This window comes from Salinicola acroporae (assembly GCF_003206615.1).
Lineage (GTDB): Bacteria > Pseudomonadota > Gammaproteobacteria > Pseudomonadales > Halomonadaceae > Salinicola > Salinicola acroporae.
Genome location: NZ_PZJW01000017.1, coordinates 1 through 57,671, shown reverse-complemented (window position 1 = coordinate 57,671; position 57,671 = coordinate 1). Strand labels below are relative to the sequence as shown.

Here is a 57,671-nt window from a genome sequence, read left to right as displayed (position 1 = left end):
CGCTCTCGACACTTAGAATGGCATCGAAATAACCGCTCAGTCCGGCGTTGTCGAGCTGCCGATGCGCTGCCTTCAGCGCGCTATTGGTCAGCGCCGTCAGCGTATGCCCCTGCTCGCGCAACTGCGCCAGCGCCGCCGCCGAATCGGCGTGGGCCGGCATCGATAGAATCGCCTCGACCAGTGCCTGCTCGTCGCCTACAGCGATCGCGACACCATGTTTGGCACCGAGTTGGCGCAGCGCACTTCTGGCGAGATCTGCAAAGGGCTCGAACTCCCCCACCAGATTGGCCGTCATCCAGGTCTCCTGAAGCGTCAGGAACCATTCAGAGCGTGCAGCGTCGGTGCCGAACCAGCGCTTGAACAGCGGATCGAGCGCCCCCGTGTCGAGCAGTGTTTCATTGACGTCGAATACCAGATGCATCGTGGACTCCATGCCATCATTGGGGCTGATGATTCAGATCGGATGGGAAAAGCGTAGCGAGGGATAACGTCTAACGCTCGCAAGGTTCTCGATTCGGCGTCATCGATTGGCGGCCCCGCACCATCGCCTCAGTGCCACAGCGCCACACCCTGCATTACCAGCTGCCGCAGCACCGAGAAGGACGGTAGCCAGCTCAACAGGTGCGCCGATATCAACGCCAGCATCAGCGCACTGCCCGGTGACTGCCAGCTAAAGAATTTAAGGGCGGTACCGAACGAACGCTTGAAGCGCGCCCCGGTGAGATCGACGCTGTACAGCTCGTCCAGCATCAGGTGGATGACGAAGCCCAGTGTCATCGCCACCCCGTGTATCCAGGCCAGCCGTTCAGGCTGGTCCAGCAGGGAGAAACTGATCGCTGCCGTCGACAGCCCGCTGATCGACGCGGCCAGCAGCGAATGCCACAACCCGCGATGAACCGTGAAGCGTGCGAAAATCGCACCGGCCAGGTAGCGCACGCCGAGATAGATACCGCCGCAGGCGGCAAACAGATAGGCTGGTGTGACCCGATGCTGCAGAACCAGTACTGCCAGCACCACCGCGACGACGGCCAGGATATTGAAGATCAGGCGAATGGCCTGGGACTGATCGGCATCGATATCCGGGAGAATACCGCCGAACGCCACCAGCATCGCGACCACCAGCGACTGCCAGCCGCTCCACTGCCCTGCTTGCCATCCGGCCTGAGCGACCGCGACTCCCCCGACGGTCGCCACGCCGAGATGCGTTCGAAAATTGGCCATTGGCCGGGCGCCCCACAACTGGATAAATGAACAGATTATGGCGCGCCAGCCAATCAGAAAACAATAGCTTAAGAAAAGCCGCTCCAGGACGAACCGGCTTCGCAGCGACAAGAAAAGGCTCCACCTGTGGTGGAGCCGTCAATCTGCGTGCCGTTCAATGCGCGCTAGCTGCCGTCGATGACACCGCAGGCCACTCGGCTCCCGCCGCCACCCAACTTGGGCTCGTCGCTGTAGTTGTCGCCACCTTGGTGAATCATCAGCGAGTGACCGTCGAGATCGGCTTCGGCGAGTCGAGGTGCCAGCACCGGCGTCGTCGCTGTGCCGTCGTCCCCGACCGTAAGTGCCGGCAGATCCCCGAGATGACCCTCGTCGCTGTAAGGCCCCTGGTGTGTGCCGGTCTCGTCGGGATCGAAATGGCCACCGGCAGCGCCACCCGGGGTGACTTCGCCATCGGTCTCGCTGGTCTCGCAACTGGCGTTGGTGTGCAGATGGAAACCGTGAAGCCCGGCCTTCAGGCCCGACAGGTCGGGCATCAGCAGCAGACCATATTCGGTGTCCTTGGCGACCACCGTACCGACGCTATCGCCGATCCCGTCGGCGGATACCGCATGCATCTCCACCGTGGTGTCCGCCTGCGCCCACCCCGACAGGGCTAGCGCAACCCCCGCGGTCAGACCGATCCATCCGTTGCGTTGCATGGCGTTCTCCTCTGCATGAGTGACGGGTCTCGATCAGCGACTCGCTCGATCGGGACTGGTTTCAACGTAGCCAACCAGCGACCCGAACGCGAACGGCAGGGCTTCGACGAGGCGAACTCGGAGGCCAGGTTCAACTCAGGTTGTCGAGCACCCGAAGCACCGGCGCGGATTGATTCAGCGTGTAGAAATGCAGGCCAGGGGCCCCGCCATCCAGTAACCGCCGGCACAGCCTCGAGATCACCTCGGTACCGAAGGCCTGGATGCTGTCGCTGTCGTCGCCGTAGGCCTCGAGCTGCTTGCGGATCCAGCGCGGAATGTCGGCGCCGCAGGTATCGGAGAAACGAGCCAGCTTGGTGTAATTGGTGATCGGCATGATGCCGGGAATGATCGGCGTCTCCACCCCCATGGCGCGAACCCGGTCCACGAAGTGAAAATAAGCGTCGGCGGTGAAGAAATACTGGGTGATCGCGAGATCGGCGCCCGCCTTGGCCTTACGGGCGAAGTTTTCCAGGTCGCGTTCGAAGCTGGCTGCCTGGGGATGGGCTTCCGGGTAGGCGGCAACCGCGATCTCGAAATGATCGCCGGTCTCGTCGCGGATGAATTCGACCAGCTCGTTGGCGTAACGCAATTCGCCGGCGCCCCCCATGCCCGATGGTAAGTCACCACGCAACGCCACCAGGCTATCCACACCATCTTCACGGTAGGCGTGCAGCAGATTACGCAGCGCCGACTTGTCGCTACCGACACAGGAGAGATGCGGCGCCGTGGTGACGCCGCTGCGGCGGACCGCCTTGACGGTGTCGAACGTACGCGCCTGGGTGGAGCCACCGGCCCCATAGGTCACCGAGAAAAACCGCGGCTTGCGGGCGGCCAGTGCATCGCGGACCCCGCCGAGCTTTTCGCGCCCCGCGTCGGTATTGGGAGGGAAGAATTCGAAACTGAATCCCAGGGGAGGCTGCGTGCTCATGACAGTGTTCTCTTCGATGCGGCCCCGCGTGATCGCAGGCGGGGCGAGGTCTCGCTCTCGAGCGCTGATGTCCCGGTAGCGACGACCGACGATGGATTGACGACCATATGATGGCGATTCTGCCTTCCCGGGGCGATCACGGCCAATGAAACCTTCCCGCCATTTTCATGAACAAGGCTCATCACGAAGCGACATCCCGCGCGACAGGGTCAGGGATGCACGATCATGCCGTGGTTGCACTCGCCACCGGTGAGGCAGTCTCGCGTCTCGACCTGCAACGTGGCGTGCTGGATCCCGAAGCGGGACTGCAGCGTGGCATAGGCACGCTCGATGACACCGTCGTGAAAGGCGGGAGACTCGATCACCAGGTGCGCGCTGAGCAGCGGATCCTGTGGCGTCAGGCCCCATACATGAATGTCGTGCAGGCTCTTGACGCCCTCGACGTCGAGTAGCGCCTGCCGGATCTGACCGACATCGACACCTTCGGGCGTGCCCTCGAGCAGGGTATGCGCCGAGCGGCCCAGAATCTTCCAGGCGGCGCGCAGAATCAACGCCGCGGCCAGCATCGACAGCAGGGGATCGATCGGAGTCCAGCCAGTGAGCAGGATCACCACGGACGCCACGATAGCCGCCACCGACCCCAGCAAATCGCCGATCACATGCAACAAGGCACCGCGCAGGTTGAGGTTTTCCTGGTCGCCCCCGTGCAGGATCCTGAAGACCACGATGTTCACCAGCAGGCCCAACACGGCCACCACCATCATCGGGCCTGCCAGGACCTCGACCGGCTGGGTGAATCGCTGGATCGCAGCGATCACGATCCATACCGCGATCGCCAGCAGCGTCAGCCCGTTGACGAAGGCGGCCAGTACCTGGAAGCGCTGATAACCGAAAGTGCGAAACCTGTCCGGTGCCTTGTCGCCCATATAGAAGGCGAACAGCGCAAGCCCGAGCGAGAAGCTGTCGCTGAACATATGCCCGGCGTCGGCCAGCAGCGCGAGCGAGCCGGAAATCCAGCCGCCCACCACCTCCGCCAGCATGAAGCCGGCGGTCAGGACCATCGCCAGCCTGACGCGCCTGACACTGTCTGCCGTCACGGTTGGCGCATGATCGTGGGAGTGACCATGGTCGTGGCCGTGAGAATGCCCTTGCCCGGCGTGATCATGAGAGTCGTGATGCGAGTGGTCGTGCGAAGCCATGTCGTGGATCCTGACGGATGTGTCCCTGGATCTTAGCTCACGACCCCGACGCTATTGTATTACACGCTGTTGGCATGGCGAGCGCACTCGGCTCCCACGATATCCCTAGGACAACGGGGTTCGATCGACTACGTTGAGATCACGACCGGGGCGTGCCGGAGCCTGGCCGCCACCCATCGCGCCATCACCATCGAGGAGGAAGTCATGAGCGAGCAGACCTTTTTGACCGACATCAAGACGATTCGCGAGCGAGCCCGCCAGCATATCGAGAATGGCGCCGTCACCGAGGGGTATGGCGCCGACCGCGAGATGGTCATCAAGATCCTCAACGAGGCACTGGCAACCGAGATCGTCTGCGTACTGCGTTACAAGCGGCATTACTACATGGCCGACGGTCTCAGCGCGAGCATTGCCAAGGATGAGTTTCTGGAGCATGCCCAGGAGGAGCAACAGCACGCCGACCAACTTGCCGAACGCATCACCCAACTGGGCGGCGCCCCCAATTTCTCGCCGGAGGGGTTGCTGAGCCGCTCGCACTCGGAGTACGCCGAGGGAGAGACGCTCGAGGAGATGATCAAGGAGGACCTCATTGCCGAGCGGATCGCGATCGACAGCTACCGCGAGATCATCACCTATCTTGGCGACAAGGATCCGACCTCCCGCCGAGTGATGGAGGACATCCTGGCCCAGGAGGAGGAGCATGCCGACGACATGGCGGCGCTACTCGAGGGGGTCAAGACCCGCAACTGATATCGCCATCGGGCCATTTCGACCCGCCGAACTGGCCCGAGCCCCCAACGCCTCAGTCGTCATGTCGCGAGCGTTGGCGCCACAGATCCCAGGCGATCCCCGAGGCGATGCCCGCGCCAATTCCCCACCCCCATTCGGCGGAAATCATCCAGACCACCAGCCCTACCACGATACCGATCAGCGAACCCTGCATGGAGTCTCCATCGATGGCGACGTTGTCGTCGAGGCATCATTGTAGTCACGACTTGCACGGCAGCGGGAATTCACGATTACGCAGGAGGTTGCGCGACGGGCCAGGCCGGCGGCGAAATACAGACTTCAGCGTGACTGGGCGTCGAAATCATGGCAATACGAAGTGAGCGGCAGGATATCAACGACACCGAACCGAGGTAACGGTGTTCGGAATCGGTGGTGGCCGATAGACAGACTGGAAGAGAGAACCCACTCCCACGTTCCTTCGCGGTGAGAGCCACTTGGCTAAGTGGGCAATGTCAGAGTGGACCTTCATCGTCGCCACGCCAACGTTTTTCTCGTGATATCTTGATCGGTTTTGCTAATAACAAAACTTAAGTGTTCTTAATCATGCGTTTATAAGCCACTGACTATCCAGTAAAACACGTAATTTTTTGCAACAGCCGGAAATTGGCCGTTTTCGTGTCACCGATGCGAGGCAGAGCACCGGAATCAAGCGGCTGCCGACACCGGACAGCCTCCTCGTCCGCAGGCAAGATGATGGCGGAAGAGAGTGGGAGTCGAACCCACCAGAGACTGCTGGCAGCCCCTACAGGAGTTGAAGTCCTGGCGCCCCACCGGGGAACGATTCTCTTCCTGAGAAAGGATTCGCAAAATGCCCTTGCCGGCCGACCTTGCAATCCCCTTCGGGTGCTCGACCGCCGAGGATCGGGCCCAATCACTCGAACAGCATATCTTTCCGGATCACCTTATGACCATCCCCGACCCGCCGGGTGAAGCCGATCCGATCGAAAAACTCGAGAATCGCCACCGCCAGTTTCCGGCCACAGCCGATCCGATCGCGAAATGCCGCCGCCGTCGCCCCGGCTGGCGACTCGCCATCGAGTTGCTGAATCAACGCTGCCAGTTCGGACACTCGGCTCGCCAGGAAGAAGTGATCATGACGCAGCTGATAGACATCGCCCAGTAGCGCGCAGTCATGCAGTAGCTGGCGCACGTCGGTCTCGGCCCAGCCAAGCTGCCCGGCGATGTCGCGCACCCGAGGCGGATCGCAGGGCTGCGCCACGAGCAGCGGGCGTACCGTATCCCAGCGCTTTTCGTCCTGCGCCGACAGCGATGCCGTATGCGATGCCAGCGCCACGAACGGGCCGTGCTGGGCGAGATCACCCCGCGCTTTCCAGTGCTCGAGCAGCGGCCGGAACAGGTCGGCGGGTAGTCGAGGCGCCACCATGCGACGCAGACGATCGATGTCGACGCCTCGCATTGCCGGCTCCAGCTCGTGGATCGACGCCAGACGTTCGGTCGCATCGTCATACAGCGATCGCTCATAGGTCGGCGCCAGGGCGTGATGCTCCGCCTGGTTCGACAGCACGAGCCAACGCGCCGCTGACGCGCTTCGCTGCAAATCGTCGACCGGCACGTCGAGATTCACCGCCAGCGCCGCGAGATCCACGCTGGTCATCTCGGGGGGCGAGCCCTCTTCGCGGCGGGAAAACAGCAGTTGCCAATCCGGCGGCCCGGCCCCCTCCGACAGCACCTCGCGCAGTCGACCCAACCAACTCAGTCGATCCGGTTTCCGGCCGCCGCGACGGGGCGGGGCGACGTCCAGCACCCTGGCGCCCCCCAGGGTCCGGCTGGCGCCATGATCGCGGATCACGATGCGGTCGCCATGGACGGCCTGCAGCGGCGAGTCCAGCACCAGTTGCGCCAGCGCCGAGCCGCCGGCGTCCAGCGTGTCCGCCTCCAGCAGTGCAACCCGCCCCGTCACATGGGCACTGCCGTGGTGCAGATGGACCGGCGTCCAGTGCCTGAGCGCTGGGGCTTCCGGCAGCCAGTCCAGGGCGACGTCGAGGCGTGTTCGGTCGGCTGCCAGGGAGGCGGACGTCACGACCCAATTCCCTCGGGCGAGCCGGCTCCGCTCGATGCCCGACCCGCTCAGATTGATGGCACAGCGCTCACCCGGCCGCGCCAGGTCGACCTCACGATCTTGCGCGCGCAGCCCGCGCACCCGTGCGTCCATTCCGCCAGGCAACAGGCGTACCGTGTCGCCGAGGGCGACGCGGCCGCTGCGCACAGTACCAGTCACCACGACGCCAGCACCTGGCTTGACGAAGACACGATCGACGGCGAGCCGGAAGCGCCCCGCCTCATGAATGGGCAAGGGTCGCGCCGCCTGCGCCCACAGCGTGCTCTCGAGCGGTTTCAGACCGACACCGGTGACGCTGGAAAGCGGAAAGATCGGCGCGCCGGTGAAAGCTGTCGTGTCCAGCCAGGCGGCGATCTCGCGGCGCACCTCGTCGATGCGCACCGGCGCCACTCGATCGATCTTGGTCAGCGCGACCCAGGCCTGGGTCACGCCCAAAAGTTCGAGGATGCGTGCGTGTTCGAGCGTCTGCGGCATGATGCCGTCATCCGCCGCGATCACCAGCAACATCGCCTGCATACCCACGGCACCGGAGAGCATATTGGCAACGAAGCGCTCGTGCCCCGGCACATCGATGAACCCCAGCACGGCCCCGGCCTGTCCCGGTGGCGGCTCGGGATAGGCATAGCCAGCCTCGATGGTGAGTCCCCGTGCCAGCTCCTCCTTCAGGCGATCCGTCGCCACACCGGTCAGCGCATGGATCAAGGACGTCTTGCCGTGGTCGACGTGGCCGGCGGTACCAACGATCATCGGGTGGCACGCCACAGCTGCCGAATGCCCGGGAGCTGCGCCAAGAACATCCGCTCGTCCGCCTCACGGCACAGGCAACGAAGATCGAGCCACAGTGCGCCTTCGTGCAAACGGCCGATCACCGGTCGCGGCAGTGCGCGCAGGGTGCGCTCGAGCCGGGCGAGCGCCGGGCCCTCGGCGCACCCCACGACCAGCGCATGGCTGTCGAGCCGATCGACCGGCAGCGAGCCGCTGCCGAGCTGACTTCGGCAAGCCCGAGTGACGACCTCGGCGATGCCATCCAGTGCCGTCTGCATCTGCGGCAACAGTCGCGCCGCTTGCGCTTCGATCTCTTCGACGCCACGCGAGAGCATCGCCAGCGTCGGCAGATGCCGGGCCGGCTCGGCACTATCGCGATAACACCGGAGCGTGGCTTCCAAGGCTGCGAGCGTGAGCTTGTCGCAGCGCAGCGCCCGCTTGAGCGGATGCTGCTTGAGTCGCTCGATCAGCTCGCGCTTGCCGACGACGATACCGGCCTGGGGGCCGCCGAGCAGTTTGTCGCCGCTGAAGGTGACCAGATCCGCCCCGGCGGCAATCGCCTCTCCCGGTCGCGCCTCGTGAGGCAGGCCAAGCTCGCGGAAATCGGTCAGCGCACCACTGCCGAGATCGATCATCAACGGGATGCCGTGGTCGTGGGCGATTGTGGCCAGCTCGGCCTCCGGCACGCTGCTGGTGAAGCCGGTGACAGCGTAGTTGGAGGTGTGCGCCTTGACGATCAGGCCACTGTCGTCACCGAGAGCCTGACGAAAGTCACGCGCGTGGGTGCGGTTGGTGGCACCGACCTCGACCAACCGACAGCCAGCCGCGGTCATCACGTCCGGCATCCGGAAGGCACCGCCGATCTCGATCATCTCGCCGCGGGATATCACTGCCTCGCGGCCGGCGCCGAGCGCCGTCAGGGCCAGCAGTACGGCAGCGGCATTGTTGTTGACCACCGTCGCCGCCTCGGCGCCGGTGAGCTCGATCAGCAGTCCCTCGACCAGGCGATCACGATCCCCACGCCGCCCCTTGTCGAGATCGTATTCCAGCGCTACCGGATGGCGCGCTGCCTGAACCACGGCATCGATGGCCGCTTCGGAAAGCGGTGAGCGGCCCAGATTCGTGTGGATGACGGTCCCGGTGAGATTGAAGACGGCGCGGACGTTGAGGCGCGCCTCGGCGGCCAGCGCGCGCTCCACGGCCGCGAGCAGCGCCGCTTCATCGATCATCGGGAGCGGCGATCTCGCCGGATCGCCCAGACGGCGTCGCCATTCGGCCAGGGTCGCACGGACGGCCCGAATCACGAGACTATCGCCATGCTCGCGGCGCGAGGCTTCGAAGCGGGGGTGATTCAACAGCTGATCGACCGCCGGCAACTGACGACGCGGGTCATTCGGATTGGCAGCACTATCGGACATGAACGGCTCGCGGTAACCGGCGGGAGGAGTCTCGATTTAATCGTTGCCGGCGATTGGGAACAAGCATGACGACAGCCAATGACACCCGGCGAGCCACGGGGAGGGTACGCCGTGGCTCGCCATCATCAGCGCGATCCCAACAATTGCGTGGATTCAGGCCGGCTCCCCCAGCACCAGTAGTGGATTGAAAGCGCGGCGCGCCAGATCGCGGTCGGCGATCATCATGTCGAGTGCCAGGCTGGCGAGGTCGTCGGCCAAGGGATCGGCTGCGGCCTCCCACTCCCGGTTGACCCATTTCAGATAGCTGTGGCAGTGATCGCAGGTCTCGGCCTGAACGGGCAACACCCGTTCGCCCTGCTCATCCTCCAAGCCACAGTAATCCAGGTCTTTACTGTCGCCACACTGCGCGCATCTGGCACGCTCGGCGTACCACTCGCTGGCGCACAGCCCGCACTGCAGATAGCGCACCCGGGAGCGGGCCATCCCGATCTGCACCAGACTCCCCACCGCCGGGGCACCACAGCAAGGGCACAAGGCGCTGACGGCACCCGCCGGGCGCGGCGGCGGCACGGGGAGCGAGCGCGCCTGGCGAGTCCAGGCCACCTGCAGTGCCGCGCCCATGAGCGGCGCCATCCCGCGTTGCTCCAACGCCAGCGGCTGACCGGCCAGTACGGCCCGGGCCAGTTCGACACGCTCGGCGACGGGGAGATCGCGGAGCGCGTCGAACCAAGCCCGCTGGGGCGCCACGACGTGGCCGTCCAGCTCCACCAGCAGTGCGTCGAGGTCTTCCGCCCAGGACATGTCCCGCCACAACCCATCCAGGGAGAGGGGCGGAATGCCATGGGTCATCGCCAGCTGTGCCCCGCCTACCAACGAGGGCCGGGGCAGTTGGACGACGCGATGCTGGGCCTCGACGATCATCGCCATGAAGCGCAGGTAGGCAGTCATCGTCGGCAGCCGTTCGGCCAACTGCCGCAGCCGCTGGGCACGCTCGGCGAAGACCTTGCGCGAAGGCAGCGTCACCATCGGCGGCGCCCCCGGGGAAGGGGGCGCCTGACCGAAGGCGTGGTCGCCGTTCGCGCCTGGCGTTGCTTCGGACGTCGGATCGTCAGGGTTGGCGTTCACGGCGCTGCGTCTCCTCTTGTTCACGAGCCCACAGGCCATGGTGATGACGAGCCCAGGCGCGGGTCACCCAGCCTCGCGTCATCGAACGGACCGAGCCCTTGACCCAGATCGCGGCATAGACGTGAACCACGATGGTGACGATGGCGACGAAGGCTGACACCGCATGGAGCAGGCTGGCGAACCGAATCAGCGGAATCGGGAAGTAGCCGGCGAACCATGGCCGCCACATGATCACGCCGCTGACCAGCAACAGCGCGATCGACACCACCAGCGACCAGTAGACCAGCTTCTGACCGGGGTTGTACTTGCCGATGGGCGGCAATTTTTCGTCACGATTGTCGAGCACGTCACCGATCTGGCGCATCCACTGCACGTCGTTCTCGCCGAGCAGATTGCGGCGCACGTGCCGTACTGCCATGGCGTAGAACAGCAGTACCAGCGCCACGCCGAGGAACGGGTGGAGAATCCGCGCCCATACCGGCCCGCCCAGCGTATGGCTCAGGAAGAAAAATGCCGGGTGGAAGAACGCCAGCCCGGAGAGCGCCAGCAGCACGAAGACCATGGCCATGGTCCAGTGGTTGGCGCGATCCAGCGGCGAGTAGCGAATCAGGCGATCCCGAGGCATCTTCATCGATTTTCTCCCTGCGGACGATCGTCCGCACTCCGCCCGGCTCCGGGGCGCCGCCGGGTAGCGTCATAGCCCAGCGAGGCAGGCGGGACGCCGTCGTCGCGCGCCGCTCGATGCTCCTCCTCGGGCGAGTCTTCCGGCTCTTCCTTGGGCCCCTTGGTCATGTAGTGGATCACACCGGCAAAGGCGGTGATGCCGATGATCGCGGACATGATCGGCTTGGTTGCCCCCTTCCACGCCCCGACCAGCGGCGAAATGCGTGGATCCTTGGGCAGCCCGCTGTAGCGATTGGGGTCATTGGCATGATGCAGCACGTACATGACGTGGGTACCGCCAACCCCGGCCGGATCGTAGATACCGGCATCGCGGAAGCCCAGCGCCTTGAGATCGCCGACCCGCTTCTCCGCTCGCGCCAGCATGTCCGTCTTGGTGCCGAACTCGATGCAGTTGGTCGGACAGGTCTTGACACAGGCCGGCTCCATTCCCGCATTCACCCGATCCGAACAGAGCGTGCACTTGTAGGACTTCTGGTCCTTGGGCGAAATGCGCGGAATGTCGAACGGGCAGCCGGTGATGCAGTAGCCGCAGCCGATGCAGTGGTTGGAGTCGAAGTCGACGATGCCGTTGGCGTACTGCACGATCGCGCCAGGGGCCGGGCATGCCTTGAGGCAGCCCGGCTCGGCACAGTGCATGCAGCCATCCTTGCGAATCAGCCACTCGAGATTGCCGTCGGCGCTTTCATGCTCGCTGAAACGCATCACCGTCCAGGACTCGGCGGTGAGGTCGGTGGGGTTGTCGTAGGTGCCGTGGCACTCGCCGACATCGTCACGCAGGTCGTTCCACTCCATGCACGCCACCTGGCACGCCTTGCAGCCGATGCACTTGGAGACATCGATCAGCTTGGCCACCTCCTCCACATGGCTGCGCGCCTGAGGAGGCTCGGTGGTCGTGGCGGAGCGGGCGATGATGTTTTGCGAATTGATCATGGCGAGCTCCCTATGCCTTCTCGACGCGGACGGTGAACGACTTGTATTCCGGCGTCTGCGTGTTGGCGTCACCGACGAACGGGGTCAGGGCGTTGACCAGGTAGCCTTTCTTGGCCACGCCGGTAAAGCCCCAGTGCAGCGGAATACCCACGTGGTGAACCTGCTTGTCGCCGATCATCATCGGCCGCAGCCGTTTGGTCACCACCGCCACCGCCTTGATGAATCCACGATTGGAAGACACCTTGACCCAATCCCCGGCGACGATGCCGATCTCACTAGCCAGCGCTTCGCCGATTTCGACGAACTGCTGCGGCTGCACGATGGCGTTGAGCTCGGCGTGCTTGGTCCAGAAGTGGAAATGCTCGGTCAGACGATAGGTCGTCGCCGCGTGCGGGAACTCCTCCGGCTTGCCCAGCGCTTCGCGGTCCTCGTCGAAGATCCGGGCGGCCGGATTGTTGCGCGCCTTCTCCTTGCCCGGGTGCAACAGATTCTGCGGCACCGGCGACTCGAACGGTTCGTAGTGCTCGGGGAACGGCCCGTCGACCATGCTCTGCCCGGCGAACAGATGGCCAACCCCCTCCGGCTGCATGATGAACGGCATCTGCCCCTGGGATGGCGGCGAGTGGGTCGGGAAGTCCGGCACGTCCGCACCGACCCAGGCTCCCTGCCGGCCATCCCACCAGATGAACGCCTTGTTGGCGCCCCACGGACGGCCCTGCAGATCGGCGCTGGCCCGGTTGTAGAGGATGCGGCGATTCATCGGCCAGGCCCAGGCCCAGCCCAGGGTGTTGCCGGTGCCGTAGGGGTCCGAATTGTCGCGATTCGCCATCTGGTTGCCGTCTTCGGTCCAGCAGCCGGTGAATATCCAGCAGCCGGCCGCCGTGCGACCGTCGTTGGTCAGTTCCGCGAATCCGGCAAGCTGCTCGCCGGCACGCCGGGTCACGTTGCCCTGTTCGTCGGTGAGATCCTCCAGCGCGCGACCGTTATACTCCCGCGCAAGCTCCTCCGCCTTGGGGTCCGCGGGGATCTTGTAATCCCAGGTCAGGTTGAGGATCGGATCGGGAAAGACACCGCCCTCATCGAGATAGAGCTGTTTCAGCTTGAGAAACAACTCGCCCATGATCCGGGTATCCGGCCGAGCGTCACCGGGCGGCGGCGCGGCCGCCCAGTGCCACTGCAGCCAGCGCGCGCTGTTGACGATCGATCCATCGTCCTCGGCGAAGCAGCAGGTCGGCAGACGAAAGACCTCGGTGTCGATCTGGCTCGGGTCGACATCGTTGTATTCGCCGTAGTTCTTCCAGAACTCGCTGGTCTCGGTATTGAGCGGGTCCATCACCACCAGATACTTCAGTGACGCCAGCGCTCGGGTCACCTTGGCCCGGTCGGGGAAGGAGGCCAGCGGGTTGAAGCCCTGGCAGAAGTAGCCATTGAGCTCCCCCTTCGACATGCGCTCGAAGGTATCGAGAATGTCATAGAGCGGCCGTTCGAGCTTGGGCAGCCAGTCGAAGCACCAGTTGTTGCCCTCGTTGGCGGCCCTGCCGAACCATGACTTCATCAGGCTGACGTGGAATTTCTCGTAGTTCTTCCAGTAGGAGACCTGCCCCTCCACCGTCGGCTGCTTGGCACGTTTGTCGATATAGGCGCGGTACTCCTGCTCCTTGGCGTTGGCCAGTGTCATGTAGCCCGGCAGCAGTTGGGAGAGCAATCCCAGATCCGTCAGCCCCTGGATGTTGGAGTGCCCGCGCAGGGCGTTGACGCCGCCGCCAGGCATGCCCATGTTGCCCAGCAGCAACTGGACCATGGCCGCGGTGCGAATGATCTGCGAGCCGATCGAGTGCTGCGTCCAACCCAGCGCGTAGAGGATGGTCATGGTCTTGTCGGGCACCGCCATCGCCGCGATCTTCTTCCAGATTCGCTGGATGGTCTCGACCGGAATCCCGGTGATGCTGGAGACCATGTCCGGCGTGTAACGCGAGTAGTGCCCGCGCAACAGCTGGTAGACGCAGCGGGGATCGCTCAGCGACTCGTCGCGGCGCACGAAGCCATCGTCGCCCATCTCGTACATCCACGACTGCTTGTCGTAGCTGCGGGTCGATTCGTCGTAGCCTGAAAACAGGCCGTCCTCGAAACCGTAATCCGGGCGCACGATCAACGCCGCGTCGGTGTAGTTCAACACGTATTCGCGCTGGATCTGGTCGGTCTCGATCAGGTAGCTGATCAGCCCGCCGAGAAAGGCGATATCGGTGCCGGTACGGATGAACGCCTTGTCCTGCGCCACGGCGCCGGTGCGGGTGAAGCGAGGATCGATGGTGATCAGCTCGGCGTGGTTGTGCTCGATGGCCTCGGTGACCCAACGGAAGCCCACGGGGTGCGCCTCGGCCGAGTTGCCGCCCATCGATAGAATCAGATTGGCATTGCGGATGTCGACCCAGTGATTGGTCATGGCACCGCGACCGAATGAAGGGGCAAGACCTGCCACCGTCGGTCCGTGTCAGACGCGTGCCTGATTGTCGAACGCCACCATGCCGAGATTGCGCACCACCTTGTGGGTGATGTAACCGGCTTCGTTGGAGGAACCGGACGCCGCCAGGAAACCCGTCGTCGTCCAGTGATTGACCGTCTGCCCCTGGGCGTTGCGCTGGACGAAGTTGGCGTCGCGATCGTCCTTCATGTGCCGGGCGATTCGGTTCAGCGCCTCATCCCAGGTGATTCGCGTCCATTCACTGGAACCCGCTTCGCGAACTTGCGGATATTCGAGCCGCCCCTGGCTATGAACGAAGTCGAGCAGGCCTGCGCCCTTGGGGCAGAGCGAACCACGAGACACAGGATGGTCGGGATCGCCTTCGATATGGAAGACATTCTGTTCGACGTTCTTGGAGCCGTCGCCCCGGCTGTAGATCAAAATGCCGCAGCCGACGGAGCAGTAGGTGCAGGTGTTACGAGTCTCTTTGGCGTGGGTCAGCTTGAATTGCCGAATCGAGGCCTCGGCGGGCTCCGGGGCGAACCCCATCATCGCCAGGCTCGAACTCGCCAACCCCGCCCCGCCCAGTTTGAAAAACTGGCGCCGAGTGACGTTGATAGCCATCAGTTATCCTCATCGGTCTTTGACTGACACCTCTGCTGCCGGACGGGTGCCTTGGATTCCTTATAGCAAACCTCTGCCGGGAATGCCCGCCGACGTCACTCGATGGATCGTTACCGCCGCCGACAACGTGCCCGGTCCGTTCGACCGTCCCGAGATCGAAAACGCCCGCCCTCCCTGGCGGGAGCGCGGGCGTTGCCGTAGAACTCTGCATCGTCGTGCAGAGGCAGACCGCTGTCGGGCAGCCGTCAGCCGCCGACGGGCGCCTGCTGGGGCGGCTTGGCCTTGGCCAGCAGGAACAGCACCACGGTGATCACCGCACCGACGACATCGCTGGCCAACCCCGGGAAAATCAGCGCCAGCGCGCCGACCGCCGCCAGTATTCGCCAGAAGGGGTTGAGCGGCCGGCGCAGGTAACCCTCCACCGCGACCGCCAATAGCAACACGCCGATCACACCGGTCACGATGACCCACAGCGTATTCCAAAGCGTCGCATCGATCATCAGCATGCTGTGGGCGAACACGAACATGTACGGCACCACGAACCCGGCGATCGCCAGCTTCATCGCCTGGAAGCCGGTGGCGTTGGGTGACCCGCCGCTGATACCGGCGCCCGCATAGGCGGCCAGCGCCACGGGGGGCGTCAGGTTGGCGAACAGCCCGAAGTAGAAGACGAACATGTGGGCGACGAAGATCGCCGTCTCATTGCTGCCGGCCAACTCACGGAACATCGGCAGGTTGAGCAGGATCGGCGCCGCCATGGTGCTGGTGATGATGTAGGTCGGGATACTGGGTAGCCCCATGCCCAGCACGATCGAGGCGATCATGGTCAGCACCAGCGTGACCAGCAGTTGGATCATCGGAATCGGAATCTGCTGGCCCAGCGTCACCACGGCATCCGCCGCCTCCAGCGCAATGCCGGTGAGCGTGGCGATGCCCACGATGATTCCCACCGCTCCGCAGGCCACCGCCACGGGAATCGCATTGCGCACGCCATCGTGCATGGCGTCACGGCAATCCCCGACATCCATTTTTTCGGCCACCATCCCGAGCCTGGCCCGAAGCGCATTGATCGCCACCGGAACCGCGATGATCACGAACAGCATCCAGCGACTGGCCGGGAAGTTGGGCAGGGCATGCCCGCCGACCAGCGCCCGCAGCTGTGGCTCGAAGATCAGCAGGATCAGGATCAGGCTCAGGCCGAGGGTCACGCGACGCGTGCCGCAGATCAGCACCGTCGCGGCGATCGACCAGAAAGCGGCGAAGAACGGCGCCCGGCCCTCGAACAGCAACCACAGCAACACCGCCATCGGTATCAATAGATGGCCGCGCTTGAGCATCACCTCCTTGAGCGGGGTCAACTGAGAACGGGGAATCCCTTCCAGCCCATTGCGCATGGCTCGCAGATGCACCTGGAACAGCACCCCGAGATAGAACAGCAGCGCCGGGATGATCCCGGCCAGGATCACCTGGGTGTAAGGCACCGAGAGCACCTCGGCCATGATGAACGCCGCCGCGCCCATGATCGGCGGTAGGATCTGCCCGCCGACGCTGGCCGCGGCCTCCACCGCGCCGGCGAAATTGGGCTTGTAGCCGGTCTTTTTCATCAGCGGAATGGTGAAGGCGCCGGTCGTCACGACGTTGGCGATGGCGGAGCCGTTGATCGACCCGAGGAAGCCGCTGGCGATGACCGCTACCTTGGCCGGGCCGCCTCGGGTATGCCCGGCGATGGCCAGCGCCAGATCGTTGAACAGCTGCCCCAGGCCGGACTTGCCGAGGAAGGCGCCGAACAGGATGAACAGGATGATGTAGCTCGCCGAGACCCCGATCGCAGTGCCCAGCAAGCCCTCGGTGATATACACCAGGTGCGAGACGATCTGCTTGCACGTCGCGAGAACGATCGCCTCGTTCACCTGTGGATAGAACGAAAGCTTGGCGTAGAAGCCGTAGACCAGGAACAGCGCGGCCAGGATCGTCAGCCCCCAGCCGGTCACCCGACGCGTGGCGTCCAGCACCAGCAGAATCGCCACGAAGCCGACCACCATGTCGACATTGTTGATGCGCCCCGCGGAAGCGATGACCCGATCCGACACCGTCAGCATGTAGACACCGATGCCGAAGGCGACCAGCGCGAGGATGGCGTCACCCCACGGCACGTGGTCCCGCGCGCCCTTGCGGGTCAACGGATAGAGAATGAATGCCAGCCCCAGCAGCGTATAGAGGTGAATGCTGCGCTGGGCAACGTCCACCAGTGGCCCGGAAAACGAGGTGTAGAGATGGAACAGCGCCAACATTACCGACACCGCGGTAACGAACTGGATCACCCTGTGCGGCAGTCGATCCCGGACCAGGCTCTCACGATCGAATTTCTCCAGCGCCTCCTTGACCGACGGATCCTCGGGACCCTCGGCGGAAACCGTGACTTTTTGTTCGGACATACTTCTTTCCTCGCCAGGCGGGGATCTACGATAACCAGGGACGCAACAGCGCCGGCAGTGCTTGCCACAACGGCACCCTGATGATGGAAAAGGTGAGAATCGGCGGCGGATCGTCCTGAGACAACGCGATGGTGTGACCGGCGAAGATCAGCCTGTAGTGCTCCTCTGTCGCGGCCTGGACAGCCAGCGGATCGACCTCGCGATCGATCCCGGTCATCACCACCCAACCGTCCTCGAGAAGCGTTTCGGTGCCGGCATCCGACGGGACACCGGCGCCGAAGGTCTTGAAGCGCGTCCCGGTAATCTCGATGGCGTCGTCGTCGGTCACCCTGAACCACTCTTCCCAGTCCTCTTTTTCGACCGAATGCATCCAGCGAATGGTAAAGGTCGTCCCCTGCCAGCCGGGAAACGCGAACCGCCACTGTAGCCCTTCGCGGATGACCAACCACGGCAGCGGAACCGAAGCGGTGGCGATCAGGAGGATCGCCACCGCTGCATGACTCAACCAGGCTTTACGCATCGAGATCGCACGTCATCGCGGTACCTGCCGGTGACGCCCGCCAGCGCTCAGGACTGTGGTTCTTTGTCCTGGGCATTCTCGCTGCCGTTGGTGTCGCTACCTTCGGTCGTCTCGATATTGTCTTCTGGCGTCTCGGCGCTGGTCTGCTTGGCCGGTTTGGATTCGGCGCCATCGGTTTCGGTCGTGGCCGCCTGCTCGTTGGCCGGCATGGAGGCGGTCTCTTCCGACAGATCGCTGTTGTCGCCAGCGGTCGTAGCGTCGTCGCCGGACGTCGCATCCGCGGAGCCAGCCAGCGTCTCGTAATACGCCTCGGCCCCCGGGTGCAACGGCACGACCAGGTTCTGGTCCATGGTCGCAGGATCGAACTGCTTGAGTGCGCCGACGGAAACGTTGCCGGATTCCAGGTAGTCGTGGAAGCGCTTGGCCAGGTCCTCGGCGACATCATCGCGCATCGAGGACGGCACGATCAGGATGTTGCGGATCGCCACCGTATCCACGGCGTCGCCCAGGTTGTAGCGCTCGGGGGCACCGGCCGGGATTTCGTAGTTCTCGTAGTACGGATATTTCTCCAGCAGCGTGGAGGCGACGTCACCGCTGACCGGTACGAAGGTGATGTCGGTGCTCTGCATCAGACCGGTGATGCTGGAGTTGGGAACGCCGGAGGTGAAGAACGCGGCATCGAGATTGCCGTTGCTCATCTCGGTGACGCTGTCGGCGTAACCGGTATGGCTGACCTGGGCAAGATCGTCGTAGCTCAGACCGGCAGACTCCAGCACCTTGGCGGCGCTCTGCTCGACCCCGGAGCCGACCTTGCCGACGCCGACGCGCTTGCCTTTCAGATCGGCAATGCTGTGGATATCGCTGTCGGCGGTGGCGACGACCTGCACCACGTTCGGATACATCCCGGCGATGGTCTCGATATCGGCGGGCTGGCCGTCGAACTGGTTCTGACCCTTGACCGCGTCATAGGCCACGTCGCTCATCACGATGGCGACCTGGTTGAGGCCGTCGGTGATGTTGTTGATGTTCTGCACCGAGGCGCCGGTCGAGACCACCTGCACGCCATTGACCAGATCGCTCTGCTCGAAGACGCTCTTCAGCGCGCCGCCGATCGGATAGTAGGAGCCGCCGGTACCGCCGGTGCCGAAGATCAGGTTCACCGGCTCGCCACTCGCGCCTGAGCCATTGTCCTCGCCGAGCGCGGCAGTCTGCTGATCGTCTGCAGCATTTCCGCTGCCCGTACTATCAGACCCGGCCGTATTCGCCGAGGTGCCACTTTGCTGCTGAGAAGATTGCGAATCGCTGGTCTGCTCGTCGCCATCGTCACCGCAGCCCACCAGAAGAGCGCCGGAAAGTCCGAGCGCCGCGATCAGCAGCCCTGTGCGTCGTGTCATGATTCACCCCGATCTTGATTCCCGAGAAAACGTATTTTCTGTCAATTAATCAGCGATAAGAGTAAGTAACCGCAGGCAGGCTTGCCATGGGTAGCAGCGCAACTACAACCAAAGTCTAACCCCCTTCCCCCCTGTCGAGAGCACCCTCCGGACCAGCGCGCCAATGGTCAGTCCCTGAGAGACTATAGAGAACAGCACGATCAGATAGGTCACGTTGAGCAGCACGTCGCGGGCCTCGCCCGCTGGCAGCGACAGCGCCAGCGCCACCGAAATCCCGCCGCGCAGGCCGCCCCAGGTCAGCACCGCGATAGAGCCGTGCCGGAAATGACGATGTGCCAGAGAGACGGGGATGGCCACCACGAGCAAGCGCACCGCGATCAGCAGCACGATCAGCGGCATGGCGACCAGCAGGTAGTTCCAATGAAAAGGCAGCGCCAGCAGCTCCAACCCGATGATGACGAATAACAGCGCGTTGAGAATCTCGTCGATCAGCTCCCAGAAGTCGTTGAGATGCTGCCGCGTCTGCGTCGACATCGCGTGAGTCCAGGCGTGGTTGCCTACCACCAGCCCCGCCACCACCATGGCAATCGGCCCGGAAACGTGCAGATGCGTCGCCAGGGTATAGCCGCCCAGCACCATGGCCAGGGACAGCAACACCTCGACCTGATACTGATCGACGCGCTTCATCAGTGCATGCACGCCGTAACCGAGCAGCAGGCCGAATAGCACCCCGCCGCCAGCCTCCTCGACGAACAGCATCAGTGCATACCCGCCCGCCAGAGACTCACCACTCTGCGCTGCTGAGAGCAGCAGCGTGAAGAGAACGACGGCAACGCCATCGTTGAACAGCGACTCACCGACAATACGCACCTCCATATCGTCCGGGGCGCCAGCGCCGCGCATGATGCCGAGCACCGCCACCGGGTCGGTCGGCGAAATCAGCGCACCGAACACCAGACACCACGGCAGTGCGACCGGCACGCCTAGGATGCCGAGCAGCCAGTGCGAGGCAAATCCGATCAAGAGAGTGCTGACGATGGTGCCGAGGATGGCCAGCACGCCGATCGAAGCCCAGTAATCGCGCAGCTTCTTGATATCGACGTGCAAGGCGCCAGCAAACAGCAGAAACGACAGCATGCCGTTCATCAACAGCGAATCGAAATCGAGCGCCTCCACCCAGCTACGCGTCAACGCCGCCGGGGCATGGATGCCGACACTGGAGAGCCCTTGAATCACGAGCGACAGGAACAGTGCAATCACCATCACACCGATGGTTGCCGGCAAATGGACATAGCGCTCGTTGAACCAGGCCAGCACGGCGGTCACGGTCAGCACGATGGCGGCGAGCTCAAGCACCTCATACTCCTTGGAAAAGATGTTTCGAACGCAGGTCCCAACGCAACGAACCCGCCGCGGCGGGTTCGTCGTCAACAGCGCTTGGCTACCTCATCAGAGCCCCGCCGCCGACTTCAACGCATCGGCCTTGTCCGTCTTTTCCCACGGGAAGGCGGTGAAGGTCTCGGTCTGCGTTTCACCGTTGACGTCGGTCCAGGTATAGCTGGACTCGAACGGTTCGCGGCCGAAGTGCCCATAGGACGCGGTGAGTTGATACATCGGGTGGAGCAGATCGAGCATGCGGGTGATCGCGTGCGGGCGCAGGTCGAAGTGCTCGCGCACCAGCTCGATGATCTTGGCTTCACTGACCCGGGCAGTACCGAAGGTATTGATCGACACCGAGGTCGGCTCGGCGACGCCGATGGCGTAGGAGACCTGAATCTCGCACTTGTCGGCCAACCCCGCGGCGACGATGTTCTTGGCCACGTAACGTCCGGCGTAGGCGGCGCTGCGATCGACCTTGGACGGATCCTTTCCGGAGAACGCGCCGCCGCCGTGACGCGCCATGCCGCCGTAGGTGTCGACGATGATCTTGCGCCCGGTCAGGCCGCAATCGCCCACCGGGCCGCCGATCACGAACTTGCCGGTCGGATTGATATGGAACCGGGTGTTGTCGTGAATCCACTTCGCCGGCAGCACGTCGCGGATAATCAGATCCTCCACCGCCTTGCGCAGATCATCCTGGGAGATGTCCGGATCGTGCTGGGTCGAGAGCACCACGGCATCGACCCCGTTGGGCTGGCCCTGGTCGTCGTAGCTGAAGGTGATCTGGCTCTTGGCATCCGGGCGCAACCACGAGAGCGTGCCGTTCTTGCGCAGTTCCGCCTGGCGTTCGACGAGACGATGCGAGTAGTGGATCGGCGCCGGCATGAACGACTCGGTCTCGTTGGTCGCATAGCCGAACATCAGGCCCTGATCCCCTGCGCCCTGATCCTCGGGCTTGCTGCGGTCGACGCCCTGGGCGATATCGACGCTCTGCTTGCCGATCAGATTGATCACGCCACAGGTTTCACCATCGAAGCCGACCTCCGACGAGGTATACCCGATATCCATGATCACCTTGCGCACCAGCTCTTCCAGATCGACCCAGGCGGTAGTGGATATCTCGCCGGCGACGATGGCCACGCCCGTCTTGACCAGCGTCTCGCAGGCGACGCGGGCCTGCTTGTCACGGGCGATGATGGCGTCCAGCACGGCATCGGAAATCTGGTCGGCGATCTTGTCCGGGTGCCCCTCGGACACGGACTCGGAGGTAAACAGAGAGTATTCACTCATGGCGTACGGAGATCCCTTCGTTCACTGGTTGCGGCCCGCGCTTGCGGCCCGCCTGACAAAACGCAGCGCCGCCGGTCGGAAGGACGGATGAAACGACGCACGGCATCGCTGCCCCGAGTCGGTCGGGACAGGGTACAAAAGTCTACACACAGAATAGCTAGCTGCCTATGTTTTGCCACCGCCGCCATCGCTTTCGCCGTGCGCTGCGTCGCCTCCGTCGGCGTCACGCCCATGCACGATGGCGACCAGCCGCTCGATGCCCCCGGTCACGCCCTCGCGCTGCCAGGCATTGCGGCCGAAGATCACGCCGCTGGCGCCATTGTCCAGCGCTCCCCGGGTAAATCGCGTCAGCGCCTCGTCATCGTTCATCGCGGCTCCTCCCAGGACGAGCACCGGCACCGGACAACTTTCCGTCAAAGCCCGCATATCGTCGGGCTCGCCGGTGTACTGCGCCTTGATCAGGTCGGCCCCCAGCTCGGCGGCGATCCTCGCGATTCGCGCGATTCGCTCGCCATCGAGCAGCCCTTCCTCCCTGGCCCCCCACACCACCGCCTCGACGATCAGCGGCAGCCCGATCGCCTCGCACTGACGCGCGGTCTCCGCCACCGCCTCGAGATTGTCGGCCTCGCGCCGGGGGTCGTCGTAGCCGGAGATCAGGCACATCACCACGGCATCCGCGCCCATCGCCTGCGCCTGGGCGGGCGTGGCAATCATGCGGTGATGCTCCTCCCCCGCCAGGGTGAAGTCGCCCACCATCGGATAATCGATTCGCAGCACGACCCTGGGGGCCCGGCTGTCGGCGAACAGCGACCCGCAGGACTTGAGCACGCCCGGCGACAGCAGTACCGCATCCGGACGCGAGTTGACGATGGCTTCGCAGGTGCGGCGCGCATCGATCGCATGCGCCACCGGGCCCGACAGCAGCGTGCGATCGAATGCCACCATGCAGGTCAGGCCGGTCTCGCGACGAAACAGCCGCCCCGTTCTCAATCCGCTGGCGGAAAGCCTGTGGGTCATGATGCTGACTCCTGAGTGGAAGAAGGCCCCTTGCGCGGGACGCTTCCCGATGGAGAAAGGGGCAGCTCGGTGGCACCGGCCGTGGTGTCGTCAACAACCGGGGCGAGCGAGACACCGTGCGTGCGCATCGCGATCTCCCGTACCCTGTCGATCTCATCCCGGCAATGGTCTTCCGACCACGCCAGGGCCCCGCTGCACAGTGTCGCGACCTCCTCGATCACCGCACTGTCGAGCAGGCCGGCCAACGCGATCGGCAGACGCCGGAACAGCACGTCCGCCAGATGCTCGACGCGCTCGAAGCGGCAGGCGAAATCGATCTCTCCGACCCGATAACCGGCCAGCGAATCCAGCGGCCGCTGGCGGCAGGCGCCGCCAGCGTTCATCCCCGCGCAGTGCCGTGCCACCGCTTCGCCCCGCGTACCATAGCGATCCAGCAGGGTGATGGCCCGATACCGGTCGCCCTCGCAGAGGGCCGTCACCCGGGCGAGCCACGCCTCCCGCGAAGTCGCATCGCGGGGAAAGTCCCGCCCACCGCCGATGGCCAACAGCCGGGTATCGATCTCGCGCCGACGTCCCAGTCTCGCCAGCAGGTCGTCGGCTGCCTCTTCGGCGAACCCGCGAAATGTGGTCCATTTACCCCCCACCAGGGACAACACCGGCCAGGCGTGGATGCGATCCTCGACGATGGCGTGATCGCGGCTGATCTGGCCCGGATCGGCGGCGTCGCTGCGCGGTAATGGCCGCACGCCGCTATAACGGTAGCGAACCTGATCCGGACCGATCGTCACCTCGGGAAACAGGTAATGCACCGCTTCGAGCAGGTAGTCGCGCTCGTCGTCGTCGCAGACGGCCTGGTCCGGGTCGGTACAGCGGATGTCGGTGGCACCGACCAGCACGTGGTTCATGAACGGATAGATCAGGCAGATGCGGCCATCGGGCGTGCCGAAATAGATCATGCGGCCGTCGAGCTGATCGCGGATCTGTGGCACGTCGACGATCAGGTGCCCGCCCTTGGTACCGCCGATATGCCGCGTTTCCTGCCCCAACTGACGGTTGATCTCGTCGATCCAGGCGCCGCCGGCATTGACGATGATCCGCGGTCGCACCTGGAAGGCGCTGCCGTCTTCATCGGCGAAGATTATCGCCTCATCATCGCTACCGGTCAGGCTGACATGATTGAGCGCCATCGCGCCGCGATGGGCCCTGCAGCCGTCGTCGATCAGCTCGAACCCGAGCCGCTCGGCCTGGCTGATCGCGGCATCGTAGTATGTGTGCAGCGCCTTGATGTCTTGGCGCACGTCCGGCAGCGACTCGCGTACCCGGCGCCCCAGCGTCACCGAGTGACGTGGCATGCTGCGGAAATGGCGCCCGAGGAAATCGTATAGCGTCAGCCCAACTTCGCTGATCAGGATGCCGCGATCGTCGATCTTTGCCGGACGGCGAAGGAACCGCTGGATCGACGGCCAGATCCCGCCCCACCAGCTGTGCGTCGGCATTGCCGTGCGCAGCGGGTGCACCACGTGCGGCGCGTTGCGCAGCAGCAGGTTGCGCTCGCGGGTCGACTGCGCCACCAGCCGAAACTCGCCGGTCTCGAGATATTTGAGTCCGCCGTGGATCAGTCGCGACGGTGCGGCGCTGGCGCCGGCACAGAAGTCCTGCTTGTCGACGATCAAGGTATCGACGCCCTGCAGCGCCAGGTCGCGGAACAGCCCGGCGCCGTTGATTCCGGCCCCGATGATCAGTACTGACACCGCGGGATCCGCGCGCAGGCGATCCAGGGTCTGCCGACGCGTCAGCGGCGCGGCATTGGCGGGTTCCGTCATTGTCCTGCTCCCATCGTCGGCGTGGATTCGGTCGGGGTGTCGGGCGAATCCGGGGGCGACGCCTCCACGTCCAGCGTCGCCCATAGCGCTCTCATGCCTTCGATCAGACGCTGGTAACGCTCGAAGCCCTGCTGACACACTGCCTGACGCTCCGAATCGGGGCTGTAGCGGTGGTCGACCTCGCAAAGCGACGTGGCCGACTCGATGGAGGGAAATACTTCGGCTGCCACCCCGGCGCAGATCGCGGCGCCCCAGGCCGCAGCCTCCTGAATTCGCGACGTTTCCAGCGGTCGCCCCAGCGAGTCGGCGAACAGTTGGGCCAGCCGAGGCGAGTGACTGCCGCCCCCGGTGATCCGGATACGGTCGATGGGGAACGTCGACGCCAGCGCATCGACATGCACCCGGTGATTGAACACCACCCCTTCCAGGATCGCGCGCAGGACATGGCCCCGGTCGTGCCAGCCCTGGAGACCGAACAGCCCGGCACTGGCCGGCTCGTCGTAGGGCGAACCATAAAGGAAAGGGTGGTAGACCAGTCGCGACGGGCTGCGGAAGGCGGCGTCGAGTGCCGCCTCCATGTCGGCGAGGAAAGCCCCGGTGCCGCCGTCTCCCGGCTGCCCCCACTGCCGATGAAACCACTCGAGATTGCTCGACGAAGCCGGTGAAATCGCCATGTTGAGCCACTGGCCAGGGCGCAGCCCATTGCGTGTTGCCCAGCGCGAGTCGGGCTTGGGCGCATCGGAAAAGACTTCGTTGATGCTGAACGTCCCGGCCGCGATGGTCAGCGTATCCGATGCGATATTGCCCAGCCCCACCGCGCTGGCGGTGACGTCATGCAACCCCGTGGCAACCGGTGTACCGACTTTGAGGCCGGTGACGCGCGCGGCGGACTCGCAGACCTGGCCGGCGACCTCCTCGGGCAGTCGAACGTCGGGCAGGGCCTCGAAGACCGAGGCGATGCCCAGCATCGACAGCGCGTCGCGGCTGTAGCGCTGGGTGTTGACGTCGGTATAGCCGGTGCTGGCCTCGGTGAAGTCGGTGGCGATCTCGCCGGTCAGCTTGAATCGCAGCCAGTCCTTGCAGGTCAGGACGTGGCCGAGAGCGGCGTAGCGCTCGGGTTGATTGGCCTGCAGCCACGCCAGCAGGGTCACCGGTGAAAAGGCGAAAGGCGTCTGCCCGATCCGCGTCAGCGCCTCCTCGCGCATGCCCTGCTCGCACCACCGCTCGACGATACCCGCCGCACGGCTATCAAGCGAGGTGATGGCGTGACCGAGCGGCTCACCCTTGCGATCGAGTGGGTAAAGCCCATCGCCGTGGGCCGTGACCCCCACCGCCAGAATCTCACCGCCCTCGAGACCGGCAGCCGCCAGGGCGGCGCGTATCGATTCGGCGGCGCTCGCCCAGGCGACGTTCATGTCACGCTCGACCCAGTGCGCCTGGGGATGCTCGAGCCGGGACGCTTCCCGCCCGATTCCCACGACGTTGCCCCGGGTATCGAAGATCACCGCCTTGGTGGAACTGGAGCCACCATCGAGCCCCAGCAGATGACCGCGTGACATGGCTGCCTCCCGTGTACTGGCCCCCGCCGGCACACTTGCCTATCGTTGCGAGAGCTTCATGAGCGCCATTTCTAACACCATCTTGTGATCCCTGGACGTTAGACGATGGTGTTAAGCCAGAACTAAAATTTTTAAAATGAATTTATTTTCAAATATTTAAAATAACACCCACGAAGAAACGGTTTCACCGAGACCAAAGTCATAGGGCGAATCGTCACGTTTTGATGTTATTTCTTCACCACTCATCGCTGTCATCGCTGTATTCAGCCATGCCCTTGCCAGGCTTTCACTTAGCTATCGCCGGAGTCTCCGATGTCCGCCACCCAACCGGCCCGTCCGGAACCAACGCCGCTACCCGATGACATGCAAGCCGTGGTCTGTCGTGGCCCCGGCGACTACCGGCTGGAGCGTGTGCCCACGCCCAGACCCGGCCCCAACGAGCTGGTTCTCGGGATCCAGGCCTGTGGCATCTGCTCGAGCGATCTCAAGTGCCGCGACGGCGCCGCCATGTACTGGGGCGACGGCGACCGCTTCGCCCCTTTCGTCAAACCACCGATGATCGTCGGCCACGAATTCGCGGGGGAAGTCGTCGCACTGGGCGAGGGTGCCGGGACACATTTCGGCGTTGCGCTCGGGGATCGCGTCGTGCCGGAACAGATTCTCCCCTGCGGCAAATGCCTCTACTGCCAGCGCGGCCACTACTGGATGTGCGAAGTGCATCATATCTTCGGCTTCCAGGGCGGCGTGGCCGATGGGGGCATGGCCGAATACCTGCGTGTGCCGGCCAATGCGGTGCTGCACCCGGTCGACCCGGGCCTTAGCGTCGAGGACGCCGCCTTTCTCGAACCGCTGGCCTGCGGCATTCACGCCGTCAACCGCGCCGAGATCCAGTTCGACGATACCGTGGTGATCGCCGGCGGCGGCCCGATCGGCCTGGCCATGGTGCAGCTCGCCAGGCTCAAGACGCCCAAACAGCTGATTCTGGTCGACACCCATGACGACCGCTTGACCCTGGCCCGCGACTACGGCGCCGATCACGGCCTCAATCCGCATCGCGACGATGTTGCCAAGGAAGTTCGGGCACTCACCGGCGGTTACGGTTGCGAGGTCTACATCGACGCCACGGGCTCGTCGAGCGGCGTGGTCCAGGGCCTGGAGTCGCTACGCAAGCTCGGTCGGTTCGTCGAGTTCAGCGTCTTCAAGGAGCCCACCAGCGTCGACTGGTCCACCATCGGCGACCGCAAGGAGCTGGACATCCGTGGCTCGCACCTCTCTCCGCACACCTACCCGGTGGCGATCGACCTGCTGGCCCGCGGGCTGGTGACGACTCGCGGCATCGTCACCCATCGCGTTGCGCTGGCCGACTTCGAGCACGGCTTCGAGATCGCCGCCCGGCGCGACTCGATCAAGGTCGTGTTGACGACGGGAGCGTCATGACCTCGCCCGCCACCTTGACTACTCGCACCGTGACACGGGGGGCACCAGCGCGCCGCCAGGCGATGCTGGACTACATCATCCAGGCCGGCTCGGCCCAGGTCGACGAGCTGGCCGAGCGCTTCGGCGTCAGCCGGATGACGGTGCACCGCGATCTCGACGCGCTCTCCGAGCAGGGCATGGTCAACAAGCAGCACGGAGGGGTCACCACGCGCTCTTCCAGCGTGTTCGAAAGCAACTTCGCGCTGCGTTCGCATATCGCTACGCGGGAAAAGCAGGCCCTGGCCCGTGCGGCGCTGGAGGAGATCGCGTCCGGCGAAGCGGTGATGCTGGACGACTCCACCACTGCCGCCGAACTCGCCCTGCTGCTGCCGGCGCGGGAGCCGCTGACCGTGATCACCAATGGCCTGGAGAGCATCGACCGGCTCAAGACCGCCAGCGGTATCAAGCTGATCACTTTGGGCGGCGACTACCAGCCCCGTTTCAATGCCACCTTCGGCCTGCTCTGCGAACAGACGCTCGCCAACTTGCGCGCCAATGTCGCGATGCTTTCCGCCTCGGCGATCCTCGGCACTGCCGCCTACGTGCAGGACCCGACGGTGACCCAGATCAAGCGTGCCCAGATGGCGGCGGCAGAGCGCCGGATACTGCTCGTCCACAGTGCCAAGTTCGGCCAAGGTGCGCTGCACCGGCTCGCCGATCTCGACGAGTTCGACCTCGTACTGATCGATGAAAGCCTTGCCGCCGAGCATCGCACCACGCTGGACGAGGCCGGGATTCACTATCGACTGATCGAAGCTAGACCGTGAATGTCAGCGACAAAAAAACCGCCGCGGGCGAGGGCCCGCGGCGGTGTTTCGGGGGAACGGCCTTGCGTCTTACTGCTTGAGCACGAACGGGGAGACGTACTTGTCGACGTTATCCGGCGTGATCAGGATGCAGTCAAAGAGGTGCTTCTCGCCCTGGACACCGGTTTCACCGGTGGTGATGAACTTGTCGGCCATCTGCACCGCCGCCTTGGAGAAGATCGCCACCGGCTGCAGCACGGTATAGGCGAGCTCGCCGGACTTGACCGCGTCGACCGCGTCGGGCGAACCGTCGAAGCCACCGACCACGACATCGTCCAGCTTGCCGGCTTCCTTGAGCGCGGCGATCGCACCCAGGGCCATCTCGTCGTTGCCGCTGATCACGCCTTGAATGTCAGGGTTGGCCTGCAACAGGCTCTGCATCTTGTTGAACCCCTGGGTGCGGTCCCAGTTGGCGACGTCCTCGCCGACCTTCTTGAGATCCGGGTACTGGCTCAACACCGTCTCGTAGCCGTTGGAGCGGGTCGCGGCGTTGTTGTCCGACGGCGCGCCCTTCAGCTCGACGTAGTTGGCCGAGTCGCCGACCGTCTGTACCCACTGCTGCGCACCGAGGGCGGCACCCTGGGCGTTGTTGGAGACCAGTTGCGCCTTGGCCAGCCCCTGCTCGTTGATTTCCGCATTGACCAGGAACACCGGGATGCCGGCGTCGACGGCCTTGCGCACCGCACCGACGGAACCATCGGCATTGGCGGGATCGAGAATGATCGCCTTGGCCTGATTGGTGATCGCGGTATCGATCTGGCGGCTCTCGGTGTTGGTATCCCCCTTGTGGGCGCTGACGTTGGCGCGATACCCCAATCCCTCGGCCGTTTCCCGGGCGATCTTGCCCTCGGTGAACCAGTAGGGGTTGGAGGTATCGTTGACGATGACCGAGATCAGCCCCTTGTCCTGCGCCATGGCGCTTCCGGCGAGCAACGGCGCGCTCACGGCGAGGGCTGCGATCAGCAGGCGTTTTCCTGTCTTGAACATGATGGATCACCCTTCTTTTGCGATTGTGATGACTAGCGTGCAGCGGTGAGGCTAGTGCTGTGTTGCCGGTTTACCGGCCGTACTTTCCGCCTCGGGTGTCACGCGCGCGGCATTGCCGCTCGAGGCCGGAGAAGAGGGGGTGTCGGGTGCCTTCGGTTCCGCGGGCTTGGCCACGCGTTTCCGGCGCCCGCCGTACTGAATGCTGTTGAGCAGCACCGCCAGCACGATCACCGCGCCGGTGAAGACGGTCTGCCAGTAGGAGGAGACACCGATGATGACCAGGCCGTCGGACAGGAAGCCGATGACGAAGGCCCCCAGCAGGGTGCCGCGCACGGTGCCGCGGCCACCGGTCAGCGCCGCGCCGCCGATGACGACGCCGGCAATGGCGGTCAGCTCGTAGGTGGTGCCGGCGGTGGGGCCGGCGGAGGTGAGCTGCGACGACAGCACCAGCCCGGCGATCGCCGCACAGATGCCGGAGAGCACATAGACCGAAACCTGGACCCGCTTGACCGGCACCCCGGAGAGCTCGGCGGCGCGGGCGTTACCGCCGGTGGAGTAGACCCAGCGCCCGAACGGCGTGCGCGCCAGCGCCAGCAGGGTGACGACCGCGACGATCGCCAGCACCCAGACCCCCACCGGCACCCCGAACAGGCGGTTGAAGCCGAGCCAGTCGAAACCGGTATTGCCGAGCGCCGGATCGCCACCGAGGTTGTTGTAGGTCAGGCCGTCGGTCATCAGCAGCGCCACGCCGCGGGCCACATAGAGCAGGCCCAGGGTGGCGACGAACGCCGGCACCTTGAAGTAGGCGATCAGCACGCCGTTGATGGCCCCGATGAAGGCCCCCACCCCACAGGTGAGGATCACCACCACCCAGACCGGCGGATAGAGGGTCACGCCGAACGCATCCAGCGTCACGCCCTGCATCAGAAAGCCGGCAACCACCCCGCACAGGCCCAGGGTCGAGCCCACCGACAGATCGATGCCACCGGTCAGGATCACCAGCAACATGCCGATGGAGAGCAGCCCGAAGATCGCCACGTGGGACGACATGGTCAAGAAATTGTTGGTCGAGAAATAGACCGGCGACAGCGCCGAGAAGATGATGATGATCGCGATCAGGGCGAAGAAGGCGCGACCCTCGAGCAGCATTCGCCCCAGATCGAAGCCACCACCCTGGCGCGCTGGCGCTTGGCTGTGCTTGGACATAATCAGAACTCCCTTCGAGTAAAAGCGCTCACGCGACCACGGCCTCGCCCGAGGCGGCCATGATCTGTTCCTTGGAGGCGTCGGCGCCGAACTCCGCCGCGATGTGTCCGCGGCTCATCACCACGATGCGGTGGGCGATGCTCAGGCACTCGCCGACTTCGGAAGTGGAGAAGATCACCGCCAGCCCCTGCTTGGCGGCCCCTTCCGCCAACAGCTTGAACACCTCGGCCTTGGCCCCGATGTCGATACCGCGGCTCGGCTCGTCAAGCACCACCACCCGGGGATGGGTTGCCAGCATCTTGCCGATCACCACCTTCTGCTGGTTGCCGCCGGAGAGCGAGCCGATCTCGGCCCTGGGCCCATCGGTCTTGATATGGACATTGGCGATCGACTCGTCGACCACGCCGCGCTCGCGGCTGCCCGAGGTCAGCAGCCAGCGGGTGAACGCCTTGATGCTGGCCAGCGACAGGTTCTCGCCCACCGACATGGTCTGCACCAGGCCATCGCGCTGCCGGTCTTCCGGCACCAGCACCAGGCCCTTGGCAATGCGCTCGGCGATGGTCAGGTGCGAGACGTCCTCGCCTTCCAGCACCACCCGGCCGCCGCTCAGCGGCACGCGACCGGCCACGCACTCGAGCAGTTCGGTGCGCCCGGCGCCCATCAGGCCATAGATGCAGACGATCTCGCCGGCGCGCACCTCCAGCGACAGGTGGTCGACCACCGAGCGGTCCGGTACTGCGGTATCGGCGACGCTGACATCCTCGAGCGACAGCGCCACGTCGCCCATGGCGTGCCCGGTGGGCGGCGAGCCGAGATCGAAGTTCTCGCCGACCATGTTGCGCACGATCCACTCCAGATCGATGTCCGCCCGCCTGGCGTAGGCGGTCATCACGCCGTCACGCAGCACCACCGCGTGGTCGGTGATGAGCAGCGCCTCCTCCAGGTGGTGGGAGATGTAGACGATCGAGACGCCGCGACTCTTGAGGTCGCGAATCACCCGGAACAGCACCTCGACCTCGGTCGCCGACAGTGCCGAGGTCGGCTCGTCCATGATCAGGATGCGCGAGTTCACCGATAGCGCGCGGGCGATCTCGACGATCTGCTGCTGGCCCAGGCGCAGGTCCTCCACCGGCGTCAGCGGATCGATCGGCTCGTCGAGTTCCTCCATCAACGCCCGGGTCTGACGCGCCTCCTCGGCATAGTCGATGCCGGCAGGCCCCTTGATCTCGCGGCCCATGAAGATGTTGTCGCGGACGCTCAGGTTGGGCGCCAGGCTCAACTCCTGATGGATGATCGAAATGCCCAGGCGCTGGGCATCGGTGGTCGAGGCGAATCGTACCGGCTCGCCCTCCAGCACGATCTCGCCGGAAGTCGGCTGGATCACCCCGGACAGGATCTTCATCAGCGTCGACTTGCCGGCCCCGTTCTCGCCGAACAGCGTGGTCACCTGGCCGCGATAGACGTCGAAATTGACCGTCTTGAGCGCATGCACGCTGCCGAACGATTTGGCGACATCCCGCGCCGACAGCACCACATCGTCGACCGGTTCGCCGGCGGGAGCAGGCCGATTCGAGGAGGAAGCCATCACTGCACCTCCATGCTGACGGGCGTCACCAGCCAGTTCTTGGGGTTGATCAGCTTGAACACGCCGGTCACGCTGACGGTCTTGCCACTCAGATCGGCGGTATCGATGTCCGCCAGCACCGCTTGCTTCATCGCATCATTGATCGACGCCCCCGCGTTCTGATACTCGATCTGGTTGGCAAACTCGCCGAACGAGATCTCGCCGGTGGCGTCGCGCAGGTCGGTGCCATTGATCGCCGGGCCGGTCTGCACGCGCAGTGTGACCTCGTCGGGCACGCCCTTGGCGTCGACGGTATAGATGCCTGAACGCGCCTCACCGAATGTCCCGCTGAAAGTGACCGGCACCACCGGGCCGAAGCCGCCGCCGACACCGTACTTCTGACCCGCCGCCGCCGAATCCGCGAGTACCGCCGACGCCAGTTCACCAGCATCGACGGCACGCTCCTCGACGCTCGCCTGAATCGCCGGGAAGTGCTCCCCGCCATAGGTCTCGGCGGAGAAGCCGCCAGCCAACTCCGCCTCGTGGCCGATCTCGACCACCGTGGTATCCCAGGCCATCGCGGCCAGCACCACGACCACGCAGGCACCGATGATCAGGCGCCCTTTCAGCTTGCCCGGCGCTGCTGGCCGACTGGCAACTGTTGTACTCATCGCTTCAAGCCCTCTTTCCTGATACCGCCGTCTTCATCTGCACGGAGCGGGGGCGACCGCCGGCCGCGCGCCGACATCACGGGATCAACACAATCTTCAGTGACTTCGATCCGCTCTTCATCAGCTCGAAGCCTTCCTCGTATTTCTCCAGCGGCAGCTTGTGAGTCACCACCCCTTCGGTCGGGAAATCGCCGTTGCGGATCCCCTCGATGACCAGCGGATAGCAGTACGGGCCGAGGTGGGATCCAAGCACGTCGAGTTCCTTGCGGTCGGAGATGATGCTCCAGTCGACACTGACCGGATCCTTGAACACGCTGAACTCGACGAAACGCCCCAGCTTGCGAATCATCGACAGCCCCTGCTCGACCGACTTGGGATGCCCGGTCGCCTCGATGTAGACATCACAGCCGTAGCCCTCGGTCATCTCCTTGATGATCGAGACCACGTCGTCGCGCTTGGGGTTGAGGGTCAGGTCGGCACCGAATTTCCTGGCCAGTTCCAGGCGGTCGTCGAACAGGTCGAGCACGATCAATTTCTCGGCGCCCGCTTTCTTGGCCGCTCCGACCATGCCAAGCCCCAGGGTGCCGGCGCCGGAGAGCACCACCACGTCGCCCAGTTCGATCTTGGCGCGCTGCACCGCATGCAGCGAACAGGCGTAAGGCTCGATCAGGATCGCCTTCTCCAGCGGCAGCTCCTCGGGGACGTGATAGTTGATCGCCTCCTTGGTGAACTTCATGTACTCGGCCATGCCGCCGTTGACGTTGTTCTGGAAGCCGTACAGGTCATGCTTCTCGCACATCCAGTACTGGCCCCGACCGCAGAAGCGACAGTTCCAGCACGGCACGATCTGCTCGGAAATCACGCGATCGCCGACGGCGTAGCCTTCGACCTGGGAACCGACCTTGACCACCCGGCCGATGAACTCGTGCCCCGGAATCATCGGTGCCTTGATATAGGCGGGCTGGGTCTCGTCACCCCAGAAGCTGGGCGCGCCGTCGTAGGACTTGATGTCCCCGGCGCAGATGCCGCAACCCTCGACCTTGACCAGGATCTCCTTGTCGTCGATCTCGGGGACCGGCACCTCTTCGTAGCGATAATCGTTGGGTGCGTAGGCAACCACCGCTTTCATCGTGCGGGGAATGTCGCCGTGGGAAGTCGCTTGGGTGGATGTCACGGTGGCGTCGCTCATGGAAGATCTCCTGCGCTTAAACACATGATCAATATTTGGTCATATGTTTTTAGCGCAGCAGCGGAAAAGACATCAATACGCAGAGCGAAAATGCACTCTAAGACTTTAGCCAAATGATTTTTATCTTATTGATAAACATAAACTTAAAATGAATTCATTTGATCATGTACGACTAAAGTTATCGTCGAGCTGGTGGCAAGATTCGGGAAATTGATCAGGATCAAAATGCGTTAGAATGATCTAAAACAGATCATATGTTCACCACAAGGGCCAAAATGCACGCTCGTGATCGTGAGTGACGGCAGCGGCGTGGTTCGCGTGCGCCACTACCCATCAGAGAGAAGGAAGTCGGTGCCGGGCATCCGGCCGTCGGACCGCTATACCGGCCCGACGGCCGGGCCAGTCAATCGCGCTTGAAATAGCGCCGGGAAATGGAGTCCAGCGAGATCGCGATCACCACGATGGCGCCGCTCACCATCGACTGCCAGTACGGGGAAATGCCCAGCAGCACGATCACGTTCTCGATCACTCCGATGATGGCCGCACCGAAGATCGCCCCCAGTGGCGTACCGATGCCGCCCGTGGTCGGCACCCCGCCGATTACCGAGGCGGCGATAGGCCCCAGCACCCAAGAATCCCCGATGGAGGGCTGCGCCGAGCCCAGCCGGGCGACCATCAGCATGCCGGCCAGCGCCGCCAGGAAACCTGCGAACGCAAACACGCCCAGACGAACACGATCGGCGCGAATGCCCAGCATCCTGGCGGCCGACAGGTTACTGCCGACGGCATACATGTAGCGTCCGAACGGGGTCTTCAGCGTGATGAAACAGGCCACGATCAGGAACAGCAGCATGATCCAGAACGGGACCGGCAGCCCGGCCCACTTGCCGCTGCCGAGGAACCCGATGTCGGCGGGAATGCCGGTGATCGCCACCCCCTTGGTGATGACCAGGTTGAGGCCGCCGTAGACACCCGCCATGCCGATCGTCAGCACCAGCGAGGGCAGCCGGAGCAGCGTCACCAACAGGCCGTTGAGCAGCCCGAACAGCGCGCCTATCACCAGGCAGAGCGCGAATGCCAGCCACGGATTCAGCCCCAGCTTGACCATGAGGATGCCGCCGATCACGCCGCAGAAGCCACCGATGGCGCCGAGCGACAGGTCCAGCTCCCCCAGGATCATCAACATCGACTGCGCGATGGTGATCATGCCGATGAAGGCCAGCGACCTGGCGATGATGACCAGGTTGTAGCTGTTCAGGAAGTTTTCCGACAGCAGCGACGCCACCACCACGATGAGCGCCAACACCCCCACCACGCCACTCAGGGGGTTGCTGACCATGAATCCCATTGCCTTACGCAGCATGTCCGCCCCCCCCGTGACCGTGGATGGCTCCGACCAGCGCGTCTCCGCTGGCCTGATCGATATGAAACTCTCCGCTGACCTTCCCTTCGTAGAGCGTGATGATTCGATTGGCGCAGCGCCGCAGCTCATCCATCTCCGATGACACCAGGATGATTCCCACGCCACGCTCCGCCAGCGCCTTCATCAACCGATAGATCTCCATCTTGGTACGGATGTCGATCCCCTTGGTCGGCTCGTCGAAGATCAGTACGCGAGGGTCGCAGGCCATGGCGCGCCCGATGATCGCCTTCTGCTGATTGCCTCCCGACAGGAAAGCGATGTTCTTGTTCATGGTCGGCGTCTTGATGTCGTAGTCACGCACGATGTCGCCGACCCGCGCCCGCTCCCGACGGGCGTCGATCACCCCGTGTCGGGCCGTGGTGCTCAGCAATGCCATGCCGATATTGCGGCGCACGCTCTGGCCGGGAAAGATGCCGTGATACTTGCGCTCTTCGGAGAGATAGAAGAGACCGTGGCGAATGGAGTAGTGCGTATCCCCCAGCCGCCACGGCGCCCCCTCCAACTGGACCGTCCCGGACCGGGCCGGCAGAAAGCCGAACAGCGTCTGCATCACCTCGGAGCGGCCAGCCCCGACCAGGCCGGCGAACCCCAGGATCTCCCCGCGCCGCAAGGCGAACGAGACATCCTCGAATCTTTTCCCGCAGAGCCCCTCGACCTGCAGCATCACCTCCCCGCTTCCGCCCTCCGGCTGCAGCCGGCTGTCCGTCTTGACCTCCTGCCCCGACATCAGCGAGACCAGTTGGCGGTCGTCCAGCTGCGACGCCGGCCGCGTCTCGATCTTGCGACCGTTGCGCAGCACGCTAATGGTGTCGCTGATGGCGAACATCTCGTCGAACTTGTGCGAAATGAAGACGACACCGCAGCCCGAGGCCACCACATCCCGCACCACACGGAAGACGCGCTCGACCTCGGTCTCCGTCAGCGAAGAGGTCGGCTCATCGAGGATCAGGATCTTCATCGATTCGTTGGTACAGGCCCGCGCGATCTGCAGTAACTGCTGATCGGAGATCGAGATGTGGCGCACCTTGTCGCCAGGGCTGGCCGCGATCTTGAATCGATCGAGCCAGGTCTGCGCCGCACGCTCCAGCTCGCGACGCTTGAACAACCAGCCCCCGCGCCGAGAGCGCGAGAACGGCATGAAAAGATTCTCGGCCACGGTCATGTTGCCGAACAGGTTGATCTCCTGGGGGACGTAGGCAATGGTCTTGTGCAGGTGATCGTGACTCGACGCGTCCTGACCATCGATCATCACGCGCCCCCGGGATGGCTTCTCGGTGCCGGTCAAGATCTTGACCAGCGTCGACTTCCCCGCGCCATTTTCCCCTGCCAGCGTGTGCACCCGGCCCATCTCGATCTCGAGCACGATGTCATCCAGCGCCTTGACGCCCGGAAAACGCTTGCTGACATGATCGACGTGCAAGTAAGCCATCGTCGTCTCCCGTGGACTCTCGCATTGAATCACCGCAACCGCCCCCGCCGAGACATCGCTGCCGGCGGGGGCGCTTTAGGCCTCACTCCACGAAGGAGTCGACGTTATCGGGCGTGATCATGACGTTGCCGGTATCGATGTGATTGGGGGTGATCGCCCCGGTAGCCAGTTGCCACATGTTGATCACCGACCAGTAGCCCTGCATGGTCGGGCGCGAAGCCGATGACGAATCCGCCACTCCCTCCTTGATCAACACCAGCATCTGACTGAGGTCATCGAGCCCGACCAGCTGGACCTTGCCGACCTTGTCGGCCTCCTTGATCGCCTGGCCGATACCGACCGGCCCGGCGGCGTCCGATGCCACCCAGCCATCGAGGTCGGGATTGGCCTGCATGATCGCGGAGGCCTGCTGCTGCGCGGTATTGATGTCATCGTTGTCGACGCCGGTCGCGACGACATCGATACCCTCGTGTTCGTCAAACACGGCCTGCGCGCAGCGTGCCCGCTCGGCATGATTGGGAGCCGTGGGCACGCCCATCATGATTGCCACCTTGCCCTGCCCGTCCAGTAGCTCGATCAGGCGATTGGCCGCCATCTCGGCCTGCTCGCAGAAATCGCTGCCGACGGTGGTCAAGTTCATTCCCTCGGGATTGATCGAATCGAACAGGGTGATCGGAATCCCCTGCTCCTGGGCCTCCTGCAGCACGGTGCGGTTGCCACTGGGATCGAGAAGATCGACGATGATTCCGTCGGGGCGCGTCGAGATGGCACGCTCGATGATCTCGTTCTGCTGGGCGACGTTGGCACTCTGGGGAGCCGAGTACTGGATCTCCACGTCGGACCCGGTCTGCGCCTTGATGGCAGCAGCAGCCTGCTGCGCGCCCTGGTTGACCTTGTCGAACCAGGGGTGAACCACCTTCGGCACCACCACGAAACGATAGCTGTCGTGCTTCTCGGTCCCCGGACCATCGGCGGCGAGGGCCGATGAAGCCACTCCCGCGGATGCCAGAATGCCGAGCGCCAGTACCACACTCGCCTTGACGATTTTCATGAAGAACCCTCCGCAATGATCCAAACCATCATTCATATGAGATGAACCAAGTTCATATGAACGCATTTTCTTAGCATCATTTACCGCTTGGCTTGCAAAATGAACAAGGCAGACTTTAGTGGCTACGATTAAAAGCCATCTTTTTTATACTTCACTTTCATTATCTTATTGAATTTTAGACAAGAACTGCTTCAGCCCGAGGAAAACTCGGACAGTCATTCCTGGGCGATCATATGATCACCCTGTAACACCGTTTACCTCTCGCGGCATGCCCGGACCGCCGATCGTCCAGACGTCCCGCTGGAAATATCCGGCGGATTGCCGAGACGTCCACCCGGCTCAGCGATGCTCGCGCTCGTAAGCCTCGATCCGGTCCACCTTGGGCTGCGAACGGCCGCCGGGCTCATATTCGTTGCCCAGGAAGCTCTCGACGATCGTCTTGGCCAACTCGATACCGATGACGCGCGCCCCCATGGTGACGATCTGGGCATCATTGCTCTTTCGAGCGCGCTCGGCGGAGTAGGTATCGTGAGCCTGGGCGGCGCGAATGCCGGCCACCTTGTTGGCGGAAATCGCCACGCCAATGCCGGTGCCGCACATCAGGACGCCGCGATCGTAGCGCCCCTCGGCAATCGCCTCCGCGACCTCGATCGCGATGTCCGGATAGAGCACCGGCTTCGCCTCGTGCGTGCCGAAGTCCTCGACTTCGTGCCCCAGCGCCCGGACATGCTCGATCATCGCCTGCTTCATCTCATACGCCGCCTCGTCACACCCCAGCGCCACTCGCCACTGCTTTGCCATCACTCACCTCCCATGCTCTCAATGGCGTCGAACATCGACGGCGTCATCATAGCCACACATTGTTCATATGAACAAGAAAACCTCATATGACCAAAAAGTCGTGTGCCAAACGGCGCCAATTCCCCAAGGATCGGCGCCAAAGCCGCTGACAAGCCGCGAGAAGCCCGGTCGAACAACGCGACAGAATGGAGCGATATCACCACCAAAGTCGCATATCCGCGTCCTTTTCGGTCGCTATGATGGTCTCAAGCGCCACAGACAACCAAATGCGCAGCAATAGATCATATTTTCAGCAGGCCAGATCCGGACAGCGATCGTCCATGGCCTGGCACTCACCTCAATAGCCGGGAGCGTCGGCCATGACACGTCTTTACAACGATCCTGTGAATTTCGTCGACGAAGCGACCGAGGGGTTCGTCGCCGCGCATGCGCAGCGGGTTTGCCAGGTACCCGGCGGGGTCATCCGCAGCACGCGCAGCGAACCGGGTACCGTCGCCGTCGTCATCGGCGGTGGCTCCGGCCACTATCCCGCCTTCGCGGGGCTGGTCGGCCAGGGTCTGGCTCATGGCGCGGTGATGGGCAATCTGTTTGCCTCGCCCTCGGCGCAGCAGGTCTACAACGTCTGCAAGGCCGCCAACAATGGCGCCGGCGTGCTGCTCAGCTTCGGCAACTACGCCGGCGACGTGCTGCATTTCGGCCAGGCCCGGGAGCGCCTGATCCGCGAGGGCATCCCCTGCGAGATCGTCGCGGTCATCGACGATGTCTCCAGTGCCGGTCAGGACGAGCTGCACAAGCGTCGCGGCATCGCCGGCGACCTGACCGTCTTCAAGATCGCAGCGGCAGCGGCCGAGGCCGGCTATTCGCTGGAGGAGGTCGTACGCGTCTCCCGCGCGGCCAACCTGCGTACCCGCTCCATGGGCGTGGCGTTCGACGGCTGCACGCTGCCGGGTGCGAAGGATGCGCTGTTCCATGTTCCCGCTGGCAAGATGGCGGTGGGCCTGGGCATCCACGGCGAACCGGGAATCAGCGAGCAGGATGTTCCCAGCGCCGACGCTCTCGCCGAGCTGCTCGTCTCTCACCTGATGGAGGAGATCCCGGACGGGGTCGGCGGTGTCGAGGGGGCCAAGGCCTCGGTGCTGCTCAACGGCCTGGGCTCGATCAAGTACGAAGAGCTGTTCGTGGTCTATCGGCGGGTCAACCAGTTGCTGACGGAGGCCGGCCTGGAGATCGTCGAGCCGGAAGTGGGAGAACTGGTCACCAGCCTCGACATGGCGGGCGCCTCGTTGACGCTGTTCTGGCTCGACGACGAGCTGGAACGGTTGTGGAAGGCGCCGGCCGATGCGCCGGCCTATCGCAAGGGCAGTCTCGAGGCCGCCCCGCCGATCGACGCCTCCGAACTGGACATTCCGGATGCCGATGCCATTCCACCCGCCAGCGAAGCGTCGATCGCCGCCGCGCGCTGCCTTTATCAAGGCTTGAGCGCGACGCGCAAGATCATCGACGAGAAGGTGGAGGAGCTGGGGCGACTCGATGCCATTGCCGGGGATGGCGATCATGGCATCGGCATGCAGCGCGGGGTGGTTGCCGCGGAACTGGCCGCGGAAGACGCGGTGAGCCGCAGTGCCGGCGCCGGTACGCTGCTGCGCATGGCCGCCGAGGCGTGGTCGGATCGCGCCGGCGGTACCTCCGGCGCGATCTGGGGCGTGATGCTCAATGCCCTCAGCGTGACGCTCGGCGACGACGACGCACCGACACCGGCGCACTATGCCGAAGGCATCACCAAGGCCAAGAATGACGTGATGGCGTTCGGCAAGGCCAAGCTGGGCGACAAGACGCTGGTGGATGCACTGGCGCCGTTCAGCGAGGCGCTCGAACAGGCCGTGGATGCCGGCGACGATCTGGCGACGGCATGGCGCAAGGCCGTCGAGGCCTGCGAAGCGGCGGCGACAGCCACCTCCGAGCTCCGGCCGAAGATGGGGCGCGCCCGCCCGCTGGCCGAGAAGAGCCTCGGCACGCCGGATCCCGGTGCGGTCTCGCTCTCCCTGATCGTCGCCGCCATTCAACCCGTCATCGATCGGTGACCCCGGTCTCGATGGCCCGAGGCTAAACAACCGCGAGGACGCCATGGCTCAAGCCCCGATCACCCTGGGCATCAGCTTCAAGATGTACTTCGGCTATGCCCAGACCCTGGAGTGGTGTCACCGGATCGCCACCCTTCTCGCCCACCACCCGGCCGTCGTCGACGGCCGGGTGTCGCTGTTCGTGCTGCCCAGCTTCCCGGCGCTCGCCCCGGTGCTCGACTGCTTCGCCAACACCCCAGTCGGCGTGGGTGGCCAGAACCTGTATCAGGCACCACCCGGCGCTTATACTGGCGAGGTGAGCGGGGCCATGCTGGCCGAGATGGGCTGTCGTTATGTCGAGATCGGCCATGCCGAACGTCGGCGCCTGTTCGCAGAAGATGACGCTGTCGTCGCCACCAAGACACGGATCGCCCTGGCGCAGGGGCTGATACCGGTGCTCTGCATCGGTGAAGCCGATCGTGGCGAGCCGCGCAATGCCATTGACGAATGCCGGCATCAGGTCGACTCGGCGCTGGCGCTGGCGACGCCGGCGCAGCGCTCGCAGCCGCTGGTGGTAGCCTATGAACCGCACTGGGCGATCGGTGCCTCGGAACCGGCATCACTGGCACACATTGCAGCGGTCTGCCAGGGGTTGCGCGATCACCTCTCCACGCACCCATCTGCTAGGGTGATCTATGGTGGCAGCGCCGGGCCCGACCTGTTGACCCGCCTGGCGGGGAAGGTCGATGGTCTGTTCCTGGGGCGTTTTGCCCACGATCCGGCCGCGTTCGAGGCGATCGTGAACGAAGCCTCGCTGCTCGCGTCAAACGGATCAGCCGCGCGGAACGAATCCTCCGCATCGGATTGACCATCCGCGCTAAACTGAACAGCCACGTTAGACTTGATTGCCGTGTCGAACCGAGTGCCAGATCGCGTCTCGCGACATTATCCATTTACGATCTAGGGGATCCGAAAGCCAATGCCATCTCGTCGTCAGCTAGCCAACGCCATCCGCGCGCTTTCCATGGACGCCGTGCAGAAGGCCAACTCCGGCCACCCCGGCATGCCGATGGGCATGGCCGATATCGCGGAAGTGCTGTGGAACGACCATCTCAAGCACAACCCCGCCAACCCGGACTGGGAGGATCGCGACCGTTTCATTCTCTCCAACGGTCACGGCTCGATGCTGCACTATTCGCTGCTTCATCTGACGGGTTACGACCTGCCGATGAAAGAGCTCGAGAACTTCCGCCAGTTGGGTTCGAAGACCCCCGGTCACCCGGAACACGGTTACACACCCGGTATCGAAACCACCACCGGCCCGCTGGGCCAAGGCCTGGCCAACGGCATCGGCATGGCCATCGCCGAACGCACCCTGGCGGCGCAGTTCAACCGTGACGGCCACGAGATCGTCGATCACCGCATCTGGGTCTTCGCCGGCGACGGCTGCCTGATGGAAGGGATCAGCCACGAGGCGTGCTCGCTGGCCGGCACCCTGGGTCTGGGCAACCTGACCGTGTTCTACGACGACAACGGCATCTCCATCGATGGCGAGGTCGAGGGCTGGTTCACCGACGACACCGCCAAGCGCTTCGAGGCCTACGACTGGCACGTGGTGCGCGACGTCGACGGCCACGACGCCGAGCAGATCAACGCCGCCATCGAGGAAGCCAAGAGTGTCACCGACAAGCCGACCCTGATCATCTGCAAGACCGTGATCGGCTTCGGTTCGCCCAACAAGGCGGGTAAGGAAGAAAGCCACGGTGCCGCCCTGGGCGAAGACGAAGTCGCGGCCGCACGCAAGGAGCTGGGTTGGGAATATCCGGCGTTCGAGATTCCCGACGACTACTACGCGGCGTGGGACGCCCGCGAGCAGGGCCAGAAACGCGAAGCCGAGTACGACGCCAAGCTGGCGGCTTACGAGAAAGCCTACCCGGAACTGGCCAAGGAGCTGAAACGTCGCTACAACGGCGAACTGCCGGCCAACTTCGACGGCGATGCCCTGATCAAGACAGCGCAGGAGAAATCCGAGACCACCGCCTCGCGCAAGGCCTCGCTGGGCGTCCTCAACGAGCTGGGACCGGACCTGCCCGAGCTGTTCGGCGGCAGCGCCGACCTCGCCCCCTCCAACCTGACCCTGTGGAAAGGCGCCAAGGCGATCAGCAAGGAAGACTTCGACGGCGGCTACCTGCACTACGGCGTGCGCGAGTTCGGCATGGGCGCGATCGCCAACGGCATCGCCACCCACGGCGGCTTCATTCCCTACGACGCGACCTTCCTGGTATTCATGGAGTACATGCACAACGCCGTGCGCATGTCGGCGCTGTCGCATACCCGCATCATTCACGTCTTCACTCACGACTCCATCGGTCTCGGCGAAGATGGCCCGACCCACCAGCCGATCGAGCAACTGGCCGACCTGCGCAATCTGCCCGGTCTGGCGACGTGGCGCCCGTGTGACGCCACCGAGACGACGGCAGCCTGGGTCGAGGGCCTGAAGCGGGAGAAAGGCCCCACGGCGTTGATCTTCTCGCGCCAGGATCTACCGGCCCAGCCGCGCGACGACGAGCAGCTCAAGCAGATTCGTCGCGGCGGCTACGTGCTCAAGGAAGCCGAGGGCGGCAAGCCGGAGCTGATCCTGATCGCCACCGGTTCCGAAGTGGGCCTGGCGATGGACGCTGCCATCGAACTCGAGGGCAAGGGCAAGAAGGTCCGCGTGGTCTCCATGCCCTGCACCAGCGCCTTCGACGAGCAGGACGAGAGCTATCGCGAGTCGGTGCTGCCGGGCGACGTGCGCAAGCGTCTGGCGGTCGAGGCCGCCATCCCGTCGACCTGGTACAAGTACGTGGGCCTCGACGGCGACGTCATCGGCATGACTACCTATGGCGAGTCCGCCAAGGCCGGCGATCTGTTCAAGCACTTCGGTTTCACCGTCGACAAGGTCGTCGCCCGCGCCGAGAAGCTGCTGGGCTGATTCACGCCCGACAGCATCAAACCTAACGCCCGGCCTGTTGGCCGGGCGTTTTTCGTTGGTGGGTTCGCGACGTGGCGGCCCGGGCGGCGAGGGACACGCCGGTCCCTGCCAATGCTCAATCGGACTTGTCGTCGACCCGCGTCGCCTCGTCCAGGCGCAGAATGGTATGGGCGTTGGTGACACTGGTGGCGAGAGTATCGATCACTCCGGTGCGCAGCGCGCCGAGGATACCGGCCGCCTTGGTGTTCTCGGCGGCGATGGCGATCACATCGGGGATCCGGGCCAGATCGGTAATGGTCAGGCCGATGACGCGACCCTGCATTGGTGTCATCGACGGACGGCCGTAGATGTCGATGAAGTCGTAGCCCATCATGTCGCCGACCGTGCCGGAGAGCCGTGCCTCGGCGGTTTCCTGGGGGGTGAACCAGCCCATCCGCACCATGTTGCTGTTCTCGCTGAGATCGCCGATGCCGATCAGAGCGAGATCGGCGCGCCGGGCGCGGTCCAGGGTCTGGCGAATGGTCGGGTTCTCGTACATGGCGTCGCGCAGTTCGAGGTTCTGCACCAGCGCTGGCGCGTAGAGCGTCTCGCTGTCGCCGCCGAACTTGATCGCCAGTCGGCGGCAGATATGGTCCGGGTTCATGTACTCCCCCGCCCGCACCGAGCCGCCGATGGCGCAGACGAACGAGCACTGGCGCTGCCCCTGCTCGAACACGTTGTCCGCCACCGCCCCGACGTTGCGCCCCATGCCGACGGCGACGATCGCCCCCTCGCTCAACTGTCGCGAGAGATGATCGGCCACCAGACTGGCCACATTGGCGCGCTGAACGTCGGCATCGGCGTGATCGAGCGCGATCAGCGCGCGCTTGACCCCGAAGCGCCGCTTCAGCGCCTGCTCGATCTCCGCACTGACGGCGGGATGCTGGCGCACACGAACGTCGACGATGCCTTCCGCCTGCGCGCGCTTGAGCAGGCGCCCCGCCTTGACCCGCGAGATCCCCAGCCGATTGGCGATGACCTCCTGGGTCTCCCCCTCGGTGTAGTAGAGGGTGGCGATTTCCGTCATCAGAGCGATATCGGCGTTCTCGTTGCGCTCGTTCATGCACGCTTCCATAGTTTGAAGATCGAGTGTTGAGAAGATCGGTCTTGAACGGCTCGAGGTGGGCGGCGTCCCACCCTCGCCCAGCCGGCCGCTTCGACCGGCTCACGATACCACAGGGTCCACCGCGTTCGACTTTCTTGCGCGCCGGGATCGGCGTAGACTATCGGCGGATTGCGGTTCGCCGCGATCGGTTCTCAGGGCGGGGTGCAAGTCCCCACCGGCGGTAATGATGCGGCGTGAAACGAGCGCCAGCCTCTCAGCCCGCGAGCGCTCGCCGATTATCGGGGGCGCTGGAAAGACAGACGAGCCGTTGAAGCGCAAGGCGCACGGCGCGCAGAGGACGAGGCATAACGGGCTGTTAGCCAAATTCTCGAGCACCGCGCAACGCAGCGATTCGTCGGCGCAGTCGTCTTACCAGTGTCGCCGCGTCGAGGTCAGCAGATTCGGTGCAACTCCGAAGCCGACGGTGATAGTCCGGATGAAAGAGAACGGCTCCCTTGCAACGACGATTCGGTCAGCCGCGCGGCGATCGGCGATGTTCACCGTTCGCGCCCACGCCAGCCGCCTCCCGTGACTCCCAAGCGGATCCGAAGCCCTGATTCTGGTTAACGTGACTTCGGTCACCGATCAACAGGAAATGACCATGAATCAGCCCTATCCGCCGCAGCTCTCGCCTCAGACGCTGTCGCAACGCATCGCCTTCATTCGTGCCGACTGGCACGGCGATATCGTCGGCAACTGCCACGCTGCCTTCCTCGAAGCGGTCGCCGAGCGCGGCTTTGCCACCGAGCAAGTCGATACCTTCACCGTCCCCGGAGTTTTCGAGATTCCGCTGCAGGCCAAGCTGCTGGCCAAGAGCGGCCGCTACGCCGCGATCGTCGCCTCCGGCTTCGTCGTCGACGGTGGCATCTATCGCCATGACTTCGTCTCTTCCGCAGTGATCGACGCACTGATGTCTCTGCAGGTCGAACAGGAAGTGCCGGTGCTCTCCGCGGTGCTGACACCGCACCACTTCCATGAGCACGAGGCCCATCTGGCATTCTTCCAGCAGCATTTCCTCACCAAGGGACGCGAGGCCGCCGAGGCGTGCCTGACAACGATGGAAAACCTCAATCAGGTGCGCAAGCTTACCGCCGACTGAGTGTTCGCCAGCGAGTTGCAGACTGGTGTCATAGAAAAAGCCCATGCCATCCTCGATGGCGTGGGCTTTTACGTTCAGGCTAGTCGAGCCCTGACTTCTGTCGATCGGATCAGCTCTCGACAGCGGCCTGACGCCGGTTGCGGATGTTGAGATAAATCGCGAAGGCCAGCGAGACCGCGATCAAGACCCACAGGATCACAGCGATCGGACTCTTGGTGAAGAAGATCGAATAGTTGCCGTAGGATTCGAGACTCTTGACGAAATAGACCTCGGCCGACTTGCCGAGAATGAAGCCGATGATCAGTGGCACGGTTTCCAGCCCGATCTTGTGCGCGACCCAGCCGAAGATACCGAAGAGCAACAGCGTCCACACGTCGAACATGATCCCGTAATTGATCGCGTAGGCACCGACCACGCACATCATGATGATCAGCGGATACAAGATGTACTTCGGCACTTCGATCACCTTGGCGATATGCCGGATCGCGAAGTACATGATGCCGAACATCAGGACGTTGGCGATGATCAGCGCGATGATGATCAGATACCAGGTATCCATGTTATTGCCGATGAACAGCGGGCCGACCTGGATGCCCTGCAGCGTGAATGCCCCGATCAGGATCGCGGTAGTGGAGTCACCCGGAATCCCCAACGACAGCAGCGGCACCAGCGCGCCGCCGGTCAGCGCGTTGTTGGAGGACTCCGAGGAAACGATGCCCTGCGGTGCGCCCTTGCCCATTTGCGAGGAGTCGCGGGAGAAATTCTTCTCCTGACTGTACGCCAATACCGACGCCGCACTGCCGCCAACACCCGGCAGCATGCCGACGAAGGTGCCGATCCCCGAAGAGCGAATCAGATTGGTCAACTGGCCCTTGAAGACGCCGAAAGAGAATTTTTTGCCACCCTTCAGTGAGATCCGTCCGCGTTCACTATCGCCCTTGAACCCGGTCTCGGCATCGAGCAGCACCGTAGTGAGACCGAAAATGCCGATCAGTACCGGCAGCAGCGAGAAGCCGTCGATCAGGTAATACTCCATGAAGTCGAACATCAGCCGAGGCTCGCCGTTACCGCCCTCCATGATCGAATAGGTACCGATCAGGCTCAGCCATACGCCCAGCACGCCGCTGAAGATCCCCATCAGCAAGTTCGAACAGAGCGAAGCGATGACGGTCAGCGCCAGCAGAATGATCAGGAATTTCTCGACGTTGGAGAACTTGATCGCGAAATCCGCCAGCACCGGCGCGAAGAAGAACAGTACGGCGGCACTGAACAGGCCACCGAAGATCGAGGCGACGATACCAGTCTTGAGCGCGCGCTCGCCTTCACCCTTTTGAGCCATGGGATAGCCATCGAACGTCGTGCAGATCGATGAGGGCGTACCCGGAATATTGAGCAGTACCGCCGGAACCATCCCGCCGGAAATACCCCCGACATAGAGACCAAGCAGTAGTGCGACACCGTTTTCGAGACCGAAGGCATAGGTCAATGGCAGGCAGACAGCGACGGCCATGGTCGCGGTCATGCCGGGAATGGCACCGAAAATGATGCCGATCAATGTCCCCGCGGCGATGAGCCCGAAGAACATCGGTGTTAGGTGAGACAGGATATCCATGACGCGAGTCTCCGGCAGTCAGGATGATGAGATCAGGGCAGCGTGATGCGAAACAGTTGCGCGAGCACGTACCACGCAATCGCGGGTGCGATCAGTGCATTCAAGACGATGATCACCACCAGCCGCCGCGACAACTGGCCCACGTACAACATCGATAACGAGAACACGAAAACGATGGAGCAGATCAAGAAGCTGTAGCCCGTATTGGGAAAGACGTCGCTCAACACGCCCATCATGTAGAAATAGAGAGTCGTCAGTACCAGCGTGCCAAAGAATCGCTTACGGTCGAACTCGCCCTCTCGACCGGCCAGCACGCGCCCGGCATGTTTCAAGCCCGGCACCAGCAAGCGATAGCGGGTTACCAAAATCAGTCCCAGCAGAATCACCAGAATCCAGGTGACGATTCGAGGGAAAAAGAGATGCGATTGGTCGAAGTCGATCGTCACATCGAACAGCGATAGCCATTGGCTTTCCATGGAAAGCGGCTCCTGCGCCGGATCGTCGCCGGCAGTATCTTGGTTGGAAACGAACCGTGCCGGCCGGCAATCGCCGGCCGGCACGCCGCAGGATCAACCCTTGAGGTTGTCGATGATGGTTTCGTATTTTTCGTTCTTCTGCTGGATCCACTCCGAAGCCTCAGTCGATGGCTTGAAGTCCGGCACCAGGAACGTGCGTTTCAGCTGCTCGTTCACTTCGTCCTCTTCGAAGACGTCGGCCAGGGCGTTGTCGATGCAGTCGACCGCCGCCTGATCCATGTCCTTGTTGTAGAGGAAGAAGAACTCCTTATCGAAGGTGAAGCTCTCGTCGGAGTCCGCACTCATGGGAATGTCGACGTCGGCATACTGCATGAGCTGCTCGCGCGTCGTTTTGCCCATGCCCTCTTCATTGGTCTGGGCGATGGTTTCCTCGGGCGAAGTGAGCCAGACGAAGCGCATGGCTTTCTGGTCGTCTTCCGGCAGATTGGTATATTGCTCGTTGGCCTGAACCGAGCCGTTGATGACATCTACCGCGCCATCGAACAGCAGCTGATTCTTGTCGGCCTGAGAGCCAGTGTTGACCGCAACGATGTTGCTTTCCTTGCCCGGGTGCTTGAGACGAACGGCGTTCTTGAGTGCGGAGAAACCGAGTTCGGATACGCCGCCCGGCTGGATGGCAACACGAATCTTCTTGTCGTTACCGGCTGCTTCGATGATGTCGTCCATCGACTGGTACGGGGAATCCTTCGGCACCAGATAGGCGTTACCCGGGTTGATGGCAAACGTCGGGCCGACCTTGTAGTTCTCGAAGATGTCGGGATAACCGTTCACACCGTAGAGGTTGCCGAGATAGCTGCCATCATGGAACACCATGATGGTGTTGCCGCGGCGGTCGCGCTCGAGAGCTCGGAAGGCGCCCATCACGCCCACGGCGTCGACCTTGGCATTGATGTCGAGCTTCTCGGCCAGTTGGTCGACGATGATACTGGATGCCTGGTAGGTATCACCGCCGGTAGACGTCGAGCCGATGACGACGCGCAAATTGCTCGGTAGCGGACATTCATCCTGCGCCTGAGCAGAGGCCGATACACCGATGGCGGCGCTAGTCAGCATTGCCAGACAGGTCTTTCCCCAAATCGCTTTCATGACACGTCTCCCTCATACCGTTGCCCACTCGAGTGGCGCGACTCGCGACGCCATATCCCGGCGGGGACAAAATGATAGCGTTATCATCAAACACGTCTTGCACGGTAATGAAGGAGACTTTGTCAGACAATTCAACTTAAGTCCCTAGACCAAGGTCGTAAGCCGTAGGCCGATGCAACTCCCTGAAATCGAGGCAAAAAAAAGCCCGGCGATGGCCGGGCTTCGGAAATTCCATGGCGTCTTGCGTCTAGCATCGACCCTCGACCCGGGATCAGGCGACGGTGACATCCTTGGAAAGATAGACATCCTGAACCGCGTTGAGCAGTTCGATACCCTCGTTCAGCGGCTTCTGGAACGCCTTGCGCCCCGAGATCAGGCCCATGCCGCCGGCACGCTTGTTGATGACCGCCGTGCGCACCGCTTCGCCCAGGTCAGAGTGCCCCTTGGAGCCACCGCCGGAGTTGATCAGTCCGGCGCGGCCCATGAACGAGTTGGCCACCTGGTAGCGGGCCAGATCGATCGGGTGGTCGCTGGTCAGCTCGCTGTAGACCTTGTCGTGGGTATGGCCGAAGCCGATCGCCTTATAGCCGCCGTTGTTCTCGGGCAGCTTCTGCTTGACGATGTCGGCCTTGATGGTCGCCGCCAGATGCACGGCCTGGCTGGTGAGGTCGGAGGAGACGTGGTAATCGGTCCCGTCTTTCTTGAACTCGGGATTGCGCAGGTAGGACCACAGCACCGTGACCATGCCCAGCTCGTGGGCGCGTTCGAAGGCTTCGCTGACTTCCTGGATCTGGCGGCGGCTGTCCTCGGAACCGAAGTAGATGGTAGCGCCAACCGCGATACAGCCCATGTCGTGGGCCTGCTCGATCTGCGCGAACATGGTCTGTTCGTACATCGCCGGCAGGGTCAGGCTCTCGTTATGGTTGAGCTTGAGCATCATCGGAATCTTGTGCGCATAGCGTCGCGCCACCGAAGAGAGTACCCCCAGCGTCGAGCAGACACAGTTGCAGCCGCCCTGCAGGGCAAGCTCGACGATGTTCTTGGGATCGAAGTACATCGGGTTGGGGGCAAACGACGCACCGGCCGAGTGCTCGATGCCCTGGTCGACCGGCAGGATGCTGAGGTAACCGGTACCGCCCAGGCGACCGGTATTGAACAGCGTCTGCAGGTTACGCATCACGTGCGGGCTGCGATCGGTGTCGGAGAAGACGCGATCGACGAAGTCGGGGCCCGGCAGATACAGGTCTTCTTTCTTGAAGCCCGTGCAGGTATAGCTGAGTAGGCTGTCTGCTTCCTTGCCCAGCAGCTTGGCAATATCGGTCATGTTGCTTTTCCTCTGTCCTCAAGATGGATCATCCGGGAAATCTCGACTTGGGCCGCTTCCCTGTCTACCAAAGATGGCTAACCGATAATGGCTGCGTGGCATGGTCTCGACCCGCTGCCCGTGGCGCCAACTCCCCTCTCTAACCTCGGCGATCATCGACTAGCCGTTGAGAGCGTTTTCAAACAATGGCTGCACGCGACAATACGGCGTTGAAATCGGCTTCAAAAGGAGCATTTACCCTCGGGTAGCCGAATATGCCTGCCCGCTCCGTCTGCGCCGACCCTGCCAGGTCTTGCCTTCGCTCGCCGAATTTGTGAACACCCGCTAAGGAAACACCGCAAAATTGTCCGCGCTTCCAGAGATCACCGCCAAGAATAAGCGACTATGCGCCGCAGTTCACGCCCATGCACCGTTTCTGCATCGCCTGTCTGCTCGATCGGACGCCCTGACGGGGCTGCTCCAGATTGTCACGTTTCGTATCCCGGCGACGGCTGAAAATCGTCATGGGAAAGTCTTGAGCGCTGGCCGAGGTCAGACCGGCGGGTCATGGTCGGCGGGACGACGCCAGGCATTTGCTATGATGCTCGTCCCTCACGCAATGCGAGATTGTCAGGATGTCCGTTCTTCGCGGCTTTTTGTGGCTGCTGGTCTTTCTGCTCCTGGGACAGGCCACGGTAGAACTGTTCCACCTCCCTATGCCCAGCGGCGTCATCGGTATGCTGTTGTTGACCATCTTTTTCGGCTACCGGGGCGGTATGAACCCGGATGTCGTCCACGTCAGCCAACCGCTGATCGCGATGCTGGCGCTGCTGATCATGCCCGGTGTCGTCGAGATCTTTTTCGTCGCCGGCCAATTCGCGGACCAGTGGATCGCCATCGTGACCGCGCTGATCGCGGGCACGCTGCTGAGCGTGCTGTCGAGCCTGCTGCTGATGCGGCGCTATCTGCCCACGAGCGACACCCCAGGGAACCCCGGCGATGAATGAGTGGCTCGAGCGCCTTTCGCAGCTGCCACAGCAGTGGTTCGACTCCCCGGTCGCCGCCATCGCGCTCACGCTCGGCGCCTATTTCTTCGGTATCCGCCTGTTCAAGCTGATGCATCGGCCCACCTGGTGCCCACCAATGCTGATCGCGGCGCTCCTGATCGCCGCAGTCATCGCGTTGCTGCCCATCGGCATCGACGACTACAACCGCGGCGCCGGCTGGCTCATGCTGCTGCTGGGCCCGGCCACCGTCGCGCTGGCGGTGCCGCTCTACCAGCAACTGCCGCAGATTCGCGCACTGTGGAAGCCCATTATGCTGACGCTACCGCTGTCGGCGACCCTGGCGGCCTGCTATGCCGTGATCATCGCCGCCGCCATGGGCGCCCCGGCAGAGGTGCTCGCCTCGCTGGCGCCCAAGTCGGTGACCTCGCCCATCGCACTCGGGCTGGCCGAAGAGCTCGGTGGCTCCCGGGCGCTGCTGATGGGGGCGCTGCTGACGACCGGCGTCACCGCCATTTTCGGCGTGGAGTGGCTAAGCCGGGCACTGCGCATTCGCGACCCCCGCCTGATCGGCCTGGCCCTGGGCATCAACGGGCACGCCCTGGGCACGGTACGCGCGTTCGAGATCAGCAGCGTCGCCGGGGCATTCGCTTCGCTGGGCATGAGCCTGACGGGTGCCTTCACCGCCATCGTGCTTCCTCTCGTCTGGCATCTGTTCGCCTGAGCATCGCTTCGTGCCCCCAATCGATGCCTGACAGCGACGCACATCCCGCTACGCTGTTATCAGGCCGTCGCCTGCTGCGACGGTTGCGGCAAGGAAAGCCCGACAACGGCAAGGCCTCGACAGGAGAGACCCGATGACGATAGCCAGTGACAGCGGTCAGGGAAGCCCGACGCTGGTGCTCATGCACTTCTTCGGCAGTTCCCATCATGAGTGGGAAGCGGTCCTGCCGCTTCTCGACGAGCGGTACCGAGCGATCACGCTGGACATGCCGGGCTTCGGCCGCGCCAGCGACGTGGCGGGGTTCGATGACCCGCCACGTCGAGCAGTGTATCGACGCCGCCGGCCTCGACGACGTCATCCTGGTCGGCCACTCGTTCTCCGGCCGGATCGCGATGACCGTCGCCGCCGACCGCCCCGCCTGGCTGCGCGCCTTGGTCCTGATCGCGCCCTCTCCACCCGGGCCACAGTCGATCGACGAGGAGGAACACCGGTTCCAGCTCGACTTCGATTTCAGCGAGGCCCAGGCACGCCAGTTCATCGACGGTGCCAGCGAAGTGTCTCTCCCCCCGGCGCTCTACCAGCAGGCGGTGGAGGACGCCATCAACGCCAATCCTGCGGCATGGCGGGCCTGGCCGACAACGACGTACGCCGAGGACTGGCGCCAGCGCGTCGACAGGCTGCCCTATCCGGCCTGGGTCCTGGTCGGTGACAGGGATCCGTCGCTGCCACCGAACACCCAGCGCGCCGAGGTGATGCCCCACCTCCCCCAAGGCAAGCTCGAGGTCTTTCCCGGCTACGCACATCTCCTGCCCATGGAGATGCCGGAGACCCTGGCGGAACGACTCAACGCCATCGCTGCAGAGATGCCGTAACGACCTCAGTTGGTGGAGAGTGCCGGCGCCCGGCCGACGATCGCCACGCAGAGCGCAAGCGGCCAAGGCAACTCGGCGCTCGCCCGCGGTGTCGCCGGGTCGCTGAGCGGCATGGCACCGAGCGCTCGGCAAGCCTCGACGAAGCGCGTCGTCGCCTTGCCGGACGCCTCGATCGTCGTCGGCACGCGAAACCCGTCGCCCCACTCGACCAGGCGGGCGACAAGGGCCAGGCCCGCCGGGCCGATATCGATATCGCCGCCGACATGCAGGCGATCCACGTCGAGCAGGGCCCGTGCGCCGCGCAGGCGGGCCATGCGCAAGACGACCCGCATCGCGGCCTGGGCGGCCGGGCCGGCGCCGCCAGCGAGATAGTGCCGATCCTCCGGCGATAGCGCGAAGCCATCGTTGGCCGCGGTGACGGGGGCCGGCTCGTGCCCCAGTTCGCCGCCGGCGGTGACGCTGGCCAGCCCCGCCAGACGCGGGCCACTCACGACCAGCCGCCTGCCGCGATAAAGCGTGATGAGATGCGCCGCCTGAGCCATGGCGAAGCGGGCGTCATCCAGCACCACCAGCGGCAGCGAGAGAGACAGTATCTCTTCGGCGGCGATGGCTTCCAGAGCGAAGGCCGCGTCGGGACGGTCGAGCACGACCAGTGCCGGCCCTTGGTCGGCATGGATGGCTTCCAGCAGTCCCGCGCCCGCGTCGCTCGAACCCGGCCCGCAGGAAACGACCAGCGCTCGCCCGGCGACGGGCTCGCCGCCCGGCTCGTCCCGCGCTGGCAGGCCCTCCCATAACCGGCAGGGCATCGAGCGGGTCAGGACCACCCCGCTGGCCTCGCCCTCGACCAGGCAGTCGGCGGCGGAAAGATAGAACGACAGCGACTCGAGGCGGCGCATCACGGCGTTGTCGCCTCGAAGAGCGACGAGAGCGCGAGAACCACGGCAGCGGCGATGGCAACGACTATCAATGAAGCGTCCCGGCATGAGAGAGATCATCTCAAATTATGAGTCGAGCGCGCTCGCGTCCAGTGCTTTAGCCTGACCTCCGGCTCGGACTCGGCTGGCCCGACCCGAATGCGCTAAGATGGACGGCCTCGAACCTCGCCTCCAACCTCGGGTTATCGGACTCGCCCATGACCTACCGCGTCGCCATCAACGGATACGGCCGTATCGGCCAGAGCGTCCTGCGGGCACTGATCGAGCGCCCCGATCTGCCGCTGGAGATCGTCGCCATCAACGAGCGCTCCGATCTCGAGACGATCGCCTACCTGACCCGCTACGACACCACCCACGGCCGCTTTCCCGGTCATGTCGAGGCGGGCGATGGCTGCCTGATCGTCAACGGCAGATCCATTCGTGTCCTCAACGCCGAGGCACCGGAAACGCTGCCGTGGGAGGAGCTCGGCGTCGACCTGTTGCTGGAGTGCTCCGGCAGCTTCAAGGATCGCGCCACCGCCGAACGCCACCTGCAGGCCGGAGCGTCGCGGCTACTGTTTTCCCAGCCGGCGGAGGCCGACGTCGACGCCACGGTGGTCTACGGCGTCAATCAGGCGACGATCGCCCCCGGGATGCGAATCGTCTCGGCAGCATCATGCACCACCAACTGCCTGATACCGATCCTAGACGTCCTGGAGGCCAGCTTCGGCGTCTCCCACGGCGTCACCACCACCATTCACTCAGCGATGAACGACCAACCGGTGATCGACGCCTATCACAACAGCGACCTGCGCCTGACCCGCTCGGCGATGCACTCCATCATCCCGGTCGATTCCGGCCTGGCGCGCGGCATCGGCCGCTTGATGCCGCATCTGGCCGACCGCTTCGAGTGCCTTCACGTCCGCGTGCCGACCATCAACGTCTCGGCCATGGACCTGTCGATCTCGCTCGAGCGCGACACCGATGCCGACGCGGTCAACGCCTGCCTGGCCGCCGCCACTCGCGAGCGCTACCTGGGCCTGCTCGGCGTGACCTACGAGCCGATGGCCTCGGTCGACTTCAACCACGATCCCCGCTCGGGTATCGTGGATGCCACTCAGACCCGCGTGGCCGGCGGCCGCCTGTTGAAGGCGCTGTGCTGGTTCGACAACGAATGGGGTTTCGCCAACAGAATGCTCGATGTCGCCCGCCACTGGCTCGAATTGCCCGCTTCCGCTTCCGACCCCGTCACGTCTCTTCACCGCAAGGAAAGGACTTTATGAACGTACTCAAGATGTCTGAACTGGATCTCTCCGGGAAGCGCGTATTGATCCGCGAGGATCTCAACGTCCCGGTCAAGGGCGGCAAGGTGACCAGCGATGCCCGCATCCGCGCCTGCCTGCCGACGATCCGGGCCGCGCTCGACGCCGGCGCCAGCGTGATGCTGATGAGTCACCTGGGTCGGCCCACCGAGGGCGAACCCGCCGACGAATTCACCCTGGCCCCGGTGGCGGAACATCTCTCCGAGCTGCTGGGCAAGCCGGTACGGCTGGAGAAGGAGTACCTCGATGGCAACGTCGAGATCGCCGCCGGTGAAGTCGTGCTGCTCGAGAACGTGCGCTACAACAAGGGCGAGAAGAAAGACGACGAAGCCCTCGCCAAGGCGTATGCCGCCCTCTGCGATATCTACGTGATGGACGCCTTTGGCACCGCCCACCGCGCCCAGGCCTCCACCCACGGCGTGATCCGGTTCGCGTCGCAATCCTGCGCCGGCCCGCTGCTGGCCAACGAACTCGACGCTCTGGAGCAGGCGCTCAGCGCGCCCAAGCGCCCGATGGCCGCCATCGTCGGCGGGTCCAAGGTATCGACCAAACTCGACGTGCTCTATTCGCTATCGGAGAAGTGCGATCAGTTGATCGTCGGCGGTGGTATCGCCAACACCTTCATCGCCGCGGCCGGTTACGGCGTGGGCAAGTCGCTCCATGAGGCGGACCTGATCGACAAGGCCAAGGAGCTGATGGCCAAGGTCGAGATTCCGCTACCCACCGACGTGGTGGTCGCCACCGAGTTCTCCGAATCCGCTACCGCGACCGTCAAGCCGGTGGATCAGGTCGGCGACGACGAGATGATTCTGGATATCGGGCCGGAGACCGCCAAGCACCTCGCCAGCCTGCTGGAAAACGCCGGCACCATCCTGTGGAACGGCCCGGTCGGAGTGTTCGAGATCGACCAGTTCGGCAAGGGCACCGAAGTGCTGTCGAAAGCGATTGCTGCCAGCCCCGCCTTCTCCATCGCCGGCGGCGGCGACACCCTGGCCGCCATCGACAAGTACGGTATCGCCGACCAGGTCTCCTACATCTCAACCGGTGGTGGCGCCTTCCTCGAGTACGTCGAAGGCAAGACGCTCCCGGCGGTCGCGGCGCTGGAAGCGGCTGCCAAATAGCGCCGACTCATGGCCGAATGACAGACGACGACACCGACCCTCGGGTCGGTGTCGTCGTCTCTGGCCAACGATTTGCCATCTCACACGGCTCTCTGGCTCACGGTGCCGCCTGGGTCTCATCCTGTCCGCTCTGCGCCAACGCCCGTTTCACCAGCCCGCTCTGCTTCATGCGGGAGAGGAAATCCTCGACGTAGCGCGTGACCTCGTCCGACGCCTGCGCCTTCGTCACCGCCATGCACTGCTCGATGGCAGTAAAATGCCCTGCCAGGACACGATACCCCGGATGCCCGGCGGCGTAGCTCGCCAACGGCTGGCGCACGCCGGCGGCGGCGTCGAGTTGACGTTCGACGAACAGCTCGATCGCCGCGGCGGACGTGGCGGCGCGAACCAGGCTGGCATGCTTCAACGCCCGTGTCAGATAGAGGTCGTAGGCCGCACCCTTGCCCACGGCGATGCGGACATCGCCTCGATCCAGCTCGTCGACCTCCTGAAACGGCGCCGCCTCCGGCACCAGGTAGGTGCCTTCGATGATCACGTAGGGGTCGGTGAAATGGATCTTCTCGGCTCGCACCGGGTCGCGGGCGAGAAAGCCGACCCGCCAGGCGTCGTCGTCGATGGCGGCGAACACGTCACCGGCGCCGTCGAAAGTGGCGAATTCCGCTTCCACCCCGAGCTCGTCCGCTAACGCCCGTGCCAGTACCGCCGAGACCCCGGCAGGCTCACCGTTCTCGCCACGCTGGGCCAGGACCGTATTGCCGTAGTTGATCGCCACGCGCAGTCGCCCCTGCGGCGCCAGCGCCTCGATGACCGCCGATTTTTCATCGCTCATGTAACGTTCCTCGGAGAGAAAGCGAGTAAGGATAATAGCTGATCCAACTCGTCAATCCTGGGTTCTGGCTCTGGCGGCCTGCATCCGGC

Annotated in this window: 48 protein-coding genes and 1 tRNA gene (1 of these 49 running past the window's edge); 12 read left to right on the top strand and 37 right to left on the bottom strand. The window is 63.9% G+C overall.

Annotation, left to right across the window (positions count from 1 at the left end; translation table 11 throughout):
- From DOM54_RS19110 to DOM54_RS19090, 5 genes are all read right to left on the bottom strand, one after another.
- On the bottom strand, positions 1-421 hold the 5' portion of the coding sequence (locus DOM54_RS19110) for a haloacid dehalogenase type II (RefSeq protein WP_162619936.1). It extends 242 nt beyond the left edge of the window; the window shows 421 of its 663 coding nt (coding positions 1-421); its start codon is at positions 419-421; its stop codon lies beyond the left edge, outside the window.
- A 128-nt stretch (positions 422-549) separates the two neighbouring features.
- Positions 550-1,221, bottom strand: coding sequence for a metal-dependent hydrolase (locus tag DOM54_RS19105; RefSeq protein ID WP_110717851.1), 672 nt, complete (start codon positions 1,219-1,221; stop codon positions 550-552).
- A 164-nt stretch (positions 1,222-1,385) separates the two neighbouring features.
- Complete coding sequence (sodC, locus tag DOM54_RS19100; RefSeq protein WP_110717850.1) at positions 1,386-1,919, bottom strand: superoxide dismutase family protein; 534 nt, start codon at positions 1,917-1,919, stop codon at positions 1,386-1,388.
- Positions 1,920-2,049: 130 nt separating this feature from the next.
- Positions 2,050-2,886, bottom strand: a complete 837-nt coding sequence (gene metF / locus DOM54_RS19095) for a methylenetetrahydrofolate reductase [NAD(P)H] (protein WP_110717849.1) — start codon at positions 2,884-2,886, stop codon at positions 2,050-2,052.
- Between the two features lie 209 nt (positions 2,887-3,095).
- Positions 3,096-4,085 carry a cation diffusion facilitator family transporter gene (locus DOM54_RS19090; RefSeq protein ID WP_110717848.1) on the bottom strand — a complete coding sequence of 330 codons (990 nt, stop codon included), beginning with the start codon at positions 4,083-4,085 and terminating at the stop codon, positions 3,096-3,098.
- A 204-nt stretch (positions 4,086-4,289) separates the two neighbouring features.
- Here DOM54_RS19090 and DOM54_RS19085 point away from each other — a divergent pair, with 204 nt between their 5' ends.
- Positions 4,290-4,835: a ferritin-like domain-containing protein gene (locus tag DOM54_RS19085; protein ID WP_110717847.1), complete on the top strand. Its 546-nt coding sequence runs from the start codon at positions 4,290-4,292 to the stop codon at positions 4,833-4,835.
- A gap of 52 nt (positions 4,836-4,887) precedes the next feature.
- Here the strand turns inward: DOM54_RS19085 and DOM54_RS20140 are convergent, their stop codons facing one another.
- The 16 genes from DOM54_RS20140 to DOM54_RS19010 all read right to left on the bottom strand — a co-directional run bounded on the left by DOM54_RS20140 (position 4,888) and on the right by DOM54_RS19010 (position 26,379).
- Positions 4,888-5,028, bottom strand: coding sequence for a hypothetical protein (locus tag DOM54_RS20140; protein ID WP_162619935.1), 141 nt, complete (start codon positions 5,026-5,028; stop codon positions 4,888-4,890).
- A gap of 540 nt (positions 5,029-5,568) precedes the next feature.
- Positions 5,569-5,664: transfer RNA gene (locus DOM54_RS20135), tRNA-Sec, on the bottom strand.
- A gap of 81 nt (positions 5,665-5,745) precedes the next feature.
- Positions 5,746-7,701: a selenocysteine-specific translation elongation factor gene (selB, locus tag DOM54_RS19080; protein WP_110717846.1), complete on the bottom strand. Its 1,956-nt coding sequence runs from the start codon at positions 7,699-7,701 to the stop codon at positions 5,746-5,748.
- On the bottom strand, positions 7,698-9,137 hold the full coding sequence (selA, locus tag DOM54_RS19075) for an L-seryl-tRNA(Sec) selenium transferase (RefSeq protein WP_110717845.1): 1,440 nt from the start codon (positions 9,135-9,137) through the stop codon (positions 7,698-7,700). Before selA ends, selB begins: the two co-directional genes overlap by 4 nt.
- Before the next feature lie 153 nt (positions 9,138-9,290).
- Positions 9,291-10,262, bottom strand: a complete 972-nt coding sequence (gene fdhE, locus DOM54_RS19070) for a formate dehydrogenase accessory protein FdhE (protein ID WP_240613972.1) — start codon at positions 10,260-10,262, stop codon at positions 9,291-9,293.
- Positions 10,246-10,893: a formate dehydrogenase subunit gamma gene (locus tag DOM54_RS19065; RefSeq protein WP_206019153.1), complete on the bottom strand. Its 648-nt coding sequence runs from the start codon at positions 10,891-10,893 to the stop codon at positions 10,246-10,248. The genes fdhE and DOM54_RS19065 overlap by 17 nt, the downstream gene beginning before the upstream one ends.
- Positions 10,890-11,876: a formate dehydrogenase subunit beta gene (gene fdxH, locus DOM54_RS19060; RefSeq protein WP_110717844.1), complete on the bottom strand. Its 987-nt coding sequence runs from the start codon at positions 11,874-11,876 to the stop codon at positions 10,890-10,892. The genes DOM54_RS19065 and fdxH overlap by 4 nt, the downstream gene beginning before the upstream one ends.
- A gap of 10 nt (positions 11,877-11,886) precedes the next feature.
- A complete protein-coding gene (fdnG, locus tag DOM54_RS19055; RefSeq protein ID WP_240613974.1) occupies positions 11,887-14,886 on the bottom strand; it encodes a formate dehydrogenase-N subunit alpha in 3,000 nt (999 codons plus the stop codon).
- Between the two features lie 320 nt (positions 14,887-15,206).
- On the bottom strand, positions 15,207-17,396 hold the full coding sequence (locus DOM54_RS19045; RefSeq protein ID WP_110717842.1) for a TRAP transporter permease: 2,190 nt from the start codon (positions 17,394-17,396) through the stop codon (positions 15,207-15,209).
- A 25-nt stretch (positions 17,397-17,421) separates the two neighbouring features.
- On the bottom strand, positions 17,422-17,916 hold the full coding sequence (locus DOM54_RS19040) for a DUF1850 domain-containing protein (protein ID WP_110717841.1): 495 nt from the start codon (positions 17,914-17,916) through the stop codon (positions 17,422-17,424).
- A 47-nt stretch (positions 17,917-17,963) separates the two neighbouring features.
- Positions 17,964-19,310: a TAXI family TRAP transporter solute-binding subunit gene (locus tag DOM54_RS19035; RefSeq protein ID WP_110717840.1), complete on the bottom strand. Its 1,347-nt coding sequence runs from the start codon at positions 19,308-19,310 to the stop codon at positions 17,964-17,966.
- A 102-nt stretch (positions 19,311-19,412) separates the two neighbouring features.
- Positions 19,413-20,666 (bottom strand): cation:proton antiporter, encoded by a 1,254-nt coding sequence (locus DOM54_RS19030; protein WP_110717839.1) that lies wholly within the window; start codon positions 20,664-20,666, stop codon positions 19,413-19,415.
- Between the two features lie 93 nt (positions 20,667-20,759).
- Entirely contained in the window at positions 20,760-21,980 is a 1,221-nt protein-coding gene (gene metK, locus DOM54_RS19025; RefSeq protein WP_110717838.1) for a methionine adenosyltransferase, read from the bottom strand.
- Positions 21,981-22,145: 165 nt separating this feature from the next.
- Entirely contained in the window at positions 22,146-22,997 is an 852-nt protein-coding gene (locus DOM54_RS19020; protein ID WP_110717837.1) for a class I fructose-bisphosphate aldolase, read from the bottom strand.
- Positions 22,994-24,820 carry a glycerol-3-phosphate dehydrogenase/oxidase gene (locus DOM54_RS19015; protein ID WP_110717836.1) on the bottom strand — a complete coding sequence of 609 codons (1,827 nt, stop codon included), beginning with the start codon at positions 24,818-24,820 and terminating at the stop codon, positions 22,994-22,996. Before DOM54_RS19015 ends, DOM54_RS19020 begins: the two co-directional genes overlap by 4 nt.
- Positions 24,817-26,379: an FGGY-family carbohydrate kinase gene (locus tag DOM54_RS19010; RefSeq protein WP_110717835.1), complete on the bottom strand. Its 1,563-nt coding sequence runs from the start codon at positions 26,377-26,379 to the stop codon at positions 24,817-24,819. The genes DOM54_RS19015 and DOM54_RS19010 overlap by 4 nt, the downstream gene beginning before the upstream one ends.
- Positions 26,380-26,691: 312 nt before the next feature.
- On the opposite strand from DOM54_RS19010, the gene DOM54_RS19005 reads away from it, so the two are divergent.
- On the top strand, positions 26,692-27,816 hold the full coding sequence (locus tag DOM54_RS19005; RefSeq protein ID WP_110717834.1) for an alcohol dehydrogenase catalytic domain-containing protein: 1,125 nt from the start codon (positions 26,692-26,694) through the stop codon (positions 27,814-27,816).
- On the top strand, positions 27,813-28,622 hold the full coding sequence (locus DOM54_RS19000; protein ID WP_110717833.1) for a DeoR/GlpR family DNA-binding transcription regulator: 810 nt from the start codon (positions 27,813-27,815) through the stop codon (positions 28,620-28,622). The genes DOM54_RS19005 and DOM54_RS19000 overlap by 4 nt, the downstream gene beginning before the upstream one ends.
- A 69-nt stretch (positions 28,623-28,691) precedes the next feature.
- Here DOM54_RS19000 and DOM54_RS18995 read toward each other — a convergent pair whose 3' ends face one another.
- The 9 genes from DOM54_RS18995 to rpiB all read right to left on the bottom strand — a co-directional run bounded on the left by DOM54_RS18995 (position 28,692) and on the right by rpiB (position 38,982).
- Positions 28,692-29,648 carry a D-ribose ABC transporter substrate-binding protein gene (locus tag DOM54_RS18995; RefSeq protein ID WP_110717832.1) on the bottom strand — a complete coding sequence of 319 codons (957 nt, stop codon included), beginning with the start codon at positions 29,646-29,648 and terminating at the stop codon, positions 28,692-28,694.
- Positions 29,649-29,699: 51 nt separating this feature from the next.
- Positions 29,700-30,854: an ABC transporter permease gene (locus tag DOM54_RS18990; RefSeq protein WP_110717831.1), complete on the bottom strand. Its 1,155-nt coding sequence runs from the start codon at positions 30,852-30,854 to the stop codon at positions 29,700-29,702.
- A gap of 28 nt (positions 30,855-30,882) precedes the next feature.
- Positions 30,883-32,439, bottom strand: coding sequence for a sugar ABC transporter ATP-binding protein (locus DOM54_RS18985; RefSeq protein WP_110717830.1), 1,557 nt, complete (start codon positions 32,437-32,439; stop codon positions 30,883-30,885).
- The gene (locus DOM54_RS18980; RefSeq protein WP_110717829.1) at positions 32,439-33,089 is read right to left on the bottom strand and encodes a DUF2291 family protein; all 651 of its coding nucleotides are present in this window, start codon (positions 33,087-33,089) and stop codon (positions 32,439-32,441) included. Before DOM54_RS18980 ends, DOM54_RS18985 begins: the two co-directional genes overlap by 1 nt.
- 76 nt (positions 33,090-33,165) lie before the next feature.
- Positions 33,166-34,278, bottom strand: a complete 1,113-nt coding sequence (locus DOM54_RS18975; protein ID WP_110717828.1) for an MDR/zinc-dependent alcohol dehydrogenase-like family protein — start codon at positions 34,276-34,278, stop codon at positions 33,166-33,168.
- Positions 34,279-34,681: 403 nt separating this feature from the next.
- Positions 34,682-35,641 (bottom strand): ABC transporter permease, encoded by a 960-nt coding sequence (locus tag DOM54_RS18970; protein WP_110717827.1) that lies wholly within the window; start codon positions 35,639-35,641, stop codon positions 34,682-34,684.
- Entirely contained in the window at positions 35,631-37,130 is a 1,500-nt protein-coding gene (locus DOM54_RS18965) for a sugar ABC transporter ATP-binding protein (protein ID WP_110717826.1), read from the bottom strand. The genes DOM54_RS18970 and DOM54_RS18965 overlap by 11 nt, the downstream gene beginning before the upstream one ends.
- Positions 37,131-37,212: 82 nt before the next feature.
- Positions 37,213-38,181, bottom strand: a complete 969-nt coding sequence (locus tag DOM54_RS18960; protein WP_110717825.1) for a substrate-binding domain-containing protein — start codon at positions 38,179-38,181, stop codon at positions 37,213-37,215.
- Between the two features lie 339 nt (positions 38,182-38,520).
- The gene (gene rpiB / locus DOM54_RS18955) at positions 38,521-38,982 is read right to left on the bottom strand and encodes a ribose 5-phosphate isomerase B (RefSeq protein ID WP_110717824.1); all 462 of its coding nucleotides are present in this window, start codon (positions 38,980-38,982) and stop codon (positions 38,521-38,523) included.
- A 359-nt stretch (positions 38,983-39,341) separates the two neighbouring features.
- On the opposite strand from rpiB, the gene DOM54_RS18950 reads away from it, so the two are divergent.
- The 3 genes from DOM54_RS18950 to tkt all read left to right on the top strand — a co-directional run bounded on the left by DOM54_RS18950 (position 39,342) and on the right by tkt (position 44,016).
- A complete protein-coding gene (locus DOM54_RS18950) occupies positions 39,342-41,063 on the top strand; it encodes a dihydroxyacetone kinase family protein (RefSeq protein ID WP_110717823.1) in 1,722 nt (573 codons plus the stop codon).
- A gap of 43 nt (positions 41,064-41,106) precedes the next feature.
- A complete protein-coding gene (locus DOM54_RS18945) occupies positions 41,107-41,910 on the top strand; it encodes a triose-phosphate isomerase family protein (protein ID WP_110717822.1) in 804 nt (267 codons plus the stop codon).
- 111 nt (positions 41,911-42,021) lie between these two features.
- Positions 42,022-44,016, top strand: coding sequence for a transketolase (tkt, locus tag DOM54_RS18940; RefSeq protein ID WP_110717821.1), 1,995 nt, complete (start codon positions 42,022-42,024; stop codon positions 44,014-44,016).
- Between the two features lie 115 nt (positions 44,017-44,131).
- On the opposite strand, the gene DOM54_RS18935 is transcribed toward tkt, so the two are convergent.
- Entirely contained in the window at positions 44,132-45,118 is a 987-nt protein-coding gene (locus DOM54_RS18935) for a sugar-binding transcriptional regulator (protein ID WP_110601278.1), read from the bottom strand.
- A gap of 643 nt (positions 45,119-45,761) precedes the next feature.
- On the opposite strand from DOM54_RS18935, the gene DOM54_RS18930 reads away from it, so the two are divergent.
- Positions 45,762-46,259, top strand: a complete 498-nt coding sequence (locus DOM54_RS18930; RefSeq protein WP_110717820.1) for a 6,7-dimethyl-8-ribityllumazine synthase — start codon at positions 45,762-45,764, stop codon at positions 46,257-46,259.
- Positions 46,260-46,368: 109 nt separating this feature from the next.
- Here the strand turns inward: DOM54_RS18930 and DOM54_RS18925 are convergent, their stop codons facing one another.
- From DOM54_RS18925 to DOM54_RS18910, 4 genes are all read right to left on the bottom strand, one after another.
- On the bottom strand, positions 46,369-47,871 hold the full coding sequence (locus DOM54_RS18925; protein WP_110717819.1) for a tripartite tricarboxylate transporter permease: 1,503 nt from the start codon (positions 47,869-47,871) through the stop codon (positions 46,369-46,371).
- A 32-nt stretch (positions 47,872-47,903) separates the two neighbouring features.
- A complete protein-coding gene (locus tag DOM54_RS18920; RefSeq protein WP_110717818.1) occupies positions 47,904-48,347 on the bottom strand; it encodes a tripartite tricarboxylate transporter TctB family protein in 444 nt (147 codons plus the stop codon).
- Between the two features lie 93 nt (positions 48,348-48,440).
- On the bottom strand, positions 48,441-49,493 hold the full coding sequence (locus DOM54_RS18915; protein WP_110717817.1) for a type 2 periplasmic-binding domain-containing protein: 1,053 nt from the start codon (positions 49,491-49,493) through the stop codon (positions 48,441-48,443).
- Between the two features lie 271 nt (positions 49,494-49,764).
- A complete protein-coding gene (locus DOM54_RS18910; protein ID WP_110717816.1) occupies positions 49,765-50,817 on the bottom strand; it encodes a class I fructose-bisphosphate aldolase in 1,053 nt (350 codons plus the stop codon).
- 614 nt (positions 50,818-51,431) lie between these two features.
- Here DOM54_RS18910 and DOM54_RS18905 point away from each other — a divergent pair.
- From DOM54_RS18905 to DOM54_RS18895, 3 genes are all read left to right on the top strand, one after another.
- Positions 51,432-51,803, top strand: a complete 372-nt coding sequence (locus DOM54_RS18905; protein ID WP_110717815.1) for a CidA/LrgA family protein — start codon at positions 51,432-51,434, stop codon at positions 51,801-51,803.
- On the top strand, positions 51,796-52,524 hold the full coding sequence (locus DOM54_RS18900; RefSeq protein ID WP_110717814.1) for an LrgB family protein: 729 nt from the start codon (positions 51,796-51,798) through the stop codon (positions 52,522-52,524). Before DOM54_RS18905 ends, DOM54_RS18900 begins: the two co-directional genes overlap by 8 nt.
- A 206-nt stretch (positions 52,525-52,730) precedes the next feature.
- Positions 52,731-53,396 (top strand): alpha/beta fold hydrolase, encoded by a 666-nt coding sequence (locus DOM54_RS18895; RefSeq protein ID WP_110717813.1) that lies wholly within the window; start codon positions 52,731-52,733, stop codon positions 53,394-53,396.
- Positions 53,397-53,401: 5 nt separating this feature from the next.
- Here the strand turns inward: DOM54_RS18895 and DOM54_RS18890 are convergent, their stop codons facing one another.
- The gene (locus tag DOM54_RS18890) at positions 53,402-54,292 is read right to left on the bottom strand and encodes an aconitase X (RefSeq protein WP_240613973.1); all 891 of its coding nucleotides are present in this window, start codon (positions 54,290-54,292) and stop codon (positions 53,402-53,404) included.
- Between the two features lie 236 nt (positions 54,293-54,528).
- Between DOM54_RS18890 and DOM54_RS18885 the strand changes: the two genes are divergently transcribed.
- A complete protein-coding gene (locus DOM54_RS18885; protein WP_110717811.1) occupies positions 54,529-55,593 on the top strand; it encodes a type I glyceraldehyde-3-phosphate dehydrogenase in 1,065 nt (354 codons plus the stop codon).
- Complete coding sequence (locus tag DOM54_RS18880; RefSeq protein WP_110717810.1) at positions 55,590-56,753, top strand: phosphoglycerate kinase; 1,164 nt, start codon at positions 55,590-55,592, stop codon at positions 56,751-56,753. The genes DOM54_RS18885 and DOM54_RS18880 overlap by 4 nt, the downstream gene beginning before the upstream one ends.
- A 97-nt stretch (positions 56,754-56,850) precedes the next feature.
- On the opposite strand, the gene DOM54_RS18875 is transcribed toward DOM54_RS18880, so the two are convergent.
- Positions 56,851-57,582, bottom strand: a complete 732-nt coding sequence (locus DOM54_RS18875; RefSeq protein ID WP_110717809.1) for a transporter substrate-binding domain-containing protein — start codon at positions 57,580-57,582, stop codon at positions 56,851-56,853.
- Positions 57,583-57,671 lie beyond the last annotated feature (89 nt).

What these genes read in the sequence shown, in the direction of transcription:
- selB (WP_110717846.1), bottom strand. Translation starts at nt 7,701, where the DNA reads ATGATCGTTGGTACCGCCGGCCACGTCGACCACGGCAAGACGTCCTTG.
- sodC (WP_110717850.1), bottom strand. Translation starts at nt 1,919, where the DNA reads ATGCAACGCAACGGATGGATCGGTCTGACCGCGGGGGTTGCGCTAGCC.
- fdxH (WP_110717844.1), bottom strand. Translation starts at nt 11,876, where the DNA reads ATGATCAATTCGCAAAACATCATCGCCCGCTCCGCCACGACCACCGAG.
- DOM54_RS18880 (WP_110717810.1), top strand. Translation starts at nt 55,590, where the DNA reads ATGAACGTACTCAAGATGTCTGAACTGGATCTCTCCGGGAAGCGCGTA.
- DOM54_RS18910 (WP_110717816.1), bottom strand. Translation starts at nt 50,817, where the DNA reads ATGACCGATATTGCCAAGCTGCTGGGCAAGGAAGCAGACAGCCTACTC.
- DOM54_RS18875 (WP_110717809.1), bottom strand. Translation starts at nt 57,582, where the DNA reads ATGAGCGATGAAAAATCGGCGGTCATCGAGGCGCTGGCGCCGCAGGGG.
- DOM54_RS18895 (WP_110717813.1), top strand. Translation starts at nt 52,731, where the DNA reads ATGAGTGGGAAGCGGTCCTGCCGCTTCTCGACGAGCGGTACCGAGCGA.
- DOM54_RS18965 (WP_110717826.1), bottom strand. Translation starts at nt 37,130, where the DNA reads ATGGCTTACTTGCACGTCGATCATGTCAGCAAGCGTTTTCCGGGCGTC.
- tkt (WP_110717821.1), top strand. Translation starts at nt 42,022, where the DNA reads ATGCCATCTCGTCGTCAGCTAGCCAACGCCATCCGCGCGCTTTCCATG.
- DOM54_RS18905 (WP_110717815.1), top strand. Translation starts at nt 51,432, where the DNA reads ATGTCCGTTCTTCGCGGCTTTTTGTGGCTGCTGGTCTTTCTGCTCCTG.
- DOM54_RS18935 (WP_110601278.1), bottom strand. Translation starts at nt 45,118, where the DNA reads ATGAACGAGCGCAACGAGAACGCCGATATCGCTCTGATGACGGAAATC.
- DOM54_RS19085 (WP_110717847.1), top strand. Translation starts at nt 4,290, where the DNA reads ATGAGCGAGCAGACCTTTTTGACCGACATCAAGACGATTCGCGAGCGA.
- DOM54_RS19045 (WP_110717842.1), bottom strand. Translation starts at nt 17,396, where the DNA reads ATGTCCGAACAAAAAGTCACGGTTTCCGCCGAGGGTCCCGAGGATCCG.
- DOM54_RS18995 (WP_110717832.1), bottom strand. Translation starts at nt 29,648, where the DNA reads ATGTTCAAGACAGGAAAACGCCTGCTGATCGCAGCCCTCGCCGTGAGC.
- DOM54_RS19040 (WP_110717841.1), bottom strand. Translation starts at nt 17,916, where the DNA reads ATGCGTAAAGCCTGGTTGAGTCATGCAGCGGTGGCGATCCTCCTGATC.
- metK (WP_110717838.1), bottom strand. Translation starts at nt 21,980, where the DNA reads ATGAGTGAATACTCTCTGTTTACCTCCGAGTCCGTGTCCGAGGGGCAC.
- DOM54_RS18985 (WP_110717830.1), bottom strand. Translation starts at nt 32,439, where the DNA reads ATGGCTTCCTCCTCGAATCGGCCTGCTCCCGCCGGCGAACCGGTCGAC.
- DOM54_RS18920 (WP_110717818.1), bottom strand. Translation starts at nt 48,347, where the DNA reads ATGGAAAGCCAATGGCTATCGCTGTTCGATGTGACGATCGACTTCGAC.
- DOM54_RS19035 (WP_110717840.1), bottom strand. Translation starts at nt 19,310, where the DNA reads ATGACACGACGCACAGGGCTGCTGATCGCGGCGCTCGGACTTTCCGGC.
- DOM54_RS19020 (WP_110717837.1), bottom strand. Translation starts at nt 22,997, where the DNA reads ATGACCCACAGGCTTTCCGCCAGCGGATTGAGAACGGGGCGGCTGTTT.
- DOM54_RS18960 (WP_110717825.1), bottom strand. Translation starts at nt 38,181, where the DNA reads ATGAAAATCGTCAAGGCGAGTGTGGTACTGGCGCTCGGCATTCTGGCA.
- DOM54_RS18990 (WP_110717831.1), bottom strand. Translation starts at nt 30,854, where the DNA reads ATGTCCAAGCACAGCCAAGCGCCAGCGCGCCAGGGTGGTGGCTTCGAT.
- DOM54_RS18915 (WP_110717817.1), bottom strand. Translation starts at nt 49,493, where the DNA reads ATGAAAGCGATTTGGGGAAAGACCTGTCTGGCAATGCTGACTAGCGCC.
- selA (WP_110717845.1), bottom strand. Translation starts at nt 9,137, where the DNA reads ATGTCCGATAGTGCTGCCAATCCGAATGACCCGCGTCGTCAGTTGCCG.
- metF (WP_110717849.1), bottom strand. Translation starts at nt 2,886, where the DNA reads ATGAGCACGCAGCCTCCCCTGGGATTCAGTTTCGAATTCTTCCCTCCC.
- DOM54_RS20140 (WP_162619935.1), bottom strand. Translation starts at nt 5,028, where the DNA reads ATGCAGGGTTCGCTGATCGGTATCGTGGTAGGGCTGGTGGTCTGGATG.
- DOM54_RS19015 (WP_110717836.1), bottom strand. Translation starts at nt 24,820, where the DNA reads ATGACGGAACCCGCCAATGCCGCGCCGCTGACGCGTCGGCAGACCCTG.
- DOM54_RS19105 (WP_110717851.1), bottom strand. Translation starts at nt 1,221, where the DNA reads ATGGCCAATTTTCGAACGCATCTCGGCGTGGCGACCGTCGGGGGAGTC.
- DOM54_RS19090 (WP_110717848.1), bottom strand. Translation starts at nt 4,085, where the DNA reads ATGGCTTCGCACGACCACTCGCATCACGACTCTCATGATCACGCCGGG.
- DOM54_RS18885 (WP_110717811.1), top strand. Translation starts at nt 54,529, where the DNA reads ATGACCTACCGCGTCGCCATCAACGGATACGGCCGTATCGGCCAGAGC.
- DOM54_RS18945 (WP_110717822.1), top strand. Translation starts at nt 41,107, where the DNA reads ATGGCTCAAGCCCCGATCACCCTGGGCATCAGCTTCAAGATGTACTTC.
- DOM54_RS18900 (WP_110717814.1), top strand. Translation starts at nt 51,796, where the DNA reads ATGAATGAGTGGCTCGAGCGCCTTTCGCAGCTGCCACAGCAGTGGTTC.
- DOM54_RS18925 (WP_110717819.1), bottom strand. Translation starts at nt 47,871, where the DNA reads ATGGATATCCTGTCTCACCTAACACCGATGTTCTTCGGGCTCATCGCC.
- DOM54_RS19005 (WP_110717834.1), top strand. Translation starts at nt 26,692, where the DNA reads ATGTCCGCCACCCAACCGGCCCGTCCGGAACCAACGCCGCTACCCGAT.
- DOM54_RS19010 (WP_110717835.1), bottom strand. Translation starts at nt 26,379, where the DNA reads ATGTCACGCGGTCATCTGCTGGGGCTCGATGGTGGCTCCAGTTCCACC.
- DOM54_RS19065 (WP_206019153.1), bottom strand. Translation starts at nt 10,893, where the DNA reads ATGAAGATGCCTCGGGATCGCCTGATTCGCTACTCGCCGCTGGATCGC.
- DOM54_RS18975 (WP_110717828.1), bottom strand. Translation starts at nt 34,278, where the DNA reads ATGAGCGACGCCACCGTGACATCCACCCAAGCGACTTCCCACGGCGAC.
- DOM54_RS18930 (WP_110717820.1), top strand. Translation starts at nt 45,762, where the DNA reads ATGAATCAGCCCTATCCGCCGCAGCTCTCGCCTCAGACGCTGTCGCAA.
- DOM54_RS18890 (WP_240613973.1), bottom strand. Translation starts at nt 54,292, where the DNA reads ATGCGCCGCCTCGAGTCGCTGTCGTTCTATCTTTCCGCCGCCGACTGC.
- DOM54_RS19000 (WP_110717833.1), top strand. Translation starts at nt 27,813, where the DNA reads ATGACCTCGCCCGCCACCTTGACTACTCGCACCGTGACACGGGGGGCA.
- DOM54_RS18980 (WP_110717829.1), bottom strand. Translation starts at nt 33,089, where the DNA reads ATGAGTACAACAGTTGCCAGTCGGCCAGCAGCGCCGGGCAAGCTGAAA.
- DOM54_RS18950 (WP_110717823.1), top strand. Translation starts at nt 39,342, where the DNA reads ATGACACGTCTTTACAACGATCCTGTGAATTTCGTCGACGAAGCGACC.
- rpiB (WP_110717824.1), bottom strand. Translation starts at nt 38,982, where the DNA reads ATGGCAAAGCAGTGGCGAGTGGCGCTGGGGTGTGACGAGGCGGCGTAT.
- DOM54_RS18970 (WP_110717827.1), bottom strand. Translation starts at nt 35,641, where the DNA reads ATGCTGCGTAAGGCAATGGGATTCATGGTCAGCAACCCCCTGAGTGGC.